Source organism: Fibrella aquatilis, assembly GCF_017353255.1.
Taxonomy (GTDB): Bacteria; Bacteroidota; Bacteroidia; order Cytophagales; family Spirosomataceae; genus Fibrella; species Fibrella aquatilis.
In genome coordinates this window covers 287,614-345,284 of record NZ_JAFMYU010000005.1, presented here as the reverse complement: position 1 = coordinate 345,284, position 57,671 = coordinate 287,614, and the positions used below count along the sequence as shown (strand labels likewise).

At 54.9% G+C, this 57,671-nt stretch carries 41 protein-coding genes (1 of these 41 running past the window's edge); 15 read left to right on the top strand and 26 right to left on the bottom strand.

Going from position 1 to position 57,671, the window contains the following annotated elements; translation table 11 throughout:
• A protein-coding gene (gene dxs, locus J2I48_RS09160) for a 1-deoxy-D-xylulose-5-phosphate synthase (protein ID WP_207335113.1) crosses the window boundary here: on the top strand, positions 1–17 show its 3' portion. 1,918 nt of this gene lie to the left of the window's left edge; only the last 17 of its 1,935 coding nucleotides appear in the window; its start codon lies off the left edge, out of view; the stop codon is at positions 15–17.
• Here dxs and J2I48_RS09155 read toward each other — a convergent pair.
• From J2I48_RS09155 to J2I48_RS09135, 5 genes are all read right to left on the bottom strand, one after another.
• Positions 14–451, bottom strand: a complete 438-nt coding sequence (locus J2I48_RS09155; protein WP_207335112.1) for an ABA4-like family protein — start codon at positions 449–451, stop codon at positions 14–16. The genes dxs and J2I48_RS09155 overlap by 4 nt on opposite strands.
• A 182-nt stretch (positions 452–633) precedes the next feature.
• Positions 634–1,956: a TolC family protein gene (locus J2I48_RS09150; protein ID WP_207335111.1), complete on the bottom strand. Its 1,323-nt coding sequence runs from the start codon at positions 1,954–1,956 to the stop codon at positions 634–636.
• Positions 1,957–2,028: 72 nt separating this feature from the next.
• The gene (locus J2I48_RS09145) at positions 2,029–3,153 is read right to left on the bottom strand and encodes an ABC transporter permease (protein ID WP_207335110.1); all 1,125 of its coding nucleotides are present in this window, start codon (positions 3,151–3,153) and stop codon (positions 2,029–2,031) included.
• Positions 3,154–3,224: 71 nt separating this feature from the next.
• Positions 3,225–4,214: an HlyD family secretion protein gene (locus J2I48_RS09140; RefSeq protein ID WP_207335109.1), complete on the bottom strand. Its 990-nt coding sequence runs from the start codon at positions 4,212–4,214 to the stop codon at positions 3,225–3,227.
• Between the two features lie 5 nt (positions 4,215–4,219).
• A complete protein-coding gene (locus J2I48_RS09135) occupies positions 4,220–4,900 on the bottom strand; it encodes an ABC transporter ATP-binding protein (protein WP_207335108.1) in 681 nt (226 codons plus the stop codon).
• A 133-nt stretch (positions 4,901–5,033) separates the two neighbouring features.
• Between J2I48_RS09135 and J2I48_RS09130 the strand changes: the two genes are divergently transcribed.
• The 4 genes from J2I48_RS09130 (at position 5,034) to J2I48_RS09115 (ending at position 8,016) form a co-directional block, all read left to right on the top strand.
• On the top strand, positions 5,034–5,810 hold the full coding sequence (locus tag J2I48_RS09130; protein ID WP_207335107.1) for a MarR family winged helix-turn-helix transcriptional regulator: 777 nt from the start codon (positions 5,034–5,036) through the stop codon (positions 5,808–5,810).
• Between the two features lie 35 nt (positions 5,811–5,845).
• The gene (locus J2I48_RS09125; protein WP_207335106.1) at positions 5,846–7,030 is read left to right on the top strand and encodes an aminotransferase class V-fold PLP-dependent enzyme; all 1,185 of its coding nucleotides are present in this window, start codon (positions 5,846–5,848) and stop codon (positions 7,028–7,030) included.
• A 44-nt stretch (positions 7,031–7,074) separates the two neighbouring features.
• Positions 7,075–7,377, top strand: coding sequence for a TIGR03643 family protein (locus J2I48_RS09120; RefSeq protein WP_207335105.1), 303 nt, complete (start codon positions 7,075–7,077; stop codon positions 7,375–7,377).
• A 177-nt stretch (positions 7,378–7,554) separates the two neighbouring features.
• Positions 7,555–8,016 carry an Lrp/AsnC family transcriptional regulator gene (locus tag J2I48_RS09115; RefSeq protein WP_207335104.1) on the top strand — a complete coding sequence of 154 codons (462 nt, stop codon included), beginning with the start codon at positions 7,555–7,557 and terminating at the stop codon, positions 8,014–8,016.
• Between the two features lie 102 nt (positions 8,017–8,118).
• Here the strand turns inward: J2I48_RS09115 and J2I48_RS09110 are convergent, their stop codons facing one another.
• Positions 8,119–9,345, bottom strand: a complete 1,227-nt coding sequence (locus J2I48_RS09110) for a tetratricopeptide repeat protein (RefSeq protein WP_207335103.1) — start codon at positions 9,343–9,345, stop codon at positions 8,119–8,121.
• 97 nt (positions 9,346–9,442) lie between these two features.
• On the opposite strand from J2I48_RS09110, the gene hpt reads away from it, so the two are divergent.
• Together hpt and J2I48_RS09100 are read left to right on the top strand one after the other, a co-directional pair.
• Positions 9,443–9,976 carry a hypoxanthine phosphoribosyltransferase gene (gene hpt / locus J2I48_RS09105; protein ID WP_207335102.1) on the top strand — a complete coding sequence of 178 codons (534 nt, stop codon included), beginning with the start codon at positions 9,443–9,445 and terminating at the stop codon, positions 9,974–9,976.
• A 39-nt stretch (positions 9,977–10,015) separates the two neighbouring features.
• The gene (locus J2I48_RS09100; protein WP_207335101.1) at positions 10,016–11,674 is read left to right on the top strand and encodes an ArnT family glycosyltransferase; all 1,659 of its coding nucleotides are present in this window, start codon (positions 10,016–10,018) and stop codon (positions 11,672–11,674) included.
• A gap of 165 nt (positions 11,675–11,839) precedes the next feature.
• Here the strand turns inward: J2I48_RS09100 and J2I48_RS09095 are convergent, their stop codons facing one another.
• Positions 11,840–12,919, bottom strand: coding sequence for a Gfo/Idh/MocA family protein (locus J2I48_RS09095; protein WP_207335100.1), 1,080 nt, complete (start codon positions 12,917–12,919; stop codon positions 11,840–11,842).
• A 124-nt stretch (positions 12,920–13,043) separates the two neighbouring features.
• A complete protein-coding gene (locus tag J2I48_RS09090; RefSeq protein ID WP_207335099.1) occupies positions 13,044–13,652 on the bottom strand; it encodes a hypothetical protein in 609 nt (202 codons plus the stop codon).
• A gap of 219 nt (positions 13,653–13,871) precedes the next feature.
• On the opposite strand from J2I48_RS09090, the gene J2I48_RS09085 reads away from it, so the two are divergent.
• Positions 13,872–16,742, top strand: coding sequence for a M16 family metallopeptidase (locus J2I48_RS09085; RefSeq protein ID WP_229375979.1), 2,871 nt, complete (start codon positions 13,872–13,874; stop codon positions 16,740–16,742).
• 74 nt (positions 16,743–16,816) lie between these two features.
• Here J2I48_RS09085 and J2I48_RS09080 read toward each other — a convergent pair whose 3' ends face one another.
• The 3 genes from J2I48_RS09080 to J2I48_RS09070 form a co-directional block, all read right to left on the bottom strand.
• Positions 16,817–17,311: a Uma2 family endonuclease gene (locus J2I48_RS09080; RefSeq protein ID WP_207335098.1), complete on the bottom strand. Its 495-nt coding sequence runs from the start codon at positions 17,309–17,311 to the stop codon at positions 16,817–16,819.
• Positions 17,312–17,374: 63 nt separating this feature from the next.
• Positions 17,375–17,923, bottom strand: a complete 549-nt coding sequence (locus J2I48_RS09075; RefSeq protein WP_207335097.1) for a DUF2911 domain-containing protein — start codon at positions 17,921–17,923, stop codon at positions 17,375–17,377.
• A gap of 86 nt (positions 17,924–18,009) precedes the next feature.
• Entirely contained in the window at positions 18,010–18,726 is a 717-nt protein-coding gene (locus J2I48_RS09070; RefSeq protein WP_207335096.1) for a TerC family protein, read from the bottom strand.
• A 174-nt stretch (positions 18,727–18,900) separates the two neighbouring features.
• Between J2I48_RS09070 and J2I48_RS09065 the strand changes: the two genes are divergently transcribed.
• The 7 genes from J2I48_RS09065 to J2I48_RS09035 all read left to right on the top strand — a co-directional run bounded on the left by J2I48_RS09065 (position 18,901) and on the right by J2I48_RS09035 (position 28,492).
• The gene (locus J2I48_RS09065; protein WP_207335095.1) at positions 18,901–20,700 is read left to right on the top strand and encodes an acyl-CoA dehydrogenase FadE; all 1,800 of its coding nucleotides are present in this window, start codon (positions 18,901–18,903) and stop codon (positions 20,698–20,700) included.
• A gap of 242 nt (positions 20,701–20,942) precedes the next feature.
• Complete coding sequence (locus tag J2I48_RS09060) at positions 20,943–22,895, top strand: ATP-binding protein (RefSeq protein ID WP_207335094.1); 1,953 nt, start codon at positions 20,943–20,945, stop codon at positions 22,893–22,895.
• A 158-nt stretch (positions 22,896–23,053) separates the two neighbouring features.
• On the top strand, positions 23,054–23,710 hold the full coding sequence (locus J2I48_RS09055; RefSeq protein ID WP_207335093.1) for a response regulator transcription factor: 657 nt from the start codon (positions 23,054–23,056) through the stop codon (positions 23,708–23,710).
• 209 nt (positions 23,711–23,919) lie between these two features.
• Positions 23,920–24,354 carry a hypothetical protein gene (locus tag J2I48_RS09050; protein WP_207335092.1) on the top strand — a complete coding sequence of 145 codons (435 nt, stop codon included), beginning with the start codon at positions 23,920–23,922 and terminating at the stop codon, positions 24,352–24,354.
• 28 nt (positions 24,355–24,382) lie between these two features.
• Complete coding sequence (locus tag J2I48_RS09045; RefSeq protein WP_207335091.1) at positions 24,383–24,979, top strand: hypothetical protein; 597 nt, start codon at positions 24,383–24,385, stop codon at positions 24,977–24,979.
• A 106-nt stretch (positions 24,980–25,085) separates the two neighbouring features.
• Positions 25,086–26,408, top strand: coding sequence for a hypothetical protein (locus tag J2I48_RS09040; protein WP_207335090.1), 1,323 nt, complete (start codon positions 25,086–25,088; stop codon positions 26,406–26,408).
• On the top strand, positions 26,405–28,492 hold the full coding sequence (locus tag J2I48_RS09035; RefSeq protein ID WP_207335089.1) for a hypothetical protein: 2,088 nt from the start codon (positions 26,405–26,407) through the stop codon (positions 28,490–28,492). Before J2I48_RS09040 ends, J2I48_RS09035 begins: the two co-directional genes overlap by 4 nt.
• Here the strand turns inward: J2I48_RS09035 and J2I48_RS09030 are convergent.
• The 15 genes from J2I48_RS09030 to J2I48_RS08960 form a co-directional block, all read right to left on the bottom strand.
• Positions 28,464–29,666, bottom strand: coding sequence for a hypothetical protein (locus tag J2I48_RS09030; protein WP_207335088.1), 1,203 nt, complete (start codon positions 29,664–29,666; stop codon positions 28,464–28,466). The two genes, J2I48_RS09035 and J2I48_RS09030, sit on opposite strands and share 29 nt — an antisense overlap.
• Positions 29,666–30,118, bottom strand: coding sequence for a hypothetical protein (locus tag J2I48_RS09025; RefSeq protein WP_207335087.1), 453 nt, complete (start codon positions 30,116–30,118; stop codon positions 29,666–29,668). The genes J2I48_RS09030 and J2I48_RS09025 overlap by 1 nt, the downstream gene beginning before the upstream one ends.
• Positions 30,119–30,132: 14 nt before the next feature.
• A complete protein-coding gene (locus J2I48_RS09020) occupies positions 30,133–30,717 on the bottom strand; it encodes a hypothetical protein (protein ID WP_207335086.1) in 585 nt (194 codons plus the stop codon).
• A complete protein-coding gene (locus J2I48_RS09015; protein ID WP_207335085.1) occupies positions 30,714–31,337 on the bottom strand; it encodes an RNA polymerase sigma factor in 624 nt (207 codons plus the stop codon). The genes J2I48_RS09020 and J2I48_RS09015 overlap by 4 nt, the downstream gene beginning before the upstream one ends.
• A gap of 102 nt (positions 31,338–31,439) precedes the next feature.
• On the bottom strand, positions 31,440–32,192 hold the full coding sequence (locus J2I48_RS09010; protein WP_207335084.1) for a M48 family metallopeptidase: 753 nt from the start codon (positions 32,190–32,192) through the stop codon (positions 31,440–31,442).
• Positions 32,193–32,364: 172 nt separating this feature from the next.
• Entirely contained in the window at positions 32,365–33,150 is a 786-nt protein-coding gene (locus J2I48_RS09005; RefSeq protein WP_207335083.1) for a M48 family metallopeptidase, read from the bottom strand.
• Positions 33,151–33,444: 294 nt separating this feature from the next.
• Positions 33,445–36,174, bottom strand: a complete 2,730-nt coding sequence (locus tag J2I48_RS09000) for a TonB-dependent receptor (protein WP_207335082.1) — start codon at positions 36,172–36,174, stop codon at positions 33,445–33,447.
• Positions 36,175–36,398: 224 nt separating this feature from the next.
• On the bottom strand, positions 36,399–39,779 hold the full coding sequence (locus J2I48_RS08995) for a VCBS repeat-containing protein (RefSeq protein ID WP_445451883.1): 3,381 nt from the start codon (positions 39,777–39,779) through the stop codon (positions 36,399–36,401).
• 263 nt (positions 39,780–40,042) lie between these two features.
• The gene (locus J2I48_RS08990) at positions 40,043–43,543 is read right to left on the bottom strand and encodes a VCBS repeat-containing protein (RefSeq protein WP_207335080.1); all 3,501 of its coding nucleotides are present in this window, start codon (positions 43,541–43,543) and stop codon (positions 40,043–40,045) included.
• 148 nt (positions 43,544–43,691) lie between these two features.
• Complete coding sequence (locus J2I48_RS08985; RefSeq protein ID WP_207335079.1) at positions 43,692–45,263, bottom strand: RagB/SusD family nutrient uptake outer membrane protein; 1,572 nt, start codon at positions 45,261–45,263, stop codon at positions 43,692–43,694.
• Between the two features lie 20 nt (positions 45,264–45,283).
• Positions 45,284–48,385: a SusC/RagA family TonB-linked outer membrane protein gene (locus J2I48_RS08980; protein WP_207335078.1), complete on the bottom strand. Its 3,102-nt coding sequence runs from the start codon at positions 48,383–48,385 to the stop codon at positions 45,284–45,286.
• A gap of 399 nt (positions 48,386–48,784) precedes the next feature.
• Complete coding sequence (locus J2I48_RS08975) at positions 48,785–52,267, bottom strand: VCBS repeat-containing protein (protein WP_207335077.1); 3,483 nt, start codon at positions 52,265–52,267, stop codon at positions 48,785–48,787.
• Between the two features lie 35 nt (positions 52,268–52,302).
• Positions 52,303–52,875 (bottom strand): hypothetical protein, encoded by a 573-nt coding sequence (locus J2I48_RS08970; RefSeq protein WP_207335076.1) that lies wholly within the window; start codon positions 52,873–52,875, stop codon positions 52,303–52,305.
• 110 nt (positions 52,876–52,985) lie between these two features.
• Complete coding sequence (locus tag J2I48_RS08965) at positions 52,986–54,482, bottom strand: RagB/SusD family nutrient uptake outer membrane protein (RefSeq protein ID WP_207335075.1); 1,497 nt, start codon at positions 54,480–54,482, stop codon at positions 52,986–52,988.
• Between the two features lie 20 nt (positions 54,483–54,502).
• The gene (locus J2I48_RS08960) at positions 54,503–57,535 is read right to left on the bottom strand and encodes a SusC/RagA family TonB-linked outer membrane protein (protein ID WP_207335074.1); all 3,033 of its coding nucleotides are present in this window, start codon (positions 57,533–57,535) and stop codon (positions 54,503–54,505) included.
• Positions 57,536–57,671 lie beyond the last annotated feature (136 nt).

Genomic DNA, 57,671 nt, shown 5'->3' with positions numbered 1-57,671 from the left:
ACCGCGTAGCAGTTTAACTGGTACGTTTCCCCCACACAGCTCGTACAATCACATAGAGTAACAGCCCCGTGGGGCCGAGCATGAAGCAGAACAGCAGGCAGGGCACGAGCCAGCCGTGGGCAATGCCACGCTGTTGTCCATCGCGGAGAATCCAGCTGCCAGCCACCAAATCGAAGGCAAGGTAGTGAATCCAGCCTGCCAGCATCACGCGTTCACCGCCTTTTTCGAAAAGGGTCATCACACCTTTTAGCGTAGCAAAACTCATAAAGTCTAATCCGCCGGAACCGCTGCTACTGAACAAATAAAAGGCGTACATGATAGCCAGCAATGCTGGTATAAACAGCATCTTGGTGAGCCACTGCGTAACCTGCCAGCGGGGCGCAAAAATCATGAGCAGCCACTGTGGAAATACCAATGCGTTGGCAAGAGAAAAGGCGGCTTCGTTCGACATAGTAGAAAAGATAAGTTTAGCCTGCAAGCCTCCGCTAGCTAAAGCAATGCTTTAGTTTGGAGGGGTCAACAAAAGTAATCCACAATAACTTAGGTTATCCACAGTGGTTTTGCTCAAAAGTGTGGATAACTAAAGTTTTTGTACCGTTAGCTCGGAAATTGAACAATCGGCTTTATTACGTATTATAGTTGTCCCGTTGCCTTACGGACCTGAAGTTGTCCCAGTAGTATATCATATACGGCACGCAGGTAGTTGTTTTCTGCTTGTTGCAGACTGTATTCGCTGTTGCGAAAATCGGCCATGAGCAACGTCCCGGCGGCAAACCGAACCTTGTCTACCTCCAGAATTTGCTGGGCTTGCGTAATGTTCAGGCGCGTCTGAGCCAGGTTTTCCTGCGCCTGCTGCAACGTGTTCTGCGCCGAGCGCATCTCATAATCGAAGTCGTTTTGCAGTCGTTGCGCCGTGTTCTGACTTATCTGCGCCCGCTGTACGTAGTCCTGCCGGTTGAGCCGCGCCTGCCGCCCGTCGAATACAGGCACACTTAGCCGCAGACCCACATAATTATACGGATACCAGTTTCCGGTCTGAAACGGGTTGAAGGTATCGGCCAGTTGCTGGGCAAAATAGGCCCCGTATGCGGTCACCTTGGGCAGCAGCCGGGCGCGTTCGCGTTGTTCGTTTAACAGATTCACCTGCCGGTTTAACCCCTCCTGGGCAACTTCAACTCGCTCAGTTGTAACGCCGTTTTGGCTGTCGAACCGGGTAACTAGCTGGGTCAGCGAATCGGCGGGGATAAGGGCGGTCTGCAGGTTGGCCTGGGGCGCGTTGATGCGGTATCGGAGGTTGTCGAGGCTAAGCGCATAGTCGCGCCCATCGTTGCGGAGGGTGAGGGCTGCATTGCGGAGATCAAGATCAAACCGGTCGAGGTCAGACTTGAGCAGCGTTCCGCCGGCAAAGCGGGTTTGTGCCTGCTCCAGATACCCCTGCGCCCGCGCCAGTGCCCGTTCCGAAAGGCGAATTTTCTCCCGATTCAACACGGCCTGGTAATAGGCCTCCGTCACTTGCTGCCGCACGGTAATGCGTAGACTTTCAAGCGTAAGCTTCTGATTTTCAGCGTTTACCTGATTGATAGACCGGTCAATGCGACTTTGAGCATCATACAGCTTTTGTTCGGCCTGGGCGTTCAAGACATTGTTGATAGGTGTACCAAACCGCAGCACCTGATCGGGTCCGCTGCCGGTAAAACCACCCTTGACGATGTTGCGCTGAATCTGCGTGTTCCACCGAAAATCGGCTCCGGCTGTTAGCTGCGGTTGCCAGGTGGCCCGCCGCCGAGCTTCGTCGTTGGCCGTTATCTGAAGCTGCAACTGCTGGTTGGTTAGTTCGAGCCGGTTAGCCTGCGCCTGTTGCAACGCCTGATCGAGCGTGATGGGCGTTTGAGCGAGGCCAATGAGCGAATGAGTGATTGAGTAAACGAGCGAATAAACAAGAACGATGCGTTTCATGTCAAGCAAGGTTGGAGCGAATCGAGTATGAGATCCAAGCATCCGCTCAATCACTCATTCGCTCATTAATTTTTAGCCCCGAAATACCGTGGCGGGTTCAAGCGCATTGATGCGGCGGATGGCGAACACACTGCCACCCAGCGAAATGATTATGGTGACCACAAACAGGGCGTATTCAAACCAGAGGGGAAAGAAAAACAGCGTTCCTGCCTGGGCAATGCCCTGCCGAAAGCCTTCTACCATGCCCCGACCCACTACGTAGCCCACCAGGGCGAAGAGCGTGGCCTGGGTCAGAATCAGGCAGCTTACGTAGCCGTTGGTGGCCCCGATAGCCTTCAGTGTGCCGTAGTCTTTGATCCGGTCGATGGCCGCCGAATAAAGCGTAAGCCCGATGATAACCAGACCCGAAATAATGGCGAACCCAATAAGGCTGCCAAACGAAGCCGCAATGCCGTTGGTGGCGAGCACCGTCTTGACCGTAGTCTGCGAAAGCGCATCGGCGTTCCAGGCCCGAACACCCGTGATGCTCTGGTTAATCTGTTGAATAACAGCCGATTCCGGCACACCCGATTTAGGCTTTACGAGGTAAAAGCTAACGCGGTTGGTGGGTATGTTGGCCAGGTAACGCGCCCGTTCGATGGTGGTAAAGGCCAGCAATCCACCTCCAAACGACCGGGCGCCGCGCGTGAGGCCTGCGTTGTACACCTTCTTGCCATTCACCTCGAAATAATCGCCCGGTTTGAGACCACCGAGGGCTTTGGCATCGTAGAAATCCGTGACGAGCGCACCTTCGGGCAGCATATCCTGCGGCTTGGCCGTGTAGAGCCGCCACGGACCGCCCACAAAATCGGGTGCCTGCGAGCCAATGAGCGAAAACCCGCTGGTGGTGCCATTGGCAAACTTGGCCCCCGCCCCCGCTACCACTACTGGAAACACGCGATCTACCCCCGGCAGGGAACCGATTTCGTAACCTTTGCGCACGTCGAGCAGGCTAAGCTGGTTGGCATTGTTGGTGGTCTCATCCGTGACCCAGATGTACCCCTTGTTGTTGTCGACAATGCTGCGCATGGCATCGGTGAGGAAGATGAAAATACCAGCCTGCTGCCCCACCAGAAACACCGAGATCACAATGCCCGCCAACGCCCCAAACGACTTGGCCCGGTCGTAGCGAATAAATTTGAACGCTGTTTTAAGCATAGTCGTAAGTCTTCAGTCGTAAGTCTCGCTGTTTTAGCGAGGTGTTGTACCTAAGCGAAGCCCCTTATGACTTACGACTGAGGACTTACGACTATAATACACTCCACCCGCGCACCAATAATTACCCTGGAAGGATCATCCAGTTGCACCCGCACTTCACGAACGCGCCGGTCTTCGAGGTTGGCGGCGTTATCGGCAAAAAGCGATTTTTTGCGGAGGTAGGGCGAGGTGAGGATCACCGTGCCCGTAGACAGTTTTTCGTTGCTGCCCTGCGGTCTGATGTACGCCTTTTGGCCTACTTTCACAGTCAGCGCAAACAACTCGTCGATTTCCGTAACGGCCACCAGCGGGCCAGCGGGGGCAAAATCACCAATGGCCTGGTTGCTGTTGAGGTACTGCCCCACCTTGGCATCGAGGCTCAGGAGCGTGCCGTTGGCCGGGGCCTTCACCGTTTTGAGGCCCGCCACTGTGCTGGCATACTGGATGTCGGCCCGCAGTGAGCTGATCTGCCCCTCGGCCTGCCGCACCTGCGCCTCCGATGCCCTGATCTGCTGTTGCAGGTTCGTGACCTGGTACTGCGAATCGTCTAACTCTTTCCTGGTCAGGGCATTGCCTTTGAAAAGAACGTCGTTTCGGCGCTGATCGTCCTGGGCTTTCTGGAGTTGCACCCGTAGCGACTGTACGTTTTGCCGGGCTGTTTCAATAGCGTCCTGCTGGGTTTTAATCTTCACATTGGCCTGCCGAAGCTGCGCCCCTTCCACGGCATTGTCCATGGTTAGTAGCACCTGTCCCTTGGTCACCTGCTGCCCAATGTCAACACGGATGCTTTTCACTAGCCCACCCGTTTCGGCCGATAGTTGCGAGAGGCGGGCAGCGGGTTCAATAACGGCAATACCCAGCACCTCGTCTACCCGTTTGGGCGTTTGTACGGTGCGTACGGTGTCTTTCTGATCGGCAGCTTTCTGGTCTTTACTGCCACAGGAGGTTAGCAACGCCGTAACCACACAAAGGGCTATTTCGACGGTGCCAGGGCCTTTTCTACTTGAAAAAATAGCGCTCATGGTTGTTAATCGGTTAGCGAAATTTCTGTTACTACACCGTTGTCTACCTCCACAATCCGGTGAGCATATTGTTTCAGGCGAGGGTCGTGCGTGACCACGGCGACCGATTTACCTCCGTCGGCCAGGGTGCGGAGTTCGTGCATGACAATCTCCAGCGAATCTTTATCGAGCGAGGCCGTGGGTTCGTCGCAGAGAACGAGTTTGGGGTTTGTGACTAGTGCGCGGGCAATGGCAATGCGTTGCTGCTGTCCGCCACTGAGCTGCCGGGGCAGGTTGCGGCGGCGGTCAGTCATGCCCACCGTTTGCAGTGCTTGTTGGGTGCGGTCGCGGGCCTCGGCGCTACGCACCCCCTGTAGTTGCAGGGGCATCATCACGTTTTCTTCGGCGGTGAGGGGAGCCAGCAGGTTGAAATTCTGGAAAACAAAGCCAATGGTACCCAACCTCAATCGTGCCAGGGCATTCTCTTTCAGGTTATTGACGTGCTGTCCGTCTACCCACAAATCGCCTGAGCTAGGATAGATAACACAGCCCAGGAGCGACAGCAACGTGGTCTTACCCGACCCCGATGGCCCAATAATGAGCAGCAGTTCGCCTTCGTTGAGTTGCAGGCTGGTGGGTTGAAGCGCTACAATAGTTTGATCGCCCGTTTTGTACTCCTTGCTCACCGCCTTTAATTCCGCAATCATAGTATTCCCGCCGTTTGTGCCACAATATTACTACGAAAATTTAGCAATTGTTCAAATTTCAACAGATTAAATATCGAAACCGTACTAAAAACAGCGGGTTATACCGTATATTTGGTATGAAACCACAGTAACGATGGATAGCGGAGAAGAGAAACTGGTCGAGCTGGTCAATGCTTGGGCCGCCTATAGCAGCGTGCATGACCAGGCTGATTTGCCTGGGTTTTGCCTGCACTACCTCACCGAGCAGGCCAAGCCTGTGCCACTGCCAACCCAGCATCATCACCCCATATTGAACAGCGACGTGGCCCCCGACGCTGCGATACCCACCGGGGAAGAAGCCGGGCAACACCAGCCAAAAACGCAGTGGGTAGAAAGCTTGACCGAGCGGAAAAACAAGTCGATAGCAACCAGTCGGCATATCCGGCCCGAAGCGCATCTGGCCTCGTTGACGGGGCGGCTGGCCAGCTACGCGCACTTCTATTCCAAAAAGGCCATGCAGCCCATTGGGTTTAAAAGCATCGAAGACCCGGTTTATCTGATCGTGCTGGCGCAGATGGGTACTCCTAAAAAAAGCGAATTGATCTACGAAATGATGGCCGAATTTGCCTCTGGTATCGACGTGATCAACCGGTTGGTGAAGATGGAGCTGATCGAGGAGTTTCCTGATGAACAGGACCGTCGCAGCAAGCGACTCCTGCTCACCAACAAAGGCATAACCGTCATCCAGGAAACGTTTCCGGTAATGGACAAAGTGGCCGACGTGGCCTACAGTTCACTCTCGGAGGGTGAAAAAACCCTGCTGGTGCAGATTTTGCAAAAGCTGGACAAATACCATGCAGATCATTATCGACCCAATCGCACGGCCGATTTTGATACCGTCTACGAACGGATGGTGGCGGCTCAGGGTTGACTAGTGGAGGGGAAAAGACCAGCTACACGCCCAACATGAACATTGACCAGCTTCGCCGCGACACGCCCACCACCGGACACCTCATTCACCTCAACAACGCCGGAGCCGGGCTTATGCCCACTGTGGTTAGTGAGGCTATTCGGCAATACGTGGCCGACGAAGCCCGCTATGGCGGCTATGAAACCGGTGCCCGCTTTGCCGAACCGTTGAGCCAGTTTTACACCGAAGCTGCTCAGTTGCTTCGCTGCCAGCCGCGCAACATTGCCTTCACCTACAGTGCCACCGATGCCTACGCCAAAGCCCTGTCGGCCATTCCGTTTCGGGCGGGCGACGTGGTGCTGACCACCAACGACGACTATATCTCGAACCAGTTTGCGTTTCTGTCGCTGCAAAAACGCTTCGGTATCCGCATTGTCCGGGCCAATGACCACCCCGACGGCGGTGTCATGGCTGACCACCTGATTGACCTGGCGCGGCAACTGCGCCCTACCGTGATTGCCGTAACCCACGTGCCAACCAATTCGGGGCGGATTCAGCCGGTAGAAGCCTTTGGGACCGTGGCGCATGAGGTGGGGGCCTGGTATGTGGTGGATGCCTGCCAGAGCGTGGGACAGATGCCCGTTGATGCCCCGGCCATTGGTGCCGATTTTCTAAGCGCTACGGGTCGAAAATTCCTGCGGGGACCGCGTGGCACGGGCCTACTCTACATCAGCGACCGGGTGCTCGACGCGAACCTCGAACCCCTCTTCATCGACATGCGAGGGGCTGACTGGACTACCAGCGACAGCTACCAGATTCAGCCCACGGCGCGGCGGTTCGAGCAGTGGGAAACAGCCCCGGCGCTGCAACTAGGCCTGACCGAAGCCCTGCGCTATGCCAACGCCCTTGATCTGGCCGACATTGCCAAGCGCAACGCCATGCTCCGAAACCGACTGCAAGCGGGTCTGGGCAGCCTACCCGATTTGCGCTTGCTCGATCAGGGTGACCACTTAGCCAGCCTGCTGTTATTCACTCTCCCCGGCCAATCGCCCGAGCGTGTGCAGGCGGCACTGAAACAGCAGCAGATCAACTTTTCTATGAGCTTTACCAACTTCGCCCTCATCGATTGGGAACGCAAAAGTGTGGAATGGGCCTTGCGCCTGTCGCCCCATTACTACAACACCGAAGCCGAAATCGACACGGCCATTGGGGTGATTAAGGAGTCTGCTGCTTACCGTTGATTGTTCTCTGCTACGACAGTGTAATAACCTCTATCAACTCACTTATGAAAGCGCAAGATCTACCCGAATTGACCCTGGCTGATACGGACCGAATTATTGAAATGGCCTGGGAGGACCGCACCCCATTCGATGCCATCGAAGCCCAGTTTGGCCTGGTCGAACAGCAGGTAATTACCCTCATGCGGTTGAACATGAAACCGTCTTCATTTAGAATGTGGCGGGAACGGGTGCAGGGGCGAAAAACCAAACACGCAGCCACGGCGCCAGGGCTGGAGGCGGGGGATGAACCCCGTTTTCGTTCCAAAAGCCAGCGCACTATCACCGGCAACAAGCTATCGAAGCGATAATTTGGAGAAAAAGTTGGCTATTTCTACTCCCAATATTATGCGGCTAAACTGCCTTATGTCAAATTATTATTTTACACAACCCTATTAAAACAGCATTTTTTAAGAACAAATAGATCGCCAGTCTGTAAATTTGCTCTGTAATACACGAGCAACACCACAGACAACCCCCTATGCGGAATGAAACTAGACCAGATTGACCGTAAAGTTCTAGATATACTCCAATCCAACGCCAAAATCACTAACGCCCAGTTGTCGAAAGAGATTGGTTTATCGCCTGCCCCGACGTTGGAACGGGTCAAAAAACTAGAAACATCGGGTATTATTCAGAGCTACCACGCCCAGCTCGACCGAGAAAAAGTAGGCCTTGGTGTCACCACCTTCGTGATGGTAAACCTGGTGGGCCACAAAAAAATGGTGACCGATTTGTTCGTCGCCCGCGTTGAAGAAATTCCCGAAATTATTGAGTGCCACCACATTACCGGCTCCGGCGACTTTTTACTAAAAGTAATCTCGCACGACATTGCCGCTTACCAGAAGCTCATGCTCGAAACGATCAACGAGATCGAAGAAGTAGCCAGCACCCAAACCATGGTGATCCTGTCTACCTTTAAAGAGAGCAAGGTGATGCCGATACCATGATAGTGATGAGTGCTAAACGGTAAGTGGTGAGTTTGCTTACGCCAGAGCAGTTTCGCTGACGTAAGCAAACTCACCACTTACCGTTTAGCACTCATCACTAATTTATTCCTTCCTTTTCCGCCGTTCCTCCCGTCTACTTGCTTTGCCTTCTTTCACGGCTTTCTTGGCTTCCTGGTATTGAGCCGATTTGTGTTCAGCGTTATCCATCACCTCGGTGTAGTAGGTGCGGGCCTGATCGTAATTCTTCTCGGCGTCGGCAATGCGGCCCAGCGCCAGTAGCGACGACCAGTAGTAGCCCGCATTTTTGGCGTTGGTCTGTAGCGCAAAATCAATCGACTGCTGGTAATACTTCTTCGCCTCGGCGTTGTTGCGGTAGAAATTCTGCTGGATATAGGCCAGAATGTAGGCCGCCGTACGTCCGCTGACGCCCTCGTAGCCATCTTTGCCCGCCGCAATCTTCGTCAGAATATCTTTCGACAGCGTTTCGGCCTCCGTTAGTCGCCCCCGCACAAACGCCGACCGGGCGTAGTACCGCTCGAAAAAAGGGTTGTCGGGATACTGCTCGGTCATGAACTTGGCCATGTCATAGGCCTTGTCATACTGGTTTTCCATGCTGTAGATCTGCAACAGGAAATACCGGGCCTCCACCCGCGTGTAGAAGGCGTTATTGGCCGTTTTCTCCAGTTGCTTGATACCCGACGCTTTGTCGCCTTTCGGGAAAAATAGCAAAATGGGTTTCAGCAGAGGGTAATTTTCGGGAATCCACTTGGCGTAGTAATTATACAGCCCGTCGCCAAACATCAGTTCGGGGTTCATCTCGCCGTTACCTTTGCACTTTTCAAAGTACTTAAGGGCGCTCTTGCCCGCAAAGGTGGCCTTCGCCCACTTTTTCCGTTCCGAATAGATCCGCGCTTTGTAGGAATAAGCCCCCGCCAGGAAGAAAGCCGGTTCCAGCTTGTTTTCGCTGGTGTCGTAGAGTTTTTCGGCCAGGGTAATGGTGGTGTCCATCAGGGCCAGGCAGCGGTCGTCGTAGTCGGGGTTGTCGGTGTTGGGCACCATCTTCCACCACTCGGCCATGCCCATCAGGAAGTAGGGCATAGGGTGGCTGGGGTAACGCAACCGCAACCAGCGAAACTCCTTATCGGCTTGCGCGAACTTGTAATTGTACATGTAATTGATGGCCTCCGCCGATTCGATCTGCACGCCGGGGTGCTGAAGCAGGCCATCGTATTTCTTGTCGAAATCGGCCGACGAATAAAGCTGCGCCTGCGCCGGTTGGGCAACTAACAAGGCACAGGTAGCAAAAACGGCCAACAACAAAGATTTCATCTGCAAAACGGATAGTGAGAACGTCTGCTTGATAACGTTACCGCCTGGCTATCCGTTTGTTTAGCCCGTAAAAATCAGAAACCTTACCTTTGATGGTATGCTGAATGTACTCGACAAAACGTTTGTGCCCTTCATTGACCACGAAACGCTCCAGAACCGCATCGCCGAACTGGCCGACCAGATCAACCGCGATTACGCCGGTCGCCGTCCGCTGATTGTGGGGGTGCTGAATGGAGCCGTTCTTTTCACCGCCGACCTGCTCAAGAACCTCACCATCGACTGCGAGGTCACCTTTATTCGGGTGGCATCGTATATCGAAACAGCCTCTACGGGACAGGTAAAGCAGATTCTGGGCCTGACAGAGACTGTGGCCGGGCGCGACCTGATTGTAGTCGAAGATATCGTAGATACAGGCCTGACCATGGTGGAGGTGCACCGGCTGTTGCAGGAACAAAAGCCCGCCTCTATTGCCGTTGCTACGCTGCTGTTCAAACCAGCCGCCCTCCAAACGCCTATCCACTTGGAGTATGTCGGCTTCTCTATCGAGAACAAATTTGTGGTCGGCTACGGCCTGGACTACAACGGTCTGGGCCGAAACACAAAAGGCATTTATGTATTGAAGGAGTCGTAAAACTGTCTTCTGAAGACATTTTTCAGAAGACATTCTTATATGTACCACCCTCGCTTTTACCCTCTTCTGCTGTTGCTCCTCGGTGTGGTGTTTTACCTGCCGTTTCTGGGGCGCGTACACCTGTTCGACTGGGACGAGATTAACTTTGCCGAGTCGGCGCGGGAGATGCTGGTGACGGGAAATTATGCCCGTGTGCAGATCAATTTCGAGCCGTTTTGGGAAAAACCACCCCTATTTTTCTGGCTTCAGGCCACAGCCATGCGGGTGCTGGGCGTGGGTGAATATGCCGCCCGCCTGCCCAACGCGCTCATGGGGATTGCCACGCTGCTAACGTTCTTTTTCGTGGGAAAACGCGTCCACGGTCCTCAATTCGGGCTTTTGTGGGCTGTGGGGTATCTGGGTGCCCTCACACCGCACCTGTATTTCAAGACCGGCATCATCGACCCCACGTTCAATCTGTTCATATTCCTGGGCATCTGCTACATTTACGAGGCTGTGCTGCGCTACGGGCAGGCTGGCGCGGGTCGCTATACAGCGCTATCGGGCTTGTTTGTGGGGTTGGCTGTGCTCACCAAAGGCCCCGTAGGTGCCCTGCTGGCGGGGCTGACGTTTGTGGTGGTCTGGGTGCTGGCCAGGCTGGTGCGGCGGTTCCGGCCATTGCTCACGCTGAGAAACGCGCTGCTGGCTATTGCAGCAGTACTGGTGGTGGCGTCGGCTTGGTTTGGACTAGAAATAATTAAAAACGGACCGCAGTTTCTGGAAGAGTTTATCACCTACCAGATCCGCCTGTTCAGCACCCCTGACGCGGGCCACGGGCAGCCGTTCTACTACCATTTTGTGGTGGTGCTGGTGGGGTGTTTTCCCCTCTCCATCTTCGCCATCCGCTACCTCGCTGCCCAACCCGATCCGCGCGATTTCCGGCTCTGGATGGTGGCCCTGTTCTGGGTGGTGATGATCCTGTTTTCTATCGTGAAAACCAAGATCGTGCATTACTCCAGCATGGCGTGGTTTCCGGTATCGTATCTCGCGGCCCGGCATCTCCACGACCTGCTCATGGGCCGGGTACAGTGGAGCCGCTGGCTTACGGCCGGGCTGCTGCTGGTAGGTGGGCTGCTGGGCATTCTGCTGGCGGCCCTGCCCGTAGTAGGTCAATACAAAACGGCCCTGATCCCCTATATCAATGACAAGTTTGCGGTGGCCAATCTCCAGGCTCCAGTGCAATGGGGCGGCTGGGAGTGGGTCATTGGCGTGGTGTATCTGGCGGTGCTGCTCACGGCCATCGTGCAATTAGCCCGGTACGTTCGGCGGGGGGGCAGGCTACCCGAGAATGGCCTTCCTGGTAGCGTATGGTCGTTATACGGGTCTACGGCCGTGTGTCTGTGGCTGTACCTGAGCCTGATCGTACCCAACATAGAAGAGTATGTGCAGGGGGCGGCGGTGCGGTTCTACGAAACGAAACAGGGACAGCGCGTCTATGCCGAATCCATTGGCTACAAAAGCTACGCGCAACTCTTCTACCTCCGCAAAATGCCCCCCGTTGACCCGCGCACCCGGCAAGCCGATTTCCTCCTCTCCGGCCCCGTTGACCGGCCCACCTTTTTCATCACCAAAATCACCGAAGCCGACCAATACCGCACTAACCCCAACCTGATACTGGAACGCGAAGAAAACGGCTACGTGATGTTCCGGCGGAGGTAGGGGGGGGTAGTTGGTGGTTGGTGGTTTTGCTGACGCACGGCCCCTCGACTGCGCTCGGGGTGACAACGACATTGAATCAACTCTTTGAGATTGCTCTATTTGCCTGTCACCCCGAGCGCAGTCGAGGGGCCGTGCGTCAGCCAACTACAAACTACAAACTACTAACTACAAACCCCTACCCCCAACTCCCACCGCCTGCCCGGTGCGTTGCGATTCGTAGATGGCTTCGAACAATTGCACCACCCGGCGGCCGTCTTCGGCGGTGACGGCGGGGGGGCGCCCATCGCGGATGGCGGTGCAGAAATCGGTGAGTTGCAGGCCAAAATAATAGGTCAGGGCGTTGATTTGGCCGAAAAAGGCGGTGTCCTCGGCTTTGAACTCGTCGAGCAGATGGCCTTCGTCGGGCACCATCCAGATATCATTCATGGGTGGCTCCTGAATACCCGACCGTCCCGCAATGAACATGCTGCCGCCATCGGTTTGCACACCCACCGAGGCCCCGCTGCTGCCGTGAATATGCACCTTACCATAGAGGCCGGGCCGTTGACTGTTGCTGGCCACGATGTTGCCGATGCCCCCGTTCTTAAACTGCACAATGGCCGCCGCCGTGTCTTCTACCTCAATGTAGGGATGGTTCACGTTGCGCCACTGCCCATAGACCGACATGGGTTCACCCATGTACCAGAGCAGCAAATCGAGCTGGTGCGGAGCCTGGTTGACTAGTACGCCACCGCCCTCGTGCGCCCACGAACCCCGCCAGGGATCAGACCGGTAGTAGGCTTCGTCGCGCCAGCCCAGCATCTGCACCATGCCCAACGCAGGCGTACCTATTTTACCCGAATCGATAGCCGCCCGAATGCGCTGGCAAGGCGCATAAAACCGCCGCTGACTCACTACGCTCAACAATTTACCCGCCCGCTCTGCCGCAGCGATCATGGCATCGCAGTCGGATAGTGATGCCGCCAAAGGCTTCTCTACCAAGACGTTGGCACCTGCTTCCAGGGCTGCTATGGTGGGTTCGCGGTGGTTGGGGTGCGGGGTCAATACCACACACACGTCGACGCCTTCACGAGTGACCATCTCAGCCACTTCCGTGTAAGGCGCGATGCCATACTGCCGGGCAAAGTCGGCGGTTTTGTCAGGGTTGCGACCACACACGGCCACGAGTTTGACACCCGGAACTTGTTGCGTTGCCTGAGCGTGCAGGTGAGCCACCTTGCCGGGACCGATAAGAGCAATGTTCACAAATGAGTTTAAAGTTTAAGGTCCAACGTTTAAGGTTGGCTGACGCTAGCGTACTCCCGCGTCAGCCAACCTTAGACTCGCAGCGGCGGACCGCTTGGACCTTAAACTTTAAACTTGAAAGAATCTACCGACGGCCACCGCCGATATCAAAGCCGATTTTGATGCCTGCGTATGAGTTCTTGCTTTGTACCGACGTACCAATTTTGTTGGTGCCATTGCTGTCGTACACTATTGAGTTTGAATTCGGAATGAAGTTATACTCAACGCCCAGCACAAAGTGGCCCGTTTTGAATCCAACGCGGCCCATACCACCGAAAACCGATGCCGCGTTGATGTTGCCATTGGTGGTGGAACCACCCGTGCCGCTGGTAGCCGTAAAACCAGTACCAGCAATGCCGTAAATACCCGCACCGATACCCACAAATGGCCGGAAACCTTCGTCCGAAAGCATATAGTTACCCGTCAAGATATACGAAAAAGCACCCTGTGCATTTCCCGAACTAGTGTTGCCGTTAACCGTCAGGTCACGAGCCATCAATGCCGACTCCAGGCGCAGGCCAACGTCGATCTGGTCATTGATGCCGTATTTAGGTTCAATAGCGAACAGCACGCCACCGCCACCGCTCGGAATCGCACCGCCGATAGATACGTTGACTTTAAATGGCTTAAACTCTTGAGCTTGTGCAGTTACAGCAAACGTGAGCGCCACACAAAGGGCAAAAAAATGTTTCATGGTAGTTGATATATGATTGATGTATCAACCGCGAAGGTACACACGTAACAAACAGGCTCAATCATGGTGAGCGTAAACTTTAGCCATTGGCCTGGAAAAGGCGTTTGAAGTCTAACGTTTAAGGGACCTTTAAGGGACCTTAAAATTTATCGCCACGGCCATACGTTCCTGTTTACATTTGGTTGTACCACTACCAACCCGATTTTTTATCACTAACCTATGCGTCATTTCCTGATAAAGCCGTTCCTGCTGATGCTGGCGGTACTTTTTTGTGTTAACACAGGCTGGGCACAGGCACCGGCGAAACCTAAGCCCGGCACCAAAGTTGCTGCTAAACTGGCGGCCCCGCCCAAAGCGTTTAACATGGCCGCCCCCATCCCGTTTGATAAGGACGTGACGGTGGGAAAACTGCCCAATGGCCTTACTTACTACATCCGTAAGAACACCGAACCCGCCAACCGCGCCGAACTCCGGCTGGTGGTGCGGACGGGGTCGGTGCTGGAAAACGATGCCCAGCAGGGGCTGGCCCACTTCATGGAACACATGGCCTTCAACGGCACCAAAAACTTCCCCAAAAACGAGTTGGTGAGCTTTTTGCAGTCGTCGGGAATCCGGTTCGGGGCCGACCTGAACGCCTACACCAGCTTCGACGAGACCGTGTATGAACTGCCCGTGCCGACCGATTCGGCCAATGTGTTCGAGCGGTCGATGCAGATTCTGGAAGACTGGGCGCACAACATTTCGCTCGACACCACCGAGATCAACAAGGAACGTGGCGTGGTGCTGGAAGAATGGCGATTGGGGCGCGGAGCGCAGCAACGGATGCGCGACAAGTATTTTCCGGCTATTCTGAACAACTCGCGCTATGCCATGCGGCTACCCATCGGCAAAGACAGCATCATCCGCACGTTTAAGCCGCAGGTACTGCGCGACTTCTACAAAACCTGGTACCGCCCCGACCTCATGGCCGTGGTAGCCGTGGGTGATTTCGACGTCAAAAAAGTCGAAGCCATGATCCGCGAGAAGTTTGGGCGTATTCCGAAAGCGACGGACGAGGTGCCTCGGCCTACCTACACTATTCCGGCCCACAAGGACACGAAAGTGGTGATTGTGACGGATAACGAACAGCCCAACACCATTGTGCAGCTGATCTACAAGCGTCCCGAAGTGAAGGAGCGCGTCTTGGGTGACCTCCGCGCTGATGTGGCCCGCGACCTGTTCAATGCCATGCTGGGCAACCGCATTCAGGAGCTTACCCAACAGGCTAACCCACCGTTTCTGTATGGCTACAGCAACTACGGTGGCTTTTTGGGCAACCTCGACGCCTTTACGGCCTTTGCCGTGGCCAAAGAAGGCAACATTGAACGGGCTATCCGCGCCCTGCTCGATGAGAATGCCCGTGTAAAACAGTTCGGCTTCACTCCTACTGAACTGGCCCGCGCCAAAACCGAACTCCTGCGCGGTGCTGAGCAGGCTTACCTGGAGCGCGATAAAACCCGCTCGTCCAGCTACGTGGGTCAGTACGTGGGCAACTTCACTGACCAGGAGCCAGTCGTGAACATTGGGTTCTATTATGACTTCCTGAAGAGCACATTGTCGGGCATTGGTTTAACCGACATTAATGGGCTGGTGGACAATTTTATTCGGAATGAAAACCGGGCGGTGGTGCTGATGGCCCCGGAGAAAGACCGCGCCAAACTGCCTTCTATTGAGCAGGTGATCGGCTATACCGACGCCGCCGGTAAGGGCCTTACTGCCTACGATGACAAGACCATCGACAAACCACTGCTGCCCAAGGAGCCTACGCCCGGCCCAGTGATAAAGGAAGCCAAAATCGACAAAATTGGTGTGACGGAACTGACGCTGAAAAACGGCGTGCGAGTGGTGCTGAAACCTACGACCTTCAAAAACGACCAGATCCTGTTTTCTGGCAATAGCCTCGGTGGTACGTCGCGCTACGACCTGCCCGATTTCCAGAGTGCTCGGTTCGCCTCTACGCTCGTGTCGCTGGGGGGTACGGGTGAGTTCAGTCAAGTGCAGCTGGGTAAGTTTCTGGCGGGAAAGGCCCTGAACGTCAACCCGTACATATCGGAACTGGGCGAAGGCATCAGCGGCAGCGCGGCCCCGCAGGATCTGAAAACGGCCCTGCAACTGCTCTACAGTTACTTTACCCAGCCCCGCCGCGACCCCGACGTGGTAGCAGGGTTCCTCTCAAACCAAAAAAGCGCCCTGGCCGCCCAACTCGCCACACCCACCCCGCAGAAGGTGTTTGGCGACACCGTGGCCGTGACGCTGGGCAACCACAACCCCCGTCGGCAGCCCCTCACCCCCGCCGATCTCGACCGGATTAATCTCGACCGGGCATTCCAGATTTACAACGAACGCTTCGCCGATGCAGGCGGCTTCACGTTTACCTTCGTCGGCAATTTCGACGTGGCCAACATCCGGCCCCTGCTGGAGACCTACCTGGGTGGGCTGCCTGCCACCGGCACGAAGCAGACCTTCCGCGACCTGGGCATCCGCGCCCCGGAGGGTCAGCTGACCAAGACCGTGCGCAAGGGCGTCGACCCCAAAGCCTCTGTCCAGCTGGTCTACACCGGCAACTTCGACTGGACACCCGAAAACGCCACGCAGGTAGATGCTCTGGCCGAAGTGCTGGAAATCAAGCTGATCGAGAAGCTACGTGAAGACGAAAGCGGCGTGTATGGCGTGAGTGCCAGTGGTGCCTATGGCCGGTATCCTGTGCCGCGCTACACCTTCCGCATCAATTTTGGCTGCGCCCCAGAAAACGTCGAGAAGCTCATTGCCAGCGTGAACCGCGAGATTGCGAAGCTGAAAACCACCGGTGCCGATGCCAGAGACATTGCCAAGTTCAAAGCCGAAACTACCCGCGAACAGGAGGTGCAGCTAAAAGACAACAGCTTCTGGCTCAGCTATTTGTCGAACCAATACTACAATGGCGACGATCCGCTGGAAGTACTCCGCGAACCGGAATTACTGAAAACCGTAACGCCAGAAAGCACTAAAGCCGCCGCCAACAAGTACCTCGGTACCAACCTGATCCAGTTTATTCTGCTGCCGGAGAAATAAGGTAAGCATATCTCTTCAAACAAGAAACGGCTCTCACTGCGCAGTGAGAGCCGTTTCTTGTTTGAAGGATGATTCTATTCAAATACCTCAGCCAGTGGTAGCTCAATACCTGTGGCGGGGTCGACGAGGGTTGAATCATGCATGAAAAACTGGTAAGTGCCGGGGGCAGAATAGACAGAGATGGCTTTGAAACTGGGAATAACCAGCCAGCACGACTTGACCCCCGCGGCAAAATACCGTTCAAATTTGGCTAGAATGTCGTCGTTTGATCGGTCGGCGTTCCGATGTGATGGAGAAATAATCTCTACGACGGTCAATGGCATTGTTGTCATTGATTGAATATCGTGCAGGAAGTCAATTCGGAGTTTGGGATAAATAGCGATGTCAGGGACAATGATTAATCCATCTGCCATCAACAAGTCCAATTCGGGCAAGATCGAATACGAACCTCTGTATTTCATGTGCGATCCAAACAGCAGGTTGCTTTGCACATAAGCATGATTCAGCGAAGGTGCGGGTTTACCGCGTTCGCGTTCGTAGTCCGATATTTCCTCGATGACTGCCTCCATAGCGTTTGTCTTTTCCCAAATATAACCAGAATGAAAAAAATATAGTAGGTACTATACACCTTCCTACGCGGCCTTCTGAATGGGCACAACCACCTGCGTTTCGTCCCAGGTAAGGAGCATGTTGACGCCGCCGGGCTGGGGTTCAAAACTGATAAAAAACTGTTCGGCAGGCGGGGTATAAGGGCGCGTGGTGGCCGTGACGCGGAGCACGTCGGCGGCTTCTTTGTAGCTGATACCCCATTGGCCCGTGCGGCGGTTGATGATGACCGTCCAGTCGATGGGGGTGGGAATGGTGTAGAGCGAATAACGCCCTTTGGCCAGCCGGTTGCCCCCGACACGCACGTCCTGCGCTAGTTCGATGATCGTGGCCGCGTTGGCTCCCGTGCGCCAGACTTTATCATATTTCACCACCCCTCCGAAGATAGTGCGGCCTTTTTTGCTGGGCTGGCAATAAAGCACTTTCACCGTGATACCGTTTTGTGTAGCCTGCGCAACGGCCCTGGGGCTTCTTTTGGCCGATTGGCGCAGGTAGACAATAACCAGGATAATAAACAGCGCAAATCCACCTATGATCAGCCAGGTGGTTTGGTCAATTGAGTACAGAAAATTCATTGTATATAAGGTTGTTTACTGCCCAACCAGTTGGCAAGCAGTAGACTTGATAGATGATAAGGCGGCAAGATACGTCCGTTGGCCCATTAACTATTGGCCGACTTGTGTACCGTCTTCATCTGAATCACGTCGACCAAAAAGGCGAAGGCCATGGCGAAATAGATGTAGCCCTTCGGTATTTTAAAGTGCATACCCTCAGCAACCAACGACATGCCGATCATGAGTAGAAAGCACAGGGCCAGAATCTTGAACGACGGATGTTGGCTAATGAACGTACTAATGGGCTTAGACGCTACCAGCATAATGCCCACCGTAACGACTACTGCCGTGTACATCACCCACAGCGTATCGACCATACCTACGGCGGTGATGATCGAATCGACGGAGAAGACGAGGTCCAGAATCAGCACCTGCCCTAACAGGGCGTTGAAGTTAACGGCGGCGCCAACGTCGGGGGCATTGGCGTCGTTGTCGAGTTCGGCTTTATGATAGATTTCCTTGGTGGCTTTGTAGATCAGAAACAGGCCACCCGCCAGCAGAATCAGCGATTTTCCTGTAAAATCAACACCTGCCACAACAAAGAGCGTTTGGTCGAGCTGTATAATCCAGGCAATCACGGCGAGTAGGGCCAACCGCATCACCATAGCCAGGCCAATACCCCAATAGCGAAGCCTGTCGCGCTGCTCGACGGGGAGTTTATCAGCCAGTATAGAGATAAAAATGATGTTGTCGATGCCAAGAATTACCTCTAGCACGATTAGCGTAAGCAGAGGCACCAATTGTGCTGATAAATCGAGGTCCATACCTGATGGGTTATGTATACAGAAGCTTAACTAACCTGCCAGTCAAGGTGTTGTTAAAGAAGCATTAGATGTGTGTGAAGCCGTTTATAAAAAATGGTATGCATGCATACTACTTATCGAACTATTCACCACTTTTGCACGTAACTAGTATGCACGCATAACAATTCCTGAACGATGATTGCGACCGACAACAAGGCTTCGATTAAAGGGGGTGAGTTCCTGATTAAGGACACGGACGCCTCGCAAGTGTTTATCCCTGAAGAGTTTACGGAAGAACAGCAAATGATTGCGGCTACCTGCCGCGAGTTTCTGGCTAAAGAAATCTGGCCTCGCCTAGACGAAATTGACCGTGCGGAATCACCCGCGCTGATGTCGTCGTTGATGGACAAAGCTGGTGAGCTGGGCCTGCTGGGTACGTCGGTTCCTGAAGAATACGGCGGCTTTGGCATGAACTTCAACACCTCGATGCTGGTAGCTGAGGCAACCGGTGCGGGGCACTCGTTTTCGGTAGCACTGTCGGCCCACACGGGTATTGGTACGCTGCCCATTGTCTATTATGGCAACGAAGAGCAAAAAGGTAAATACTTGCCAAAACTGGCCTCTGGCGAATGGAAAGCAGCCTATTGTCTTACCGAACCCGATTCAGGCTCAGACGCCAATTCAGGTAAAACAAAGGCGGTGCTTTCCGAAGACGGTACGTACTATACCGTCACGGGTCAGAAAATGTGGATCACCAACGGTGGTTTCGCTGACCTCTATATCGTCTTCGCCAAAATTGACGATGACAAGAATTTAAGTGCATTTATCGTAGAGCGTTCCTACGAAGGCATCACGATGAATGAGCCTGAGCATAAGCTGGGTATTAAGGGGTCAGACACCCGTCAGGTGTTTTTTACCGACGTGAAAGTGCCCGTGGAAAACCTGCTCTCAGAGCGGGGCAACGGTTTCAAAATCGCCGTGAATATCCTGAACATTGGCCGGATCAAACTGGGTATTGCCGTGATTGGCGGGGCCAAAGAGGCGGTGAATGATTCGGTTCGCTACGCCAACGAGCGCAAGCAGTTTGGTATCAACATTTCGCGGTTTGGGGCTATCAAGCACAAGCTGGGAGAGATGGCAATTAAGATTTATGCTTCTGAATCAGCCAGTTATCGCGCTGGGCAGAACATCGACGACCTGATCGAAGACCTGAAGGAAGGCGGTATGGAAGACGCACCAGCCAAGTTGAAGGCCCTGGAACAGTTTGCCATTGAGTGCGCCATGATGAAGGTGCATGGTTCGGAAGTGCTCGACTATGTTGTGGACGAAGGCGTACAGGTCTACGGCGGCATGGGTTACTCGGCCGATGCGCCTATGGAACGCGCTTACCGCGACGCCCGGATCAACCGCATTTTTGAAGGCACCAACGAGATTAACCGGATGCTGGTGGTAGACATGATGCTGAAGCGGGCCATGAAAGGTGAACTCGATTTGATGACCCCCGCCCTGGCCATTGGCAAAGAAATTATGTCGATCCCCGATTTCAGCAGCGACGAAGACGAAAGCCTGTTTGCCGCTGAGAAGAAGGTGTTGAAAAACCTGAAGAAAGCGGTGCTAATGGTGGCCGGTTCTGCCGCGCAGAAGTTCATGGGCAAGCTCTCGCACGAGCAGGAGATTCTGATGAACATTGCCGACATGGCCATTGAAGTGTACGTGGCTGAATCGGTGCTGCTGCGGGTAGAGAAGACCATCGGTATCAAAGGCGAAGCCGCCATGGCCCTGCAAAAAGACATCGCGATGGCCTACCTGCACGAAGCCGTCGAGAAGATCAACAACGCCGGTCGCGCTGCTATTACGAGCTTTGCCGAAGGCGACGAACTGCGTGTGATGCTGATGGGCCTGAAACGGTTCACCAAAATCGAGCCAATCAACCTGAAAGATGCCCGCCGCCGCGTCGCCGATGCGATGATTGCGGAGAATAAATACATATTTTAAAGTGGTGAGTGGTGAACGGTAAGTGATGAGTATTCTGCTAGGCTAATGCAACTGAGCAAAGCACTTATCACTTACCGTTCACCACTCACCACTTTTATTCCCTTTTTACAACAACTGAAGAATTATAAAGCCGTTCCTGTTTCGGGGGCGGCTTTTTTGTGTTTAGGTAGCCGGGGTGGAGCAATGGCATTATAAAGCGGGACTTCTTCGCTTACCATTGTTATTCTATCAAGCTACCTGCTATGACACACCACTACGCTTACAAACTTCTGTTAGTCAGCATCTTGTGTTTATCTGGTTGTGCGAGTCTAGCCCAATCGTCGTCATACAATACCGACACGGCTTATGTGGGTAACTCGTTGCGGGCGGGTGAAGCCGTTGAAAGCAGCGACGCTAAAAAGGCACTTGGTTACTACCAGAAAGCCTATACCGTGGCCCGGCGCGTACAGTATACCAAAGGCTATTTTGAGGCAGTCCGGCTGGTGGCGTTTGTCCTCAACAACGTGGGGCGATCTGACGAGGCCAAGGCGATTGCCCGGCAGGCGCTGCAACAGGCCAATGCCGATACATCGAAGCGGTACAAGATGATTTGCCATGCTGCCCTGGCTATCACCGCCGCCAAACAGGGCGACCTTGCCGAAGCCATTCGGCAGTATGAGCAAACGGCGGGCTACGTGCGGGCGCTGGGGCGGCGCGATAATGAGGCCGTGATCTATAACAACATGGCTGCCATTTATCAGCGGCAGAACCTGCTCGATCAGGCCATTGCCTATAACCAGAAAGCCCTGGCTATCCGGCGGGCGTTGCCCAACAACGACCGCGAGATAGCCAGTTCGCTATTCAACATCGGGGCGGTCTACGGCATTCGGGAAGATTACCGGCACGAAACAGACTACACCTTGCAGGCGCTTAGGCTATTAAAGCCAGAACGCGATGTTGATATGCTGATGACAGTGTACAACAACCTGGGCTACGTCTATAGAAGCACCAACAGGTATGATTCCAGCTTCTATTACCTCAACAAAGCGCTTGTGTTGAGCCAGAAAATGGGTATGCCTGCCGAAGAGATTCGTATCCTGAGCAACCTGGCGGCCAATCACCTCGACAAGAAACACCCAGCCTCAGCCCGGCCTCTGCTGGCCCGTGCCCGCGCCATCATGGATACCCTAAAACCGGGCTTGCCCGAACAGCAATCATGGCTGGTGCAGATGGTGAACATGTCGGAGTTGTTGGGCGATTATAGGTCGGCCTACCGCTGGCTGGATCAATACCGAATTAATAAAGATTCGCTGACGAGCCTGTCGATCCGAGAGCAATTGGAGACGTATGACCAGACCATGCGCCGGGCTGAAGCGCGTGAGAAAATTGCCGAAAAGCAGACGCAGATTGCCCGCCTCGAAGCTGATCAGCGTCGGCAAACCACGTGGCTCTGGATAGCTGGTATGGCTGTTTTGTTCCTGGCAGTTGGCGGTGGGTTGGGTTGGCTCTACTACCGGCAACGCCAGAAAACGGCCGCTGCCGCCTTATTGGCCGCCCAACAGGAGCAGGAATTGACGGCTATCCGGTCGGAACTGGCGGGGCAACAGAAAGAACGTACCCGAATTTCAAAAGAGATGCACGACGACCTGGGTGCGTCTATGACCGCCATTGGCCTGCTGAGCGAAGTAGCCAAAACCCGCGTGGATGCTCAGGCCGTGCCCGAGGTGGGTAAAATATCGGAGATTTCGGCGGCCATGGTCACCTCCATGAACGAGATTATCTGGTCGCTGAACACCCGCAACGACAGCCTCAACGGCCTTATCGCCTACATCCGCGTCTATGCCCGCGAGTTCATCGACAACACGTCGCTGACGCTTAAAATCGAGGCTCAGGAATCGCCCGACGAGGTGATGATCCGGGGCGTAGACCGCCGCAATGTGTTTCTGACAGTGAAAGAAGCCCTGAACAACGTAGTCAAACATGCCCAGGCTACTGAGGTCACATTACGGATGCACCCCCTGGCTAATCCTATACAGGGCGGCATTTTCCAGGTCGATATCTGCGATAACGGCCGTGGTTTCGACCCTACTTCAGTAGCCCACGCAAACCGTAACGGATTGACAAACATGCAATTACGGATGGACGAATCAGGAGGTTCGTGTAGTGTCGAGTCAACAGAAATGGGTACCTGCGTGAAGGTGCGGTTCCCTTATTAGAAGCAAGACATAAGAGTCAAAAATCAAGCGTTGAGCAGGTCGTTGTCGCTTGACTCAACGCTTACTTCTTGACTCTCATCTCTCACCTCTTGACTCTCTCCCCAAAATACTACAAATGAAGTATAGTATTGCCCTGCCTATTTTCTGAACCTTGCAGCATGAATACGCCTATTATCGTTGCCATCGTCGAAGACAAGGACGACATCCGTCAGTCGCTGGCCATATTAGTCAATGGGGCCGATGGGTTTGTGTGCAAGCAGACCTACGTCAACGCCGAAGACGCCCTGGATGACCTCACGCGCTACCCCGTCGACGTGGTGCTGATGGACATCGACCTGCCGGGCATGAATGGCATTGAGTGTGTGCGGCTGCTGAAGCCCCGCCACCCCGACATGCAGTTTATGATGTGTACGATTTATGACGAAGAAGAAAAGGTATTCGAGGCCCTAAAGGCAGGCGCTAACTCATTCATCCTCAAGCGCAGTTCGCCCGCCCGCCTCCTCGACGCCATCCGCGAACTCCACGACGGCGGGTCGCCCATGAGCAGTTCCATTGCCCGGAAAGTGGTGGGATCTTTTTTTAACGTACCCGCCCCCGCCGAAGCCGAGCGCAACACCGAACTAGACATACTCACCCCCCGCGAACGCGAAATTCTGGGGAGACTATCCAAGGGATACAGCCATAAAGAAGTAGCTGACGAGTTGTTTGTGTCGCCCACGACGGTGCGCAAACACATCTTCAATATCTACGAAAAGCTCCAGGTCCACACGAAGGTAGCGGCCGTGAACAAGTACCTGAACCGAACAAACCTATAAGGTTTTTTCAACCTTATAGGTTAAAAAAGGGGTATCAGAAGTGTCATACAATGGCCCTTCTGATACCCCTTTTTATTTCACAACTGGTTGATTTACAAAAAGATAACTGCAAAAATCATACAAATGGAGTATTGAGCCTAGGCTGTTTGGGGGTCTACCTTTGCCCTTGTCGAATGACGAACAGACCAACGCTTAAACACCCAAAACGTATGAAACGCATCCTGCTTATCCTGATCGTACTGCTACCTGTGGTGGCCTGCAAAAAGACCACCGACGTAGCGCCGCAATCACCCGCGGTAGCGGTACTGGGCAACTACAAACTCAGTTCATTTACTCTAATCCAACCATCCAAGCAAGTAAACATTCAGCTTGACCGCATGCCCATAAACCAAGGCGGGAACACCGCTTCGGGCACCGTCGTAGCCACGAAAGGCGCTAAGGAAGGGTTTGTCAACCTGAAACTCACGCTGATAGTAAACACGCAGCAAGCCAGCATCGACCTTACCGACATTGAGGTAAAGCAGTCGTCGGGAGCCTACGGATTATACGATGGTAGCGAGCGCGTGGGCGATGCTACGGGGTCAAATATCATTTTCAATCTTAACGATGGCGACGATAAGCTGGCTTTCGTAGCTGATAAATAACTGACAACCAAAACCAAATAAGATAATCATGAAAAACGCATCAATTGCCGCACTACTAACCCTTTCGCTGCTTGTTTTCGTTACGCAACATACACTGGCCCAATCGCGCAGCCGCCAGCGGCATATACCCACTGTGGGCGAACGGAGCCTGGCTTTTATAGAAACAGGCATTGGCGTGGGCATTGGCAAATACAACGCTACCGGCATTGCCACCGGCCTGAGTGGCCGCTTTCAGATGCCACTGGGATCGAACTTCACGCTCAACGCCAAGACGGGCTTCTCCATGGGTACCATCAAGAAAGCATACCGCTATAGTGGCTACTACGATTACTACGGCTACTACTACGCGTCGGAGTACCCGGCAACCTACTTCTGGATACCCGTTAACGTGGGGCCACGGTACTATTTCGCCAAAAACCTGCACGTGGGCCTCAATCTGGGCGTAGACATTGCCGCGTCAGAGGCAGCTGCCACGTCATTTCACTTTGAACCAGGCTTTGGTTATGCCTTGCCCCTGGCCAATGGTAATTTCATTGATTTCGGCACCACGTTTGAAACCAGCTTCGAGCAGGGCCAAAGCCTCTTCAACTTCCGCTTCGCCTACGGGTTGAATTTGGGGAAATAGACAATCGTAAACGGTATCAGAGGCACGTACCACTTACTCAATCGAAGGCCGAAAACGCAGCGTAACGGCTATTTTCACGGCAGTACACCACAAACGTACCTGCCCCATGCCTATTGTCCACATTCACGGCGTTGCCGTTCGTAATCAGGCTGACCTCAACCAGCGGGAGGCCATGCTCGCCCGCTACATCGCCGATGAACTTCACCACGACGATGTAGCGGGCGACGTACCTATTCTGCGGGTGTTTTGGGGCGATCTGGCAGCCAAGTTTGCCTGGAATTTACAGGCCTGCCCCGACCCCGCCACGCTGGTACATATGGGTGGCCCCGTTGCGCTCTCGCCCAACGAACAGGCGCAGTTGCTGGCCGAATTCGACAAAGAACTCGGTCAGCTACCGGTTAATCAACCCGTTGCACCCGTAGGCGGTGGCGGACTTATTCTGGCCGGGCCTGCCCCCGCTGCGGCCCCGCAACTCCGTACCCGCCTGAAAGACCTCGCGCCCAGCGACCTCAGCGACCTGGCCGTGGCCACAATCCTGGCCGAACGGCACCAGCAACTGAAGCAGGAAACGCTGGCCCTGCTGGCAGCCGACGACGTAGCCCACGACCCCGCCACCCCCGCCCAGCTGGCCGCCCAACCCAACGCCGAGACCGAACTGGCTTTATTTCAGCAGTTGATTTCGCAGCGATATACCGAGCTTGAACAGGCCCAAGGCCAAGCGCAGGGCGGATTATTGTTGCAGGGGCCGGGTTGGTTCGGCGATTTGAAAGATCGCATTGGCGAGGCCCTGGGTCGGGCTGAAAACGCCACCGGATCGGCCCTAACGGCGGTGCTGAGCCGGTTTCGGCCCAACCTGACCCGCGCCGCCATCACCTTCTTTGGCGACGTGTTTGTGTACCAGACCAACCGGGGTACCCCCGCCAAGCCCGGCGCCATCGTGACACGACTACTGGATGCCCTCCGGCAGGCCAAACAGCTTCAGCAACAACGACACGGCGAACCCATCGTACTGCTGAGCCACAGCATGGGCGGGCAGGTGGTGTATGACGTGCTGACCCATTTTTTGCCCAACACGCCTGATTTACAGGACCTCAAAATCGACTTCTGGTGCGCGACGGCCTCGCAGGTGGGGGTGTTTGAAGAACTGAAAATCTTCGCGGAAAGCAGCGCCGACTTTAGTCTTGAAACTGGCAGGCAGGTGCCCCTGCCACTACCAGCCCACCTCGGCCACTGGTGGAACGTCTGGGACCCTAACGACTACCTGAGCTTTACGGCCAAACCCATCTTTGCGGGTATCGACGACGAACCCTACCGAAGCGGAATGTCGGTGCTGGAAGCGCACGGGGGCTACCTACAACAACCTAGTTTCTACCGGAAATTTGCCGACAAGCTCCGCACCCACCTGCCTGCCAACTGGTTTCGCCCATGACCCTCACGCCCGACCCACAGCAGCCCGGCCTCTGGACAAACCCCGCCTGGCAGCCCGGCACCCCCGGCACCTTTGCGTTTTTGGTTGGCGTAAGCACCTATGACCACCTCGACGGTGGTTCAAATCCCGCGCCCGACACCTTCGGTATGCCTCAGTTAGCCGTGTCGGCCTGGACGGCCTACGCCATTTTCGAGTGGCTACGCACCACCTACCGCTACGCCCCGGCCCCGCTGGCGCAATGCTGGTTGCTGCTGGCCCCTACTGATGCCGAGGCGGCAAAAATAGAGGCGGCCGTAGCGGCTTCGGGCGGGCCAGACGTACTGGCTCACAGCCTGTTACCCACGTTCAATACCATCAGCGATACCATTCCGCTTTGGAATGCCCAGATGGTGGCCCTGCCCAAAGCGGCGGCGCAAGCCAGCAGGCTGGTGTTTTTTGGCAGTGGACACGGGCTTGAAATCCGGGCGAAAGAATACATCCTGCTGCCCACCGACTACCTGCGCCTGCCCGACACCTACAACCGTGCCCTGAACGTGCGTGGCCTGGCCGACGCGCTGACCAAGCTCGATGTGTGCGACCAGTTTCTGTTTGTCGACGCCTGTCGTTCTACGCCTGATGGCCTAAAGAAATTGCTCGTGGAAGGCAATAGCGTCCTGACACCACCAGCACTGGGAGGCGTGGTAAACACGGCCTGCAATTCGGTCACGCTCTGCGCCACGGCCAGCGGCCTGCCCGCCCACCAGAACAACAGCCCGGACAATGGCTACTCGCTGTTTGGGCAGGCCCTGCTCGACGGGTTGCAGTCGCAGCAGGGGTTCGTGCCGGAGTGCGACCCCGCCGCCTGCGCCGTGAAGCTGCCCCCGTTGCAGACGTTCATTGGCAAACGGTACAACCAGTTGCTGACCGAAGCCCAATGGACCATTACCCAGCTTACGTATCTGCGCCTGGAAGGCAACAGCGCCGATTTAACTATTACGCACGTTGACCCGCCCACCAAACCAGCCCCGGCGATGCTCTCGGTGATCGAATCGCAGCAACAAAACTTCACCAACCGGTTTGCTATTGACAATGATGACCCAACCACCGATGTACCCTTCTTCCGATACGAAGCCAGCGACAGCGACGACATTATTCAGGAAGCGCCAGATGCAGACGTAGACGGAGGAGACTCCTTTCCGGCTCCCCGAACAACCAATAACCTCCACGACGTGCTGGGGCGCGAGTCGGTAACGGCGTTTTGGGATAACGCCAGGGTGTACGCCATTGATCAAAAACGACTGTTGGAACGGGGCGAACTGCTGCTACTGCGGGTAGAACGAACGGGCTTTTCACCGCTGGCAATGGGCTACCGGCTCACATTTTCGCTCCGGCTATACAACGGTTCGGCCTGGCTTGAACTGAACGACGGGCGAACGCAATATGGCATTATGTTGCCGCCCACCCTAGACTACGGTTTCTACCAGCCCAGCTACCGGCTCGACTTCACCGTCACCGCCGACGGTCACGTCTCTGAACTACAAGCCAATCTGGCCCACGAAAGCACGGGCAATCTGGGATACGTGGCCGACGTTTGGGAAAAATACCAGACTGTCAATATTGTGTCAGCAGCCGAATTGATCGATATGAATTTCCTGCGTGAAGCCCTGTACAACAAAATCCGTTCTCCGTTTGCAGCTCTTGTGGCGGCTATGGTACTGTTGCAGGCCCGCCGCTACGATCTAGCTGAGGGCGACTGGCTCCGCAACCTGGCCAATCGGTTTCCCCGTCTGCCCGATGGCCTGTTGCTCCGCAACCAGTGGCTGCTGCAAACCAATGCACGGGGTGCCGCTACTGAGTTGATAGACAATTTATTAAAACTTAAGCAGCGTGGTACACCCTACACCAACGAAGCCTTGGGCATGGCCGCTGTACAGCTCGACCGCCTGCTCGACAGCGACTTACCCACGCCCGATCAGCGCACGGCCCTGACCGCCCTGCGCGACCAACTGCGGGTGGCCCTGCGCTACGGGCGGCCTGGTGGGTTGCTGGCCGTTTTTGCGGGTGATCCGGGTTCGTTTACCCCCCAGTTGCTGGGGTATCGGTAGCGTGGAGCAACCGTATTTGCTCAGCCTCCCAGACCGAATAGGTGGCGGGTTGGGTGAGCAACTGCTGCCAGGCCATATCGAGCAGGTGCGCCACCGGTGGCGTATGGACCGGTGCGTAGCGAAGTTGCTCGTGATAGCCAACCAGTTTAATATTGGGGCATTCCGCCAGCACACAGTCTACCAGCAGATTGAGGAGAGCGTCGGGTACGATGGCGGCGTAGTTGGCGGGTTTTCGGTTCATGCTTAGGCGCGTGTAGGCCACCCAGTCGGCCTGGAGGGGCGCGAGTTCGTCGGGGGTCCAGCCGCAGCGGCCCAGCATCTTCACAATGATCCGCATCCGGGCTTCGTTGGGTGGGTGCGTCAGGTGGCTGGTGTAAATATGCCGCTGAGGTTGCCGGTTTTCGTTGGCCGGAATAATGGACGACAGCCGGAAATTACCCCAGGCGTAGGCCCGGCCTGTGAGGTAAGTAGCGATCAGGTCACAGCTGAATTCCATCAGCCAGTAGTCGAGCCAACTCGTTTGCAGGTTCTGCCAGTAGGCTTTCTTGTTGGCCCCTGCCCGATCGATTTGTGCGGCGAAATGCGCTTTCACCTGTTTCACCACCTGCCCGTCGCCCAGCAGGAACGTCCGGTGTTCGTCGTAGACAAAATGGCCGATCTCGTGGTAGAGGTCGGGCCAGTTGAGTAGGTGATGTTCCTCTTCGATGGGCACGCCAATAACCCGGTGGAGGCAGTGGGCCGAGTAATAGTCCTGCGCATTGCGAATCAGCGAGACTACTGGCAAGGGTTTTGCCAGCCCTATTTCACCGTAAATACGATTCAGAAACCGGCTGAATTCAGCTTCGGGGTTTCCGTAGCGCACAATAACGGTGTAGCGAAACTCCACCCGCTGAAGGGCCTGGTAGAGCCGGGTGTAGGTGGCAATGTAGCCGGGATTATAGTCGTTCATCAGCCGGTTGGCCGTGTCAGCACCGAGGTCCAGCAGGCTCTCGTACAACTGCGCATTTTCCCGGATCACCCCATCGATCTCGGCGCTAAGCCGGTCGAGCATCGTGAGGGTATCGTTCATAAAAAAAGCAGGGACGAGCGACTGAGGCAGCCGACGAAGTTCGTCGCGCATCCGTTGGGTTCGCCCCTGCACATCCACGAAAAGGCCCATCAAATAGGCTCTCATTACCCCCCGCTTTGTCTAAGTTTCTGAAAGATTTCTTTCCGGCTGTTGTCCAGCGTAATTACTAAATCGTCTAAGGCGGGCTTGTCGGTGTCGCGCACGGGTTCATCGGCCTGCAACACTTCATAGAGTTTTTCGAAGCGGCGGCGGGCCGTGCGGTTCTGCCCAAGTCGGCTCCGGTATTCGTCAAGGACGTCGTCGGGCAGGGCGGCTGTTCGGTAGGCTACTTCGGGTTCACTTGCTACGGGGGCCATCAGATTTTCAATCAGGTGGGCCACCGTAGTGCGGGCTTCCTGAACGGCCTCGTCCTGAAGCTGAAACCCCGGCTGATCGGCCAATTGGGGATATTGGTGCACCTGCTTATCCTTTATCAGGATCTGCACCGACTCGTTGATAGCATCGGTTACGTTGGCCAGCTGTGTATACTGGTTCGCCCATGAATTAAGAACAGACATAGCGTTGAGAAGGATTAGTGAACATGATTGTCGGTGGTTAGCTCCTGGCTAAGCCGATCAAGATAAACCTGGAGGGCTTCGTCGCTTTCAAACAAAAGCCCATCGCTGCTGCCTCCTGTAACGGTTAGGGCAGCATCACTCGCTACCCGTCCGTAGGCCATAGCCACGTCGGGCAGGCGTTGTTTCTGGAAGTAGTAGGCCGTCTCCCGGATCGCCATAATAGCTTCATCAAGAGATAGTTGCAAAAAAGATACGAGCCGTTTCATACGCATAATGGGTACCGATGTGGGAGCCAGCGCATCGCGGCTGAGAGCGTCCAGCGTCTCGGCCGAAAAGCCCGTCTGCTCCGTTTGCCAGTCGGGCTGGGTACCAGCCAGCCGGGCCTGTAGGTGTTGGCCAAGCGTAGGCGAAAGGGGCGCAATCTGGAGTTTTTCCAGGATTCGCTGCTCATAGAAATGAGGCAACGTGGCCGACGGTCCGCCCACCAGCAGGTAGTCTACCAGGCGGGTGGTGGTATCGTCAGACAGTTCCGTAAGGGGGTCGGCATCGGCCAGCCAGGTTCGCTGAAGGGCAAAGGCAAGGGCATCGGAGGTGATCATAGCATGGCAATTTTTGGGGTGTGTTGGGCAAACCAGCGGGCAACGTGCTGCCTGATGCGGTAGAGCTTCACTTTCAGGTAATCGTTGGTAAAGCCGAAAAGCTCGCCCAGGGCATCGTAGGTGTAGCCCTGCGCCCACAGCAGCAGCAGTTCCCGGTCGCGGTCGGGCAGGGTGGTCAATGCCCGTTTCATCTGCCCGATCCGTTCCTGCTCATCGGTGGGGTCAGTTCCGTCAAACCAGGTATCAAGGGTGTCGCGCTGCTTCAGCAGTGGTTCGTCGTCATCGTCAACAGATTCCAGCTGTTCCAGCGGCACATGAAGTTTTATAGACTGGCTTTTCTTTCGCAACGCATTGTGAACCAGGTTAATGAATATTCGTAGCAGGTAGGCGTCCAGCTTCATTTCGTCGTTGAACACCAGTTCGCCCGCGTCTATTCGCCGCAGCAGCACCACAAATGTTTCGCTGATCAGGTCGGCAATATCCTCGTCGGAAAAGGCACCAAAGCGGCGAGCATAGCCGACCATCCGATGCTTGCTTCGCCGGAGCAACTCGTTCCACGTTTTCGGATCACGTTGCCCGATCAGTGCTACGGTTTCGCTGAATGGCCTGGGTGTGTTCATAACCTGCCGGTGAGACCTTCTCACCCTATGTTGGTATATGTCGGAAGATACCGCCCGGTTATCACCTACCCTGCTTTTTTTTCGTAAAACACCATTTTGGTCCTACCTCAGCCCATCGCGGCGGGCGCGGTCGCGTACGCGGGCGGCCCTTTTCTGGCTGTCGGGGTGACTCGAAAGCACTTCCAGGGTGCCTCCACCACCCAGTTTGGCCAGTTTTTCAAACGAGGTGGCCAGCGCCAGCACACTGTATCCGTGGCTTTTCAAGAATCCGTAACTATAATCATCGGCCTCAGTTTCTTGCTTCCGGCTAAACTTAGCCCCGTATAGCCCGTCGGCAAGGCCTGCTAGTTGAGACCTCGATAAACGCCCCAAGACGCCATTCGTTGAGGCAAGCCCGTCGCGCAGAGCCGCCCGGCGTAGGCTGCTCTTCATGGCGTCGCGGGTATCGTGGTTAACCACGTGGCCCATTTCGTGGCCAATCACGGCAATCAACTCACCGTCGGTCATAATGTCCATGAGGCCCTTGAACACCCGTACGCTGCCATCGCCGGCGGCAAAAGCGTTTACATCTTTCACCAGGTACACTTTGTAGTTGACCGGAATACCGCTGATGGTGCGGTGCCGGGCCACAATACGGTTCAGCCGTTGCGTGTAGGGGTCGTTGGGACCCGCCACGGGGCTTTGGGCATCCATTTGTTGCACCCCCTGCCGTGAGTACTCGGCCACCTGCGCGTCAGACAACGTGATGGAACCAAGTCCTTCTAAAATAGCCTGACCCAGACCGCCTTGTGCCTGCGCAACAAAGGTGGCAGCTGTGAAACATAGGACCAGTATCGGGGTTGAAAAGCGTTTCATGATCTGTGTAGGTTAGTTGACTAAAGCCGCCGCACAACTTATGGACGTTTATCTATTGACTAACTATAGAGCGGAGGGTTTAAACGAGTTGGTAGTTTGTAGTTGGTGGTTTGTAGTTGCTTCGCGCTCTTAGTATTTAGCGCGAAGCAACTACAAACCACCAACTACAAACTTATTTCACCAGGCCATCCTTCTTGGCCTTTTCCCGGACTCGTTCGGCGCGTTTGCCGCTGTCGGGGTGGCTCGACATAAGCTTATCCAGGCCATTGCGGTTGTCTTTACCCTCGCTTAGTTTCTGCAATTTCTCAAAGGCCGAGGCCAGCGCCAGCACGTCGTAGTTGTGGCTTTTGAGGTAGTTGTAGCTAAACTCATCGGCTTCGCTTTCCTGCTTCCGGCTAAACGACGCGCCCACCATGTCGCTGGCAAAGCCACCAATGTCCGACCGGGCAATCTGCCCCGCAGCCCCCGCCTGTGAGCCTACGCCCGTGCGGATGGCCTTCCGTTTTAACGACGACCGCATGGCGTCGCGCGAGTCGTGGTTGATGACGTGACCAATCTCGTGACCCATCACGCCCAGCAGTTCATCGTCGGTCATGAGGTCCATGAGAGCCGAAAACACGCGAACGCTGCCGTCGGCGCAGGCAAAGGCGTTGACGTCGGTAACTTTATAGACTTTATAATTGAGTTTTACGCCGTCGATCTCCTGGTGATCTTTCACAATCTTGGCCAGCCGTTTGGCGTAGGGATCGCTGGGGGCGGCAATAGCGTTGTGTTCGTCCATCCATTTCACCCCCTGCCGGGCGTAGTCGGCCACCTGTGCGTCGGTGAGCGTGGCGGCACTGATCGCGTTGGAGCCGGCCTTCATCATTTCTGAATTGACCCGGATGCCGCCAAATTGGGCAAACGTCAGGGCAGGAGCCAGCAATAGGCCCATCGCCGGTACATACAGTCGTTTCATCGTTGAGTATGCGTTAAACAAATAGCTACAAAATCACCCGATTTTGTAGACATACTTAACGCGAAACGAATTGGATGTGTTTTGGGGGGTCGTAAGTCTGGGAAGTCCTGTGTTGTGTTGCTTCGCTAGCTAGGCCCCGCAGCGGCGGACCGTCTCGACTGCGCTCGGGTGACAACAACCTTGACTCAACTCAGTGAACTTGACTCTAGTAGCCTGTCACCCCGAGCGCAGTCGAGACGGTCCGCCGCTGCGGGGCCTAGCTAGCGAAGCAACACAACACAGGACTTCCCAGACTTACGACTTGCCTAGCAACGACACCAGCCGGACAAAGTAGAAGGCACCGTTCATGCCCATTTGCACGGGGGCATACTTGAATACGCCGAAATAGCTGTTGCCGTAAGCCTGCTGATCGGGGTATACGTTTAGCAGGTTATTAGCCCCGGCGGTGAGCGTGAGGGCCGGGCGCAACGTATACGACAGCGACAAATCCGTGACCACTTTTCCGCTGAAGGTCTGCACCGGGCCGTAAGGAAAGCCGTTGCGCGTGGCCTCGCCAAAGTAGACGTTGGCCAGGGTTACGCCGAATTTGGTGCCGGTGAAATTCAGCAGCAGGTTGATCTTCTGCCGGGGATTCACTACCTCGATCAGGCCACGTTCATTGGGGCTGAAAAAAACATCTTCCTGTCCCGCCAGCCGCGTCGGTAAATTGAACTGATCGTCGGCTTTGGTGCGGTTAAAATTGCCTGATAATGTGGTGGTTAGCCGCCCCGAGCCGAGGTTTGTGCTGTGGTTTACGACCACGTCGAGACCCTGTGTGGTGGTGTTGATGGCGTTGGCAAAGAACCGGGCCCCGTCGGCCTGGAAGGGCAGCAACAATTTTTGGATAGCAGCCACGGGTTCGCCGAAGGGGGTGAAGCCAAACAGGCCTGTAAGCACAATCCGGTTTTCGACCCGAATCCGGTAGGCATCTACCGAAATGCTCAAGTTGCTGACGGGCCGCAGGGCTAGGCCCAGGCTGATGTTTTGCGAGGTTTCCTGTTTCAGTTTCGGGATGCCCAACGCCTGGGCCACGGGCGAATCGTTGGTAAAGATGCCGCTGTTGCCCAGCAGGCCGTTGGTGAGCAATGTAGTGCTGACGTAACTGAAATGCTGCTGATGCAGGCTTGGTGCCCGGAAGCCCGTACTGAACGCGCCGCGCAGGTTGATGCCGTCGGTCAAGGTCAGGCGTGAGGCCAATTTGTAGTTGAACGTGCTGCCAAAATCGGTGTAATTCTCGAACCGACCAGCGGCTTCAACCAGCCATTTTTTGGTGATCTCCAGTTCGTTATCGCTATAGATAGCCACGTTGCTACGGCCAAACGTACCGGCGTTGGCGGGCGTGAAACCAGGAAACGACTGCGCCCCACCCGCCAGGCCGCTTGGGTTCGACACCGTGCCGCTGGCGGGGTCTGTCACGAAGCCGTAGTTACGCCAGCTTTCTTCCTGCCCCGCCCGAATCCGGTACTGCTCGGCCCGAAACTCGGCCCCCAGCGCCACGTTGAGGCCGCTGGCTACACCCGTCAGGTAACGGGCAAAATCGAGATTGACGGTGTTCTGCGTGAAGGCATGCCCCCCCGCCTGAAACGACGTGGGCGATTTGGCCTGCAACGAGGCGTTGACGGTATTGGTGATATCGAAATCGAAGCGGTTGTTGCCCAGCGTGTTGCTGAGGTCCATCTGCCACTCGCCCAGTTTATAGCGAAACCCCACCGCCAACGACCGGTCCTGAATGTCAGAGCCGGTGTTGGGCTGGAAGCCATTGGGGAAAATAGAGTAGACCATTTGGCTCGCACTGCTGGGCAACCGGCGGAAGCCATAGCCGGTACCACGCCGGTAGTTGTAGCCACCGAAAGCATAGAATTCGCCTTTTCCGCCTTTCAAGGGTAGGCCCAGGTTCAGAAACGTATTAACGTTGCGGATGCCGGCATCGCCCACGTGGAAGTTGAAATCGTCGCGGTTCAGGCCTTTTTGCTTCAAAACCTGGTCATCCAACGCCCGCGATTTGGCCGCGTCGGCCCCATTATCGCCCGCGAAGGGGTAGGCAAAGTAGTAGTCGTTGGCGCTCTGGTCGAAGATAATTAGGTCGTTATTCTGGGTGCGGTTGGTGCTGCCCCGGCCGTAGGCTTCGAGCGACAGGTTAATGAACCCGCCATTTCGGCCCAGGTTGGTGCCATAATTGGCGTTGTATTTCAGCAGTTGACCATCGCCCTGTTTCGTGGTGCCGCCCGTGAGTTGCTGCTCGAATTGGCCCGTATTTTTCTTTAAAATGATGTTGATTACCCCCGCAATGGCATCCGAGCCATACTGTGCCGACGCTCCGTCGCGCAGGATTTCGATGCGCTCAATGGCCGCCGTTGGAATGGCGTTGAGGTCGGTGCCCACGGTGCCGTTGCCGAAGGTGCCCTGGTTGTTCAACAACGAAGTAGTGTGCCGCCGTTTGCCATTAATTAGCACCAGCGTCTGGTCTGGTCCCAACCCGCGCAACGATGCTGGGTCGATGTGTTCAGTACCGTCAGACGAGGTTTGGCGGTTGGACTGAAACGACGGCGCGATGTAGGTAAGTAGCTGATTCAGATCGTTTTGCGGCAACGTGCGCTGCAACGTTTTCACGGGTAGCACATCCACAGGAACGGCTGAGGTGAGCACGGTGCGGCTGTTGCTCCGCGAACCAACCACCACCACGGCGTCGAGGTCGGTGTTGCCGGGTTGTAGCATGATGCGTATCTCCGTCTGACGAGCCGTAACGGTGTATTCCTGCGCCTGGAAACCCACACTCGAAAAGGTCAGCACAGCACCCGGATTCACACGAATGCCAAAGCGGCCATTGGCATCGGTAGCCGTGCCCGTACCGTTTCTGACGGTGATGTTCACACCCGGTATGGGTTGGTTAGTGTTGGCATCGGCCACGGTGCCGCGCAAGTCAATAGACTGTGCCTGAAGCAGTAAAGCGCTTAGCAAGCAGCATAGCGTAAGGATATATTTCATAAACGGTTGTATTGGTGAAAGCGCAAAAGTACGCCCCAACACAGAAAATGTGGGTTTTGCGGTTGAGAGGAGGCGATTTGTGTTGGTGGCGTATTGCTGACGCCTAGCCCTTCGACAGGCTCAGGGTGACAGGAAACCTGATATAGGTCCTCGAACTGATTCAAGGTCGTTGTCACCCTGAGCCTGTCGAAGGGCCAGGCGTCAGCAATACGCCGCCAAACTATCTATTTACCCCGAAACACCTGAACGCGGTCGTTATTGCGCCCGACGAGCCACTGAGGTCCGTTTTTGCCCCGCGCCTGCACTATAGACCGCACCTCACCCGACAGTAGAAAGCCCGTTTGAGTGGGTGGGAGCGCCGTGAATAGTAAACCCTTGGGGCCACGGTCGTTGCGCAGCACCAAGCCCATACTGGCATCGTAGCGGCCCTGATACGGGGCCACGCCGTAGAAATTACCGCCGCCCAGCAGGTCCATATCGCCGTCGTGGTCAATGTCGGTGGGGAGCAGGGCAAAAAGCTTAGACACCTGCGCCATCAGTGGTAGCGGTTGCACAGTGAAATGGGGCGTGGCTTTTCCATCGTTCAGCAAGAGCACCGAAGCAAATTGATCAACCGTTTTGATATCGGCATCGGCGAGGTCGTCGGCGGTGAAAATCTGGGCCATGGTCTTGCCCGCCATGCTGCTGTAGGGCACGTAGCGCTTGTTGATTACACTCGGCATTTGTTTGCCCAGTTCGTCTTTGGTGCCCACCGGAAACCAGTCGTCCAGGTTGCTGCCTCGGTTGTAGGCCAGGATTGATTCGGTAGTTTGGTTCTTATCCACGTCCTTCACCCACATTCGCAGTTGCCCATCCGGCGATTTGCGGAGCTTGGTGTTCAGGCCCAGATTACCTACCGCCAGGTCTACGTCGCCGTCGTTGTCGAAGTCGGCGGCGGTGATGCACTGCCAAAGTCCGCGCATGGGCGTTTCACCAAAAGGGGCTTCCAGTTCGTGAAAATGGCCTTTTTGGTTCAAAAATGCCCGTGGTGCCATCCAGTCGCCGGTCACGATCAGGTCGGGTTGGCGGTCGTGGTTAAGGTCGGTCCAGACGGCGTCGGTGACCATACCCGCCTGACGGAGACCGGAGACCAGGGCATCGGTTTGCACCGAAAAATGCCCGCGACCGTCGTTGATAAGCAGGTAGGAGTCGGGCGTTTGGCCGTAATGATTAGGCACCACACGACCACCCACAAACAGGTCCAGATCACCGTCGGCATCTACGTCGGCGGGACGAACACAGCTTTTGTTGCCGGGCAGGGAGGGCAGCGGGGCTTTGCTGAACTGCCCGCTGCCGTTGTTCAGGTACAGCCGGTCTTGCAAGGGCGGGTCTTGGCCCGAAAATTCATTGCCTCCCGCCACCACATACAAATCCAGATCGCGGTCATTGTCGGCGTCGAAGAAGGCGGCGTCAACGTCTTCGGCTACCGAATCGGCGGCAATGACGGGCTGGCGTGACGCTACAAACCGACCGTCGGGCTGTTGCAGCAGCAAGCTTCCCGGCACATCGCGCGCCCCCCCGGCGTAGACATCGTCGAGGCCGTCGCCGTTCACGTCGCCCACGGCCAGGCGGGGGCCTTCGATAGACACCTTAAACGGCATCAGCGACTCGCGGGCGAAGTCAAGGTAACGGGTATTTTCGCGGTGTCGATATGGTATGCGGGTAGAATCGGTTTGGGCGAAAAACAATCTTGGCGATGCCGGAAGGCCGATTGTATAACCCCGCCCGTCGAGTTTGGCATCGTCCTGTTTCAACGTCAAGACCTGATTCATGGCCACCTGCGTACGCACTTCCATGCGTTGGTCGGGCCAGATTACAATCAGCGAATCGACCATGTTGCGGGTGCCCAGCCCAAACAGCAGCCGCGGCTCTACCGACGACATAAACCCCCGCGTGGGCATCAGTTGCTGCACTTGCAGGCTGTCTGCGTAGCGCAAAATCACCTTGGCCCCTACTCCGGCGGTGTTGGCATTGTTGCCCCGCAGGCTCAGGGTCAGGTGGGTGTGCTGCGGGAAGAGGGTCGTGGCCCCATTTTGATGAATCCGGGCGGATTCGTTTAGGTTGTTGGTAATCAGATCCAGATCGCCGTCGTTGTCCAGGTCGGCGTAGGCGGCTCCGTTGGCGCAACCCGCTTCGGCAAAGCCCCAGGCAGCCGATTTGTCGCTAAACCGCCCTCCCGCCCCACCCCGAAACAGGTAGCTTGGCACCCGCCCGTCGGGCATTTTTTCGATGGCTTTCCGCAGAAATTCGGGCGAGTTGGCCATGGCCTGCTGCACTGAATCATTCGACACGTATTTGACGTAGTCGAGGTCGTTAGGGCGGCGGGCAATGCCGTTGGCAATAAACAAATCGGTTTGCCCGTCCAGGTCATAATCGGCCAGCAGCGGCGACCAGCTCCAGTCGGTAGCGGCCACACCCGCCAGCGCGGCAACGTCCATAAACCCCCGCCCTTGTTGGTTGATTTGCAAACAGTTACGGCTATACTGATTCATATAGCCGTAGGCCAGCTTATACTGGTAAATGTCGTACGGGTCTTCCCCCGCCGACGACTTTTCTACCCGTTCATCATCGGGATACATGTCGAGCGTGATGAGGTCGGGGTAGCCGTCGTGGTTGATATCGGCGGCGTCGCTACCCATCGAAAACCGGCTGGTGTGGCCTAGCTGCTGGGGTGCTTCGTTGGTGAAATGCCCGTGTTGATCGTTCAGGTACAAATAGTCGTCTTCGTGGAAATCGTTCGAGACGTAGATATCTTCCCAACCATCGTTGTTGTAATCAGCCACGGCCACGCCTAGTCCATACCCCATGGGCGCCATAAACAAGCCCGATTTGGTGGTCACATCGACAAAGCGGCGGGTCTCCTTACTTGTGCTGCTGCCCTGATTCTCAAACAGATAATCTCCCGCTGACAGGTCTTTTTGGGTGCGGGCCGCGACTTTATCATACGACCGGACAGAATGCACCGCGTGGTTGAGCAAAAAGCAGTCGAGGTCGCCGTCGTGGTCATAGTCGAAGAAGGCCGCCTGGGTGGAAAAGCCTGCAAAGGCCAGCCCGTAGGCTTCGGCCTGTTCGGTGAAGGTGGGCACCCCATCAGGGCCATTGCCCTGGTTGATGTAGAGTTCGTTATGGCCTTTAGTGCCCCGAAACTGGCTCACGGCACAAACGTAGATGTCAAGAAGACCATCGCCGTTGACGTCGGCCATGGTCGTACCCGTTTGCCAGTCGGCCTGCCCCGCCACAGCAGCTTCGGCTGTAATGTCTTGGAAATGAATAAGTTCTCCTTTCTTCGTTTGATTCAGGTACAATTTATTCGGCCCCTGATTCGCTACAAAATAAAGATCCGTCAGCCCGTCGTTGTTCACATCCCCCGCCGATACGCCCCCGCCGTTGTAGAAATAGAGGTAGTCGATGATGTTCAACTGCGGCGTTTCCACTACCCGGTTCACAAACCCCACCCCCGTTTGCGTTGAGTCGAGCGAGGTAAAGAGGGGTGGTTCAGTAGGCGCGGTTGTGCAGCCCCAGCTAGTGATGAGGAGGAGGAGAGGGATATATCTATATCTGATGATCAATGAGTTATAGTTTTGGTTGGTCGGGGGAATTGCTAGATGGGTTGCTGACGCGCGTGGCTTCGCGCTACGTGCCCGGACGCGGGACCGCCCTCGACTGCGCTCGGGGTGACAGGACATTTGAACAAGTTTCTTAAGATGATTCAACGTCGGTGTCACCCCGAGCGCAGTCGAGGGCGGTCCCGCGTCCGGGCACGTAGCGCGAAGCCACGCACGACAGCAACCTCCAGCGCGTAGCCACTCGCGCCACGCCCATCCCCGCATCATCGCACCGAAAACGTCCGCAGCGGACCGTTACACTGACCGATGAGCAACATGTTACCTACACGTTTGGCATCGCGGACATCGCCGGTGATGAAGAGACCGGTCTGGGCGGGGGGCACGGTTTCGAACTGGAAAGCACCCTTGTTGCGAAGCAGCAGGCCGTGGTTGGCATCTACTTTACCGAGGCGCAGGCGGAAGTAAGAATTGTTGCCCAGCAAGAGCAAATCACGCTTCCCGTCATGGTCGAAGTCCTCCGCCAGAATGCTACATACGGGGGCCTCCTGCGCCGACTGCGGCAACGCGTGGGGCACCAACTCGCCGTTTTTATTTTCCAACACCAATGTCCTCAGCTCACTAATCCTCTCCTTATGAGCCTGTTGCAGCACCGACTGATCGAAAAACTGATCGATGGTGGCGGTGGAGTAGGCAGCGTAGGTGGTGAATGTACGACGGAGGCTCGTGACCTGATCACCCACCTCATCGCGAGTATAGGCGGGATACGATTTGCCCTGGATGAAGTAATTCATAAAGCAATCGACGGTGCCGTTTTGGTCGAAATCGTCGTAGACCATCGTGGCGGGTTCAGCCTCGGTGGCGTGGAACTGCGTGTTCTGGCCCAGGTTACCCACAATTAGATCCTCATCGCCATCACCATCCAGGTCGGCCTTTTCGATGCGGTTCCACCAACCGCACAAGCTGTTTGGCTGTTTATCTGTTTGTTTGTTCGGCTGTAGTTGGCCTTTGCTGTTGTGTAGTACCGTGACGGGCATCCATTCGCCAACAATAATAAGGTCGGGCCAGCCGTCGTGGTCGAGGTCGGTGGTGGTGGCGTCAGTAACAAGGCCGAGTTGACCCAGCGATTGTGGGGTGAAGTGGGCTTTGCCGTCGTTGATGAGCAGCCGACTTTCTTCGGTGAGCGGGAAGCGGTTAGGTCGCACGTGGCCACCCACAAACAGGTCCAAGTCCCCGTCGCGGTCGGCATCAAAGGCCACTACGCACGAGCCGTTGAGCTTGTCTTCGGGCAGGGGCGCGGGGGTCAGCTGCCCGTTTTGGTTTAGCCAAAGCTGGTCCTGCAAGGTGCCGAAATCGCGCAGGTTGTAGGCCCCGTTCACCACAAACAGGTCGGGCCGTTTGTCGCCGTTGAAGTCGGCGATCACGGCGGCGGTGTTCTTGCGATGCGCCGTATCGGGTAAAGAGCGGAGAGCGAAGGGCGGAGCGCGAAGAGCGGAAGGAGAAGTAGCCGTTTCATCGCTTGCCCTTTGCTCTACTCTCTGCTCTCCGCTCACCAGCAATGCACCCGGTTTCTCAGGGGTACCACAGACAAACACGTCGGGGGTTCCGTCGCCGTTCACATCGCCCACGGCCATGCGCGGACCCGTGTAGGAATACTGCATGGGCAGCATCTGTTGCCGCTCGAAATCATTAACGGGCGCGATGGTGTGGGTGTAGGGAAGGGAGGAAAGGGGGATAGGAGAAAAGGAGGAACGGATAGTAGCTATTAAGCTTGTAATCTCTTTACTGGCCTGTGCGTAGTCTGCTATGAACACCTGATCTGGCCCGGCTTTCATACCTGTTAAAACACGTCCATCGGGCCAGCGTACCTCAATGCGTACTCCTTTTTCGGCATCGGGCAGGCCAAATAGCAGGGCGTCGTGGCTGCTGGAGAGGTAGCCACGGGTGGGGTAATATTCCTGCGTCTGGGTCTCGCCCGCCTGCGTGACCGTCACCGTGGCGCCAATGCCAAACGGGTTGCCGACGGGGCCTTTTAGCCTAATTTTTAGGTAATGACCCTGTTCCTGTTCGCGTTGGGTGTTGCGGTAAATTCGGGAGGGTTCGTTCAGGTTATTGGTAATCAGGTCCAAATCGCCGTCGTTATCGAGGTCGGCATAAGCGCAACCGTTCGAGCGCGTGTTTTCGTCGAAACCCCACGCTAATTGCCGGTTTTGAAACGCCACACTATCCGGTTTCGGGCCGCCCACATTTTGGAAAATATAATTTTTGGTGGGCGTAGAAGGCATCTGCTTCAGCTGCTCTAGCATACTCGTGCCGGTGCGCATTTCTTCTTCGTAGCTGATGTATTTCGTAAAATCGGCGTTGGTCAGGTCGCGCCCAAGTCCGTTGCTCACAAACAGGTCTTTACGCCCGTCGAGGTCAAAGTCGGCCAGCAGGGCACCCCAGCTCCAGTCAGTGGCCGATACCCCCGCCAGTTGCCCCACCTCTCGGAAACGACCGGCTATTGCTCTATGCTCTCCGCCCTCTGCTCCCTGCTCATTTATCTGGAGCATATTCCGCATGTTCTGGTGCCAGAAACCATTTTTCAGCTGCGCCTGATACACCTGCCAGTTGTCGGGCCAGATGAGCAGTTTCTGCCGGGCGTTGTCTTCGGGCAACATGTCGAGCGTGAAAATGTCGGTCAGCCCGTCGTTGTTCACGTCGGCAATGTCCACGCCCATTGCTGAATACGATGTGTGGTTAATCCGCTCCCGCAGTTCATCGCGGAAAGCGGGACCCGCCTTTTTTGGTAGCAAATCTGAACGGGTTATTTCATCCCTGCCACGCTGATTGATATACAGATAATCATCTTCCACAAAATCATTTGTTACGTACACGTCGGGCCAGCCGTCGCCGTTCACGTCGCTGACCGATACGCCCAGCCCAAACCCCAGCGGGTTGCCCTTGATGCCCTCAGCCTCAGAGACGTCGGTGAAAAGCGTGGAGCGTGGAGCAGAGGGCGGAGGGCCAGAAACAGGGTCTGTCAATTCTATGCTCCCTGCTCCGCGCCCTACGCTCTTCGCCCTCTGCTCTACGCTCATGTTCCTAAACAGCTTATCGCCCGCGTTGTAGTCGCGTTCGGCACGCATGACGGCGGCTTCTTTGCGCTGGTAGTTTTTCAGGTTGTGGTTAATCAGAAAGCAATCCAGATCACCGTCGCGGTCATAGTCGAAGAAGTTGGCCTGCACCGAATAACCCGAATCGTCGAGGCCGTATTCGTGCGCCCGTTCGGTGAAGGTGGGGGTGACGCCAGCCGTGGTTCCGGAAGCCCGAACGCCGTTGTTGATAAAGAGCTGGTTGCGCCGTAGCGAGTCGGGCCGCATGCCTGAATAGCAAACGTAAATATCCAGCCAGCCGTCGGCGTTGACGTCAGCCAGGGTCACGCCCGTTTTCCAACCGCTCTTGCGCCCTGCCACACCTGCCTGAGCAGTAGCATCGGTAAATTTCAGCGGCTGTCCAGTTTCTGTTTTATTAATGAATAGTTTATTATCTACTTGATTACCAGTAAAATATAAATCGACTTTGCCATCGTTATTAAGATCACCCGCGGCTACGCCTGCACCGTTATAGAAGTATTCAAACGATAATATATTCTCTTGCTCAGTCTCGGTAAGTTGGTTTGTAAATGCCACACCCGTTTGGGCTGGATCTGTCTTTTCAAACAACGTATTGCCATTTCGGCAACCAAAACAAGTGAGTATAAGTAGGAGCGTTACGGCCAGTTTCATAGGTACGTAAAGATACAAAATTGTAGGGGTGGCCCATAGTGGCCGCCCGCACTCAGACCGAAGGGCCGCTGTTTTGCGCGATGGCATTACAGGCGGCCCTTCGGTCCGAGTGCGGGCGGCCACTATGGGCCACCCCTACAAATAATCCTTAGTACCCTGGGTTTTGCTTCAGGTTCGGGTTGCTGTCAAGCGCGCGTTGGGGCAGGGGGAACAGTACCGCCGTGTTGGGCGATTTAACCGCCCGCTGATCAACCGGGTTCAGGAACGTGCCAAAACGAATTTGGTCGTTCCGGCGCCAGCCTTCCCAATACAACTCGCGACCGCGTTCGGCCAATAGTGCCGTTAGGTCAACCGTGGCCAAAGCCGTGGCTTTGCGCGTGGTGCGCAGGTTGTTTACGATACCAGCTGCCGTTTGGCCCTGTGGGTCTGTGCCGCCGCGCAAAATCGCTTCCGCTTTCATCAGCAGCACGTCGGCATAACGCAAGAACACGTAGTCGTTGGTTGGGTTATCACGCTCGCCCGCTTTGGGGAAGTACTTGATCACCCGAATACCCTTCGGCTCCAGCGCATAGGCAATGTTAATGTCAGGCGTAAACACCAGCGGGTTACCCGACCGGTCGCGGATGGGGCGGCCGGTGTAGGCGTTGGTTTGCTGCCCCACCAGGAAGCCTGCCGTTACGTCTTTGCCGTTGATACCGCCCGGAATAGCTGCCGCACGACGACCGTCTGTGGCCTCGAAGCTGTTGTAGAAATCACCCAGGGTGGTAAACCCGTTCCAGCCGTTCACACCCAGTGAACTTGAGTCCTGGTTGTAGTGAGTGGTCATGAAATACCGGTTCCGCACGTTACCCGGCTGACTGGCCGAGGTGTTTACAATCGTGAAAATCAACTCCTTCGACCGTGAATCGTTCTCCCAGTGGAAGTTGTCGAAATAGTTGGGCGTCAGAGCATATTTACCCGATGCAATCACCTGATTGGCGAAATAGATCGACGAGTCCATGTCGGCTTTGGCAAACGTGTAAGGGCCTGCCGCGTTGGCCACATCCTGGTTATACACCGCACGGTTCAGATACACTTTGGCCAGCATCGTAGCCGCTGCGTTTTTCGTAGCCACGTTTGGTGCCGTAGCGCCCGAATTGTTGAATGCGCTACGCAAGTCGCTGATCATCAGGTTAGTGGCTTGCTGACGTGTATACACCCTAGGGTTGGCATCGGCCGCATCGGTCACTTGCCGGAAGGGCACCTGGCCATACAAATCGACAATGTAGAACGTGTAGAAGGCCCGCAAAAACGAGGCTTCGGCCTTTTGCTGGGCGGTGGCGCTGGCAATAGACAAGGCCTGCGTAGCCCGGAAAGCACCCCGGTTCAAATCGTCCCAGGTGCCAATTACCTGCGGGTGGAACGCGTCCCAGTTGTGCTGGTGCAGTTTCCGCCACTGGCCAAAGTCATCCCAGTCGGTACCGCGCGTGGGTCCGAGCATTTCGTCAGACGGGTGCTCTTCCATGGCGTAGGTATTGCCCTGGTTTGTGGCAATGTCGTTGAGGCTAGCGTAGGCACCGGCCAGGCTACTAGCCGGGTCGAGGGGTACGCTCGTGGCCGATGCTTCCGTCGACGATAGCTGGCCAAAGACCTTATCATCGAGGTTGGTGCAACTCGCCAAACCGGCCAGCAGGGTCACGCCGAGCAGGCCAATTGTTTGCTGTTTAGTTGAGAATGTCATGGTTGTTGAATGAAATAAGCTTAGAAGCCCACGTTCAGGCCGACCGTCACGGTGCGGGCGGTGGGGTAAGGCGTGTAGTCAATACCCAACGACGGAATGTTGTTGTAGTATTTCACCGTGTTCACATCTGGGTTCAGCCCCGTGTAACCCGTGAAGAGCAACAGGTTCTGCCCAGCTACCGATACGCCCAGGGTCTTGGCAAAACCACCCTGCGGCAGGTTAAACGAATAGCCAATGCTGGCGTTCGTCAACCGAACGAAATCACTCTTCTCCAGGAAGCGCGTCGACACGGCACCTGAGTTCAGGCCGTTTTCGGGCGAACTAGCCACGTCGGTCAGCACGTTACGACCGTTCTTCAGAGCACCTTTCAGGAACAGGGCGTTGGCCGTGTTGTTGTAGATGAACCCACCAAACTGACCGTTGAAGAACAGGCTGGCATTCCAACGACCAAACGTGAAGTTGTTGGTCAGGCCCAACCGCATTTTTGGTAGTGGGCTACCGTGGATGGTCGACGCACCGTTGTCAGCATACGTGGCAAAGCCGTTGCTGTCGAAACCCGTGAACGTGGGCAGGATAAACGAGAAGATAGGATAGCCATCCTGAATCGTTTGGGCATAAGCACCCGACAGACCCTGACCGTTGATGCCGCCGGTTGGTACAGTCGTTCCAAAATTCCGTACCGTATTGTTCAGGAAAGTCATGTTATACAACACTTCCCAGGTTAGCTTCTGCGACTGTACGGCCTGGTAGTTCAGGTTCAACTCCACACCGGCGTTGATGATCTGACCCGGCAGGTTCACCCACTGGAAGTTCACCGGCGCGGGCTGCGCGTAGAACACCTGGAACAGCGTGTTCGACACCGACTTGTGGAAATAATCGACCGAACCACCCAGACGACCTTTCAGAAGACTGAAGTCAATACCAGCGCCAATCGTTTCGTTTTGCTCCCACTTCAGGTTCGGGTTGGGGTTGTTCAACTGCGTAGTCGACCCGTTTGAGTTGTAATTGAAGATGATCTTCGACGCACCACCCGCAAAATCCTGGTTGCCCGTTACCCCGTAGTTGACGCGCAGTTTTAGGTCGTCGAACACGTTCTTAGGCACGAAGTTCTCTTGCGATAACCGCCAGGCCACAGCCACCGACGGGAACGCACCGTACTTGTTGTTAATCCCAAACCGGCTTGAACCATCAACGCGCAACGTACCCGTTACCAGGTACTTATCGTTGATGTTGTAGTTCACCCGACCGAAATACGACTGCAATTCGTTCTGGCTCCGCGACGAACCGCCACCGAATGACGTGCGGTTGTTGGCATTGGCCGCCCCGATATTGTCAACGTAGCTGATCTGGCTTTCGTCGAAGGGGAAGTTACCCGCCGCCACGTAGCTGCCCTTGTTCTGGAAAATCTGGTACGAGAAACCGGCCAGGGCGTCGAGGCTACCAGGACCTAATTTCCGGTTGTAGTTCAGGGTGTACTCAACCAGACGCGACGTGCGGGCTGTGTTCTGGATATAAGCAGCACCACCCAGTCCCGTCGTGTTGTCGCGGAAGATGTTTACGTTGGCCAGGCCCGGAATGATGGCCAAGTTAAACTGTCCGTTCAGCCGTGAGTCGAGGGAGGTCTGCCGGTTCGAACTGCTGTTGTCGATACCGAAGTTGGCCTTCGCCGACAAGCCGTCGATGATTTTCCAGGTTACGCTGGCGTTGGCTAGCGTACGGTTGGTTGTGCCCCGGTCATTGTTGTAAGCCAATACGGCTGCTGGGTTCCGGAAATCACCGCCAGGCTGGAAAAACGAACCGTCGGCGTTGGTAACGGGGTAGGTTGGGTTGGCCTGAATGGCCGCACCGATGAGGTTACCCTGGAAACCCGCGTTGTCGCCGTTCAGGATATAGCGGTCGTTCAAGCCCGACGTCGTCGCGTTCAGGTCGATAATCACTTTATCGTTAAACAATTCGTGCGAGGCATTAATCCGACCCGTGATCCGCTGCTGCGACGAGTTGCGCACAATACCCTGCTGATCCTGGTAGCCCAACGAGAGGTAGTAACGCGTATCCTGCGTACCGCCGCCAAAACCGATGTTGTAAATCTGCGATACACTGTTGCGCAGGATTTGGTCTTGCCAGTTGGTGTTGCTTTTCTGGTTCACCGCACCGCTGATGTCGCCACCAGCCGCTTGTACACCCGACAAAAAGGCGGGAGCATCCAACACGTTATACCGCTTCAGGGCACCCGAAAACGCCGTCGAGGCCGAAAACGACAGGCTGTTTGAGCCAGCGCGACCCTTGCGCGTGGTAATTAGTACTACGCCGTTGGCCCCCCGCGAACCGTAGATAGCAGCTGCTGAGGCATCTTTCAATACCGAAATGTTCTCGATGTCAGCCGGGTTCAAAAACGCAAGCGGGTTACGCGCTGCCGATGAGCCACCACCAAAATCTGGCGTACCACCCGCGCTGTTGTTAGGGTCACCGTTGCTGGGCGTACCGTTGTCCAAGGGCACACCGTCTACCACAAACAGGGGGTTGTTACCACCCCGCAACGACGACGTACCCCGAATCTGTATATTGATGGGTGCACCCGGCTCACCGCTCGACGGTGTAATCTGCACACCGGCCACCCGTCCCTGCAAGAGTTGCTCTGGCGAGGAAATAACCCCTTTGTTGAAGTCCTTCGCGCCGATTGACTCGACTGAACCCGTTACGTCTTTCTGACGCTGACTGCCATACCCTACCACGACTACTTCGCTTAGGGTTTTGTTGTCTTCAGCCAACGCCACGTCAACAGTTTGGCGGTTGCCTACGGCCACCTCCTGCGTTACATAGCCAATAGAACTAAACACCAGGGTAGCACCCGACCCTACGTTTGTTATTCTATATTTCCCATCGACATCAGTATTTGTGCCACGGGTCTGGCCTTTTACCTGTACTGTTACACCAGGCAGGCCGATGCTGCCGGCTCCGTCGGTTACTTTTCCGGTTACAGCTGCCTCCTGCGCGAAAGCCGCCGAAGTGCTAAGCATGACGACAAACGCAAAGGCCGTCCATAGGTTCGCAAACCGGGTCAGTAGCCCTTTAGGGGGGCCATAAGCCGGTCGACCTACCGTTGAGTAGGATTTGTTCTCCATAAGATGTTGACTTGATAAAACTGGTTAATAAAGGCCAAGCACTACCTTCCCCTACAGATTATCAAAATAAATCAACCCAACATCGCTCACTCTGATACTGAACATATTACCATTCATAGCGTTGAGAATTGACTCATTCTAATTTGTAGTTAGACAAAGCAGGCTTAGTCGATAGGGCAAATTACAAGATTAGAATCGAAAAATTCAAGATTTTTAACATATCAACTATACTGCAACTCACTCGTTTTGAGCAGAATAGTACAACTGTAGGTAAAGATACTGCTATAAAAAAGGACCCACACCATTTGTGTAGGCCCTAACACTGAGGCGATTGAGCTATGAGAGAAGTGGCTCTATTCAGCTTGGGAACCAATGTAGCCCTGCTAGTGAAATCCTTTTTTAATTCACTTTAAATAACGTAGGCTGGGCGTTATTGATCAGATTTAAGAAGTAGGGCAGTTTATTAATCGCCAACGGAGCTATCTGCTTCACCTCGCCATTGGTCAGGTAGCCGCTCTCATTACTGGCCACCACCCGGAAACTACCCCCCTTTTGCCCTAGCAACACCAGCCCCTGACAGGCATCGATCATGCCAAGCTGCGGGGTGAAGTGAGTGAAATTGCCCCCCAGTAGCACGTCCGTACGGCCATCGTGGTTCAGGTCCTGGCAGGCAATGGCATTTACGCAGGTCATCTGTACGGCGGCGGGCAGGTCGTGCACGGCAAAGTGGGGGGCGGCTCCTTCTTTCGCATCATTGATGGCTACAATAGAGCGCCGGTAGGTGACCGCTTTGTTCTGCCCGGCATTCAGCACGTCGGGTGGGAACAGGTCCTGCAACGTTTTGGTAGCGTAGTCGCTGTGCTTTAAAATCTTGGCTTTCAAAAACGGAAACTGCTCGGCCATTTCGCGCTTCAGAAATACCGGCACATCGCGCCCGTCGATGGTTTTAGTCATGATCTTATCAAGAATGCCATTCTTGTCGAAATCATTGACCCACAGTTTCAGCGGGTGCTCAGCGTCGAAGCTAAGCGAGAAATTTTCACCTATGTTACCTATTATCAGGTCGTTATCGCCATCACCGTCTACGTCGGTGGGGGCTACGCTACCCCAGAAGCCAGTCAGGTCGCTTAAGCCCGTGTTACTCAGTTTACTGAATTTGCCATTGGTATAGCTGAACACCTGCGGTCCCATCCAGTCGCCCACAATAACTAGTTCGGCGCGACCATCGCCGGTGAGGTCGGTCCAGACGGCATCGCGCACCATGCCCAGGTCTACCAGTTCGGGGGCCACGCGGCGGGTCACGTTGGTGAACTCGCCCGCGCCGTTGTTCTGGTAAATAAAGCTCTGTGGACTCACGCCATATTCGCGGGGGTAGCTGCGGCTCCCTACAAAGAGGTCCAAATCACCATCGCTATCATAATCATAGGGAATACCGACAGCTGTGTTCATACCACCGGGCGGCAAGGCCCGGCTGTTGAAAGTGAAGTTGCCTTTGCCGTCGTTCAAGTAGAGCCGGTCCATTAGCTCCCGCGACGCGGCAGGTACTTCATTGCCCCCACTGCCCACATATAGGTCCAGGTCACCGTCGTGGTCAGCATCGAAAAACTGGGCGGCGGTGTCTTCAAAGCCACTTAGTTCGGCAAAAATGGCCTGTTTTGATTTGGTAAAACCGGTGCCTGTTTGCAGGTAAAGTTGTCCGCCCTGTCCTTTGGCACCGCCTATATACACATCCTGCCGACCGTCGCCGTTGACGTCGCCTACCGCCGCCTTCGGCCCTTCCGATGAAAGCTTCATGGGCAGATTCCGTTCGCCAAAGAAGTCTTCGTACTTATCTTCCACATGCGCGTCAAATGAAGCCGAAACAGGCATCAGCAGCGCAGGTTGAGCCTTTTTAGTTACGGTAGGCAACCCAGCTACAGACCTTGCACCAGCGTGGGCCAGAGTCAGTGTATTACCAATTTTGGGCGCTTTTACCACCGTAACGCGGTCATCAAACCAGGTCACCCGCACCGAGTCAATTTGCTTTATGGCACCCAGGCCAATGGTCTGCACGTATTCGGTGCTCGATTGAAACCCGCGCGAGGGAGCAATGTAGCGGCTCATGTCCTGCCCCCCGGCAAACACCTCAATTTTAGAACCGATGGCATAAGTGTTCTGCCCATCACCCTGAAGTGTTACCTTTAAAAAGCCGTTGCCCGATGCCTTTTTCTCGGCATGGTTCTGATATACAAAACAGGGCTGGTTGACATTGTTGACCACTAAATCCAGGTCGCCATCATTATCGAGGTCGGCATAGGCGGCTCCGTTCGAGAAGGAAGGTTCGGCCAGGCCCATGGCTTCGGCATTTTCAGCAAAGCGCAGGTTCCTTTGGTTCTGGAAAAAACAGTTCGGAACAGGCCGCGAGGGCATGTTTTTCACAATCTCATCGAACTGCTTCTTCTCGCCCGACAGCACCATTTTTTGCGCTAACTCATTGGCAAAGAAGTCAATAAAGTCCTGGTCAATCACATCGTTGTAGATGCCGTTGCAGACAAAAATGTCGTTGAAGCCGTCGTTGTCGGCATCGAACAGCAGAGCGCCCCAACTCCAGTCTGAGGCGGCCACCCCGGCGTAGTTGGCAATCTCGCCGAAGGTGCCGTTTTGGTTGTTGAGTTGCAGGCAGTTTTGCTGAAGCTGGCTGTAAAAACCCTTATCCCGCTTCAGATTGGCCACATAATGATTCTCGAACGAGGTAGTGGTCTTGAGTCGCTTCTCGTCGCGGGGCAACATTTCGGTGGTGAAAATCTCGGCATAGCCATCGTTATTAACGTCGGCCATGTCGGCACCCATCGAGGCGATGCTCAAGTGTTTCATCCGCTGCTCGATCTCTTCTTTGAATCCGGTATGCCGCCCGGTCGCATCGTGCTGATTGATGTAGAGATAATCCTTCTCAAAAAAGTCGTTTGATACATACACGTCGGGCCAGTTATCGCCGTTCACGTCGCCGATGGTCACGCCCAAACCAAAGCCAATCAGGCTGCTGTAGACGTTTTCCTCCTTTGTTACGTCAACAAAGAGCGGTTGCGCCGGTGCCACGCGCGGATCTGACAGCATCGCTTTGGGCTCTTTACTCTCAGTTCCTACCTCTTGGCTCTTGGCTCTTGGTTCTCGGCTCTGCTCTACGCTCATATTACGCATGAGTTTGTCGCCGCCCCCTTTCAGGAAATCTTTCACCGGCCAGTCCTCGGCCCGCAGGTCGCGGTTGTTTTCGTAGTTGAGCGTGTTGACGGGTATAAAGCTGTTGTTGAGAATATAACAGTCCAGGTCGCCGTCTTTGTCATAGTCGAAAAAGGCCGCGTGGGTAGTGTAGCCATCTTCGTCAAGCCCATAAGCCTTGGCCTGTTCCTTGAAAACGGGCAGGCCGTCGGGGCCGTTTCCCTGGTTGATATATAGTTCCTTGCGCTGATCGACGCCCTTCTGGTAGCCGGCATAGCAGACGTAGATATCGAGCCGCTTGTCATTGTTGATATCGACCATCACTACGCCGGTACCCCATTTACCGTTGCTGCCCACGCCCGCCTTCTGGGTAATGTCGTCGTATTTCCACGACCCTTTGTTTAGATACAGCTTATTCGACCCCATGTTGGAGGTGAAAAAGATGTCCGACAAACCATCGTTGTTGATATCGCCAATGCCCACGCCTCCCCCATTGTAGAAGTTACGGTAGTTGAAAATGTTAAAATCAGCCCGGTTTTCGACCTTGTTCTGGAACGTGACACCAATGGCCTCATTGTCCATTTTTTCAAACAGCGTGTCGGTCTTTTTATTGGAACAGGCTGTAGCAACAAGCAACCAAAGGGGCAGTAGTCTGACAAAAACGCGGGTATTCAAAAACTGATTCATAGGCTAGTTACAAGTGGCACGTAGGCAGGCCAAAGTCAATACAGTAATGAGCGGGAAGCTCCGCCCTGCATGATGAGTTGTGGGCGTTTGTAAACGAGCAAGCCTTCCAACCGTTGCCAGGTGTTGGCATCGCGCAGGGTATTAAAGTTACCCACCTTTCCCGACAGCCGAATCACTATTTTCTGATCCGACAGTGCTTCAATGGTCACCTCACCTGCCGTCATCACAAAGCCATCGCCAGTGCGCAGTTTGCGGTCGCGAACCCGGCCAATCATGACGCTGCCCGCTACCTGGTTATCCACTTGAATGGTACGTTTGATGGGCTTTTCAACAAATAGGTTTTCAGCATTAAGGGTCAGGATTACGTTGCTCTCAAACTGATCGAACAGATTCATTCTGATGGCATTGGGGGCAATAGTTACTTCTCCTTTGAACCGGCTCTCGTCAGGGTAGAAGTCGGTCCCGTTCATTGTAACGATGAACTTGGCCTGACCATTGGTCAATGAATCATAGATTGCGTCGGCGTCGGGTGGCGCGGTGCAGGCGCTGAGGAATGGGATAATCAGGAACAGACTACCTATAAAACGCATGGCGGTGGGCATTAGCATAAATCAACTTTATAAGGCTCTCAGGATTGTATAGGTTTCGGGTAGTGCGTTAAAATGCAAAAAGGCTCGCCAGAGCGAGCCTTTTTGGTACTTGGTAACATCACTCGATCTTAATACCCGTTGTTTTGCTTCAGGTTTGGGTTCGACGTGATAGCGTCAGATGGAATGGGGAACAACACGGTTCCTGGATCTTTGCGGTCAACGCCCGTACCCGTCAGGTACTTGTTGAAGCGAACTTCAACCGTGCGCTTGCCACCCTCCCAGTACGTCTCGCGGCCAATCTCGTCGAACATCACGTCGTCGGTCAGGGCTGCCAGCGCAGTGGCCTTGCGCAGCGTGCGCAGTGCGTTTACTTGCGCCAAGGCACCAGCCGCATCGCCACCGCGCAGGGTTGCTTCGGCCTTCATCAGGTAGGCATCCGCATAGCGCATCAGGATGTACTTACCGGCATCGGCAGGGTGGTACTTAATTACGCGAATACCTTTGTCGGTAGGCGTACCAGCCAGCGTGATGTCACGCGTGAAAACCAGCGGCTTTTTCGAACGGCTATCAGTGATCGGTGCCCCCTTGTCGTCATACTGCTGACCAATCAGGAAACCACGGCTGATACCTGAGTAATTAGTTCCGTCTTTTTTAGCAGGAACACCCTTACGCACGTCGTTTGCTTCAAACTTATCATAGAAATCGGCCAGCGTAGCAAAGCCATTCCAACCCGATGGGTTCTGGTCGTAGTGCAGGGTCATATACCAGCGGTTTTGGGCCGTGCCCTCGGGGCTGGTGAAGATGATCTCGTTTTTACCAGTGGCGGTATAGGTACCGTAGTAGTCTGAGTTCAGTTTGAAACCAGCCGCCGTGATGGCGTCTACGTATTTCGCCACCTGATCCATATCCGCTTTGGCGTGGGTGAACGTACCTTCTGCGCTGGCGGCCGTGTAGACTGCTTTATTCAAATACAACTTGGCCAACAGAAAGTTAGCAGCAGCTTTTGACGCAAATGAATTCTCGCGGTTAGCAGGAACGGCTTCGGGCAAACCGGGCAGTGCTTCCGTCAGGTCTTTCACGATGAAGGCAAATGCTTCAGCCCGTGTTTTCACCTTTGGGTTGTCGTTTACACCTTCGGTAACTTCCCGGAAGGGCACCTGACCCCAGTAGTCCATCACGTGAAACATGTTCCAGGCACGTAGGAACTTAGCCTCGGCCATGGGCTGAGCAGCGGGGTTGGCAGCAATGATCTGCGTGCATTTGTATACCCGCTGATTCAGTTGGTTCCAGGCACCCAACACCCACGAGTGCGTGGCATCCCAGGTGTGCTGATCAAGCGTACGCCATACGCCATTATCACCCCAGTCAACGCCCCGCGTTGGTGGAATCATTTCGGCGGTAGTGTGCTGACCCAGCGAGTAAATGTTGGCCTGATCTGTGTAAGCGCCCAGGTCAATATAGGCGGCCTTCAACGATTCTACTACATCAATTTTAGGAATACTGCCATCCGACTTGACGATTATAGAGTCTTTGTCTTGTACTACCAGGTCCGTGCAACCCGACAAGGTTGCCAGCGTAACGCTCATACCAAGCGTCAACAGATTAATTGTCCCTCTCTTGTTCATTGGTTTTAGTGTTTGGCAGATTAAAATGCAAGGTTAGCACCAAGCGTGATAGTCCGGGCGCGTGGGTAGGCCGTGTAATCGATACCCAGCGATGGTACACCGTTGATGGCTTTGTTGGTATTTACTTCGGGGTCCTGACCGGTGTAGCTCGTGAAGAGCAACAGGTTTTGGCCTGTTACAAACACACGCAGGTTCGACAGAACCGAACTGTTGCCGGTGTTAAACTTGTAGCCAAGGCTGGCGTTCTGTAGCCGTACGAACGAACCTGACTCCAGGAAGCGGGTCGATACGTCAGGGGCGTTGAAGCCGCCTTCTTTCAGGGCTGGTACATCGCGCGTTACGTTACGACCGTTGTTGAACGCACCCTTTGTAAAGTAAGCGTTGGCCGTATTGTTGTAGATGTAATTGCCGAAAACGCCGTTGAAGAACAGGCTCAGGCTGAAGTTCTTCCAACGAATGTTGTTGGTCAGACCACCCGTAACGGTTGGCAGTGGGCTTTTGCCCAAAAACTTCTGCACGTCACCACCAGCGTAAATCGAGTTGCCCGATTCATCATAGCCGCTGAAGTCACGCAGGAAGAACGCAAACAGGGGCTGTCCTTCGGCAATCCGTTGCGAGAACGCACCCGTCAGACCCTGACCGCTGATAGCGCCCGTGTTGATCAGACCGGCAAAGTTTTTCACCACGTTGTCGTTGTAGGCGGCGTTGAACTGTACATCCCAGCCAAAATCTTTCTTATCAACGGCTACCACGTTCAGGCCCAGTTCAATACCCTGGTTGATCACATTCGCGTCAAGGTTTTTCCAAACGAACGGAGTCAGGGCAGGCTGTGCCGACGTTACCTGAATCAGCAGGTCAGTGGTGTTCTTGTGGTAGTATTCGATGTTACCCGTCACGCGGTTACCAGCCAAAGCAAAGTCAACACCGATGTTGGTTTGCGCTGTCTGCTCCCATTTCAGGTTCGGGTTCGGGAAGGCCACATCGTTTAGACCACCGCCGTTGATGTCGTTGGCGTCTGAGTTGGTCCCCCAATCACCGTACCGTTGCCGTTGCGTATACAGGTTGTGCGGAATTTCCTGGTTACCCGTAATACCGTAGCCCACGCGAAGTTTCAGATCCGAGAAAACGTTTTTCGGGATGAAGGCTTCGTCGCTCAGCTTGTAAGCCAACGCTGCCGAAGGGAAATAACCAACCTGGTTACCGCTACCAAAACGAGTCGAGCCGTCGGCACGCAGCGTAGCTGTGGCCAGGAACTTACCAAAGCCCACGTTCACACGACCGAAATAAGACCGGATTTCATCGTAAGAAGCATATGAGTTGGCCAGCAAGCTACCCGACAAACCTTTCGAGTTGTCGGCCGAGGCCGCGTTGTTGATCATCAGATCCAGGTTGTTCGTACGGAAGTTCGAAGCCGTAGTACGCTTCGAGAAATAATCGAAGCTCTGGTATTCATAACCCAGGGTGGCGCTCAGGTTTATTTTGCCAATTTCTTTGTCATAAGAGAAATAGCCGTCGAACAGGGTATTATTCACCTCAATGTCGTTGAAAATCAGGCGACCTACGTTCTGAATATCCTGATACAGCAGGTCTTTCGAGAAAGCCGCTTTACGTGACGACATTGATTTGTCAAAACCGTAGACTGCTTTGAATTTCAGGCCGCTGAAGATCTCATACTCGGCATTGAGGTTACCCAACGTACGGAGCGTTCCGGTGTTGTCGCGCGAGAGGCCGAGTAACGCGGCTGGGTTTGGCTCAGCAATATTCTTCGACTGCTTATAGGTCCCATCGGCGTTGTATACAACAGCCGTTGGATTCGACTTTAGAATACCACCCAACAGATCACCTTGGTAACCAGCGTTATCGGTTACCGGAATGTTACCGTCTTTGGTTTGTGACACCGTCACCTGTACGCCCACAGCCAACTTGTTGTTGATAAACTTCTTGTTGCCGTTGAACGTACCAGCCACCCGGTTTAGCGAGCTTTTCTGCATGATACCCTGCTGATCGAGATAACCAAGCGAGAAACGGTAGTTGCCACCGTTACCATCACCACCGCCGTAGGCCAGGTTGTGCTGGTTGGTCGTGCCTGTGCGGAACAATACGTCCTGCCAGTCGGTACTACCGCCCTGATCTTGTGAAGGTTGCAGCGTTTTGTATTCTGCTGCACTCAACAGATCGTACCGCTTCGTGATTGAACTGAAGCCTACAGAAGGTGAATACTCCAGGCTACCCTTGCCTGTTTTGCCTTTTTTCGTTGTAATCAGTACAACACCGTTGGCACCCCGTGAACCGTAAATGGCTGTAGCCGAGGCGTCTTTCAGGATGTCGACACTGGCAATATCTTCTGGGTTCAGGAAGTTCAGTGGATTTTTAGGAGCCGTTGAACCAATACCCGAATTATCGCCACCCGCCGACGTAGCGTCGCCGCTCAGGGGCACACCATCCACTACGAAAAGTGGGTTGTTGTTGCTCCGTACCGACGACGTTCCTCGGATACGGATGTTGATACCACCGCCTGGCTCACCGCTGTTTTGCGTGATAGCCACACCCGGTACCCGGCCCTGGAGCAGTTGCTCAGGTGATGAGATGATACCCTTGTTGAAATCTTTGGTACCGATGGTGTTCACCGCACCGGTTAAATCTTTTTTCTTGGCAGTACCATAACCAATAACCACCACTTCATTCAATGTCTTATTGTCTTCAAGCAGGGTAACATTGATTACCGACTGATTGCCCACCGTAATGTTCTGACTTTCGAAACCTACATAGCTATACACCAACACAGCGCCGTTGGCTGCACTGATTTTGTAGCCACCGTCGGCATCTGTGTTTGTACCACGCGTGGTACCCTTCACGCTGACACTTACCCCCGGAAGGCCCCGGCCACCATTGTCTGTTACTTTACCAGATACACTGGCATCCTGAGCAAACGTTACCTGGGTGCTCAGTGTGAGAAACACCAGTAGCATCAGCCCTAGCCGAAGCAGTGACTGAACCGTTTGCACACGCCGGGTGATTACGGCGCTACCTACTAAGTAGGAATTGTCCATCATAGGTTTGAATTGTTTGAAAAAAAGTTTTTGGTGAATACTACTGGCTTCAAAAAAGTAGCGTTAAGTAAAATTGCCATGCGATAGCCTCTTTATGTTCGGTAAGAAGAACCAAGCGAAACATAGCACCTTACCAAGA

Coding starts and splice junctions, on each gene's coding strand:
- J2I48_RS09110 (WP_207335103.1), bottom strand. CDS start 9,345: ATGAAATCTTTGTTGTTGGCCGTTTTTGCTACCTGTGCCTTGTTAGTT.
- J2I48_RS08985 (WP_207335079.1), bottom strand. CDS start 45,263: ATGACATTCTCAACTAAACAGCAAACAATTGGCCTGCTCGGCGTGACC.
- J2I48_RS09075 (WP_207335097.1), bottom strand. CDS start 17,923: ATGAATTTTCTGTACTCAATTGACCAAACCACCTGGCTGATCATAGGT.
- J2I48_RS08990 (WP_207335080.1), bottom strand. CDS start 43,543: ATGAAACTGGCCGTAACGCTCCTACTTATACTCACTTGTTTTGGTTGC.
- J2I48_RS08965 (WP_207335075.1), bottom strand. CDS start 54,482: ATGAACAAGAGAGGGACAATTAATCTGTTGACGCTTGGTATGAGCGTT.
- J2I48_RS09120 (WP_207335105.1), top strand. CDS start 7,075: ATGAAAGCGCAAGATCTACCCGAATTGACCCTGGCTGATACGGACCGA.
- J2I48_RS09000 (WP_207335082.1), bottom strand. CDS start 36,174: ATGAAATATATCCTTACGCTATGCTGCTTGCTAAGCGCTTTACTGCTT.
- J2I48_RS09065 (WP_207335095.1), top strand. CDS start 18,901: ATGATTGCGACCGACAACAAGGCTTCGATTAAAGGGGGTGAGTTCCTG.
- J2I48_RS09035 (WP_207335089.1), top strand. CDS start 26,405: ATGACCCTCACGCCCGACCCACAGCAGCCCGGCCTCTGGACAAACCCC.
- J2I48_RS08980 (WP_207335078.1), bottom strand. CDS start 48,385: ATGGAGAACAAATCCTACTCAACGGTAGGTCGACCGGCTTATGGCCCC.
- J2I48_RS09005 (WP_207335083.1), bottom strand. CDS start 33,150: ATGAAACGACTGTATGTACCGGCGATGGGCCTATTGCTGGCTCCTGCC.
- J2I48_RS09040 (WP_207335090.1), top strand. CDS start 25,086: ATGCCTATTGTCCACATTCACGGCGTTGCCGTTCGTAATCAGGCTGAC.
- J2I48_RS08970 (WP_207335076.1), bottom strand. CDS start 52,875: ATGCTAATGCCCACCGCCATGCGTTTTATAGGTAGTCTGTTCCTGATT.
- J2I48_RS09145 (WP_207335110.1), bottom strand. CDS start 3,153: ATGCTTAAAACAGCGTTCAAATTTATTCGCTACGACCGGGCCAAGTCG.
- J2I48_RS09030 (WP_207335088.1), bottom strand. CDS start 29,666: ATGAGAGCCTATTTGATGGGCCTTTTCGTGGATGTGCAGGGGCGAACC.
- J2I48_RS09015 (WP_207335085.1), bottom strand. CDS start 31,337: ATGAACACACCCAGGCCATTCAGCGAAACCGTAGCACTGATCGGGCAA.
- J2I48_RS09140 (WP_207335109.1), bottom strand. CDS start 4,214: ATGAGCGCTATTTTTTCAAGTAGAAAAGGCCCTGGCACCGTCGAAATA.
- J2I48_RS09115 (WP_207335104.1), top strand. CDS start 7,555: ATGAAACTAGACCAGATTGACCGTAAAGTTCTAGATATACTCCAATCC.
- J2I48_RS09060 (WP_207335094.1), top strand. CDS start 20,943: ATGACACACCACTACGCTTACAAACTTCTGTTAGTCAGCATCTTGTGT.
- J2I48_RS09055 (WP_207335093.1), top strand. CDS start 23,054: ATGAATACGCCTATTATCGTTGCCATCGTCGAAGACAAGGACGACATC.
- hpt (WP_207335102.1), top strand. CDS start 9,443: ATGCTGAATGTACTCGACAAAACGTTTGTGCCCTTCATTGACCACGAA.
- J2I48_RS09085 (WP_229375979.1), top strand. CDS start 13,872: ATGCGTCATTTCCTGATAAAGCCGTTCCTGCTGATGCTGGCGGTACTT.
- J2I48_RS09150 (WP_207335111.1), bottom strand. CDS start 1,956: ATGAAACGCATCGTTCTTGTTTATTCGCTCGTTTACTCAATCACTCAT.
- J2I48_RS09080 (WP_207335098.1), bottom strand. CDS start 17,311: ATGGAGGCAGTCATCGAGGAAATATCGGACTACGAACGCGAACGCGGT.
- J2I48_RS09070 (WP_207335096.1), bottom strand. CDS start 18,726: ATGGACCTCGATTTATCAGCACAATTGGTGCCTCTGCTTACGCTAATC.
- J2I48_RS09025 (WP_207335087.1), bottom strand. CDS start 30,118: ATGTCTGTTCTTAATTCATGGGCGAACCAGTATACACAGCTGGCCAAC.
- J2I48_RS08975 (WP_207335077.1), bottom strand. CDS start 52,267: ATGAATCAGTTTTTGAATACCCGCGTTTTTGTCAGACTACTGCCCCTT.
- J2I48_RS09155 (WP_207335112.1), bottom strand. CDS start 451: ATGTCGAACGAAGCCGCCTTTTCTCTTGCCAACGCATTGGTATTTCCA.
- J2I48_RS09130 (WP_207335107.1), top strand. CDS start 5,034: ATGGATAGCGGAGAAGAGAAACTGGTCGAGCTGGTCAATGCTTGGGCC.
- J2I48_RS09050 (WP_207335092.1), top strand. CDS start 23,920: ATGAAACGCATCCTGCTTATCCTGATCGTACTGCTACCTGTGGTGGCC.
- J2I48_RS09135 (WP_207335108.1), bottom strand. CDS start 4,900: ATGATTGCGGAATTAAAGGCGGTGAGCAAGGAGTACAAAACGGGCGAT.
- J2I48_RS09020 (WP_207335086.1), bottom strand. CDS start 30,717: ATGATCACCTCCGATGCCCTTGCCTTTGCCCTTCAGCGAACCTGGCTG.
- J2I48_RS09090 (WP_207335099.1), bottom strand. CDS start 13,652: ATGAAACATTTTTTTGCCCTTTGTGTGGCGCTCACGTTTGCTGTAACT.
- J2I48_RS08960 (WP_207335074.1), bottom strand. CDS start 57,535: ATGATGGACAATTCCTACTTAGTAGGTAGCGCCGTAATCACCCGGCGT.
- J2I48_RS09100 (WP_207335101.1), top strand. CDS start 10,016: ATGTACCACCCTCGCTTTTACCCTCTTCTGCTGTTGCTCCTCGGTGTG.
- J2I48_RS09125 (WP_207335106.1), top strand. CDS start 5,846: ATGAACATTGACCAGCTTCGCCGCGACACGCCCACCACCGGACACCTC.
- J2I48_RS09010 (WP_207335084.1), bottom strand. CDS start 32,192: ATGAAACGCTTTTCAACCCCGATACTGGTCCTATGTTTCACAGCTGCC.
- J2I48_RS09045 (WP_207335091.1), top strand. CDS start 24,383: ATGAAAAACGCATCAATTGCCGCACTACTAACCCTTTCGCTGCTTGTT.